The 56,702-nt window shown below is 55.5% G+C and carries 57 protein-coding genes (1 of these 57 running past the window's edge); 30 read left to right on the top strand and 27 right to left on the bottom strand.

Features of this window, described 5'->3' with window-relative positions; all coding sequences use genetic code 11:
* The 5 genes from aaeX to ACWKXT_RS20625 form a co-directional block, all read left to right on the top strand.
* On the top strand, nt 1-193 hold the 3' portion of the coding sequence (gene aaeX, locus ACWKXT_RS20645) for a p-hydroxybenzoic acid efflux pump operon protein AaeX (protein WP_003860416.1). The gene continues 11 nt to the left of window position 1, outside the view; the window shows 193 of its 204 coding nt (coding positions 12-204); its start codon lies off the left edge, out of view; it ends in the stop codon at nt 191-193.
* A gap of 7 nt (nt 194-200) precedes the next feature.
* A complete protein-coding gene (gene aaeA / locus ACWKXT_RS20640; protein WP_059312144.1) occupies nt 201-1,133 on the top strand; it encodes a p-hydroxybenzoic acid efflux pump subunit AaeA in 933 nt (310 codons plus the stop codon).
* Between the two features lie 5 nt (nt 1,134-1,138).
* Nucleotides 1,139-3,106 (top strand): p-hydroxybenzoic acid efflux pump subunit AaeB, encoded by a 1,968-nt coding sequence (gene aaeB / locus ACWKXT_RS20635; RefSeq protein WP_454533314.1) that lies wholly within the window; start codon nt 1,139-1,141, stop codon nt 3,104-3,106.
* A gap of 89 nt (nt 3,107-3,195) precedes the next feature.
* Nucleotides 3,196-4,650 carry an NAD-dependent succinate-semialdehyde dehydrogenase gene (locus ACWKXT_RS20630; RefSeq protein WP_454533313.1) on the top strand — a complete coding sequence of 485 codons (1,455 nt, stop codon included), beginning with the start codon at nt 3,196-3,198 and terminating at the stop codon, nt 4,648-4,650.
* 45 nt (nt 4,651-4,695) lie between these two features.
* Nucleotides 4,696-4,968 (top strand): barstar family protein, encoded by a 273-nt coding sequence (locus ACWKXT_RS20625; protein ID WP_028014596.1) that lies wholly within the window; start codon nt 4,696-4,698, stop codon nt 4,966-4,968.
* A 67-nt stretch (nt 4,969-5,035) separates the two neighbouring features.
* On the opposite strand, the gene yhcN (ACWKXT_RS20620) is transcribed toward ACWKXT_RS20625, so the two are convergent.
* From yhcN (ACWKXT_RS20620) to argR, 3 genes are all read right to left on the bottom strand, one after another.
* Nucleotides 5,036-5,302, bottom strand: coding sequence for a peroxide/acid stress response protein YhcN (gene yhcN, locus ACWKXT_RS20620; RefSeq protein WP_454529614.1), 267 nt, complete (start codon nt 5,300-5,302; stop codon nt 5,036-5,038).
* 110 nt (nt 5,303-5,412) lie between these two features.
* The gene (gene yhcN, locus ACWKXT_RS20615) at nt 5,413-5,676 is read right to left on the bottom strand and encodes a peroxide/acid stress response protein YhcN (protein ID WP_454533312.1); all 264 of its coding nucleotides are present in this window, start codon (nt 5,674-5,676) and stop codon (nt 5,413-5,415) included.
* 375 nt (nt 5,677-6,051) lie between these two features.
* The gene (gene argR / locus ACWKXT_RS20610; protein WP_008502836.1) at nt 6,052-6,522 is read right to left on the bottom strand and encodes a transcriptional regulator ArgR; all 471 of its coding nucleotides are present in this window, start codon (nt 6,520-6,522) and stop codon (nt 6,052-6,054) included.
* A gap of 397 nt (nt 6,523-6,919) precedes the next feature.
* Here argR and mdh point away from each other — a divergent pair, with 397 nt between their 5' ends.
* On the top strand, nt 6,920-7,858 hold the full coding sequence (mdh, locus tag ACWKXT_RS20605; RefSeq protein ID WP_454529613.1) for a malate dehydrogenase: 939 nt from the start codon (nt 6,920-6,922) through the stop codon (nt 7,856-7,858).
* A gap of 62 nt (nt 7,859-7,920) precedes the next feature.
* Here the strand turns inward: mdh and degS are convergent, their stop codons facing one another.
* The 3 genes from degS to zapG form a co-directional block, all read right to left on the bottom strand.
* Nucleotides 7,921-8,988, bottom strand: a complete 1,068-nt coding sequence (degS, locus tag ACWKXT_RS20600; protein ID WP_028014593.1) for an outer membrane-stress sensor serine endopeptidase DegS — start codon at nt 8,986-8,988, stop codon at nt 7,921-7,923.
* 92 nt (nt 8,989-9,080) lie between these two features.
* Complete coding sequence (degQ, locus tag ACWKXT_RS20595; RefSeq protein WP_454533311.1) at nt 9,081-10,448, bottom strand: serine endoprotease DegQ; 1,368 nt, start codon at nt 10,446-10,448, stop codon at nt 9,081-9,083.
* Between the two features lie 170 nt (nt 10,449-10,618).
* Nucleotides 10,619-11,017 (bottom strand): Z-ring associated protein ZapG, encoded by a 399-nt coding sequence (gene zapG, locus ACWKXT_RS20590; RefSeq protein WP_010436126.1) that lies wholly within the window; start codon nt 11,015-11,017, stop codon nt 10,619-10,621.
* 189 nt (nt 11,018-11,206) lie between these two features.
* Here zapG and zapE point away from each other — a divergent pair, with 189 nt between their 5' ends.
* From zapE to sspB, 5 genes are all read left to right on the top strand, one after another.
* On the top strand, nt 11,207-12,331 hold the full coding sequence (zapE, locus tag ACWKXT_RS20585; protein ID WP_454533310.1) for a cell division protein ZapE: 1,125 nt from the start codon (nt 11,207-11,209) through the stop codon (nt 12,329-12,331).
* 349 nt (nt 12,332-12,680) lie between these two features.
* Entirely contained in the window at nt 12,681-13,109 is a 429-nt protein-coding gene (gene rplM / locus ACWKXT_RS20580) for a 50S ribosomal protein L13 (protein ID WP_003860434.1), read from the top strand.
* Between the two features lie 15 nt (nt 13,110-13,124).
* Nucleotides 13,125-13,517, top strand: coding sequence for a 30S ribosomal protein S9 (rpsI, locus tag ACWKXT_RS20575; protein ID WP_003860436.1), 393 nt, complete (start codon nt 13,125-13,127; stop codon nt 13,515-13,517).
* A gap of 308 nt (nt 13,518-13,825) precedes the next feature.
* Complete coding sequence (gene sspA, locus ACWKXT_RS20570; protein WP_014885418.1) at nt 13,826-14,464, top strand: stringent starvation protein SspA; 639 nt, start codon at nt 13,826-13,828, stop codon at nt 14,462-14,464.
* Nucleotides 14,465-14,469: 5 nt separating this feature from the next.
* Nucleotides 14,470-14,967, top strand: coding sequence for a ClpXP protease specificity-enhancing factor (gene sspB / locus ACWKXT_RS20565; RefSeq protein WP_454533309.1), 498 nt, complete (start codon nt 14,470-14,472; stop codon nt 14,965-14,967).
* Between the two features lie 27 nt (nt 14,968-14,994).
* Here the strand turns inward: sspB and gltD are convergent, their stop codons facing one another.
* Both gltD and gltB read right to left on the bottom strand, forming a co-directional pair.
* Nucleotides 14,995-16,413: a glutamate synthase subunit GltD gene (gene gltD / locus ACWKXT_RS20560; protein WP_454533308.1), complete on the bottom strand. Its 1,419-nt coding sequence runs from the start codon at nt 16,411-16,413 to the stop codon at nt 14,995-14,997.
* Between the two features lie 9 nt (nt 16,414-16,422).
* On the bottom strand, nt 16,423-20,883 hold the full coding sequence (gltB, locus tag ACWKXT_RS20555) for a glutamate synthase large subunit (RefSeq protein ID WP_454533307.1): 4,461 nt from the start codon (nt 20,881-20,883) through the stop codon (nt 16,423-16,425).
* A 687-nt stretch (nt 20,884-21,570) separates the two neighbouring features.
* Between gltB and ACWKXT_RS20550 the strand changes: the two genes are divergently transcribed.
* Nucleotides 21,571-22,512, top strand: a complete 942-nt coding sequence (locus ACWKXT_RS20550; RefSeq protein WP_454533325.1) for a TIGR01212 family radical SAM protein — start codon at nt 21,571-21,573, stop codon at nt 22,510-22,512.
* Here the strand turns inward: ACWKXT_RS20550 and ACWKXT_RS20545 are convergent.
* Entirely contained in the window at nt 22,492-23,994 is a 1,503-nt protein-coding gene (locus ACWKXT_RS20545) for a helicase HerA-like C-terminal domain-containing protein (RefSeq protein ID WP_454533306.1), read from the bottom strand. The genes ACWKXT_RS20550 and ACWKXT_RS20545 overlap by 21 nt on opposite strands.
* Before the next feature lie 137 nt (nt 23,995-24,131).
* Between ACWKXT_RS20545 and ACWKXT_RS20540 the strand changes: the two genes are divergently transcribed.
* Nucleotides 24,132-25,778 (top strand): dihydroxyacetone kinase subunit DhaK, encoded by a 1,647-nt coding sequence (locus ACWKXT_RS20540; protein WP_454533305.1) that lies wholly within the window; start codon nt 24,132-24,134, stop codon nt 25,776-25,778.
* 92 nt (nt 25,779-25,870) lie between these two features.
* On the opposite strand, the gene ahr is transcribed toward ACWKXT_RS20540, so the two are convergent.
* The 5 genes from ahr to pepA form a co-directional block, all read right to left on the bottom strand.
* Nucleotides 25,871-26,890 (bottom strand): NADPH-dependent aldehyde reductase Ahr, encoded by a 1,020-nt coding sequence (gene ahr / locus ACWKXT_RS20535; protein WP_454527677.1) that lies wholly within the window; start codon nt 26,888-26,890, stop codon nt 25,871-25,873.
* A gap of 83 nt (nt 26,891-26,973) precedes the next feature.
* On the bottom strand, nt 26,974-27,477 hold the full coding sequence (locus ACWKXT_RS20530) for a GNAT family N-acetyltransferase (protein ID WP_119916491.1): 504 nt from the start codon (nt 27,475-27,477) through the stop codon (nt 26,974-26,976).
* A gap of 123 nt (nt 27,478-27,600) precedes the next feature.
* Nucleotides 27,601-30,456 (bottom strand): valine--tRNA ligase, encoded by a 2,856-nt coding sequence (locus ACWKXT_RS20525; RefSeq protein WP_454533304.1) that lies wholly within the window; start codon nt 30,454-30,456, stop codon nt 27,601-27,603.
* Entirely contained in the window at nt 30,456-30,899 is a 444-nt protein-coding gene (gene holC / locus ACWKXT_RS20520) for a DNA polymerase III subunit chi (RefSeq protein ID WP_008502815.1), read from the bottom strand. The genes ACWKXT_RS20525 and holC overlap by 1 nt, the downstream gene beginning before the upstream one ends.
* Nucleotides 30,900-31,017: 118 nt before the next feature.
* The gene (gene pepA, locus ACWKXT_RS20515) at nt 31,018-32,529 is read right to left on the bottom strand and encodes a leucyl aminopeptidase (protein ID WP_010436084.1); all 1,512 of its coding nucleotides are present in this window, start codon (nt 32,527-32,529) and stop codon (nt 31,018-31,020) included.
* Nucleotides 32,530-32,687: 158 nt separating this feature from the next.
* Between pepA and ACWKXT_RS20510 the strand changes: the two genes are divergently transcribed.
* From ACWKXT_RS20510 to mtgA, 6 genes are all read left to right on the top strand, one after another.
* Complete coding sequence (locus ACWKXT_RS20510; RefSeq protein WP_217480452.1) at nt 32,688-32,732, top strand: hypothetical protein; 45 nt, start codon at nt 32,688-32,690, stop codon at nt 32,730-32,732.
* 63 nt (nt 32,733-32,795) lie between these two features.
* Entirely contained in the window at nt 32,796-33,896 is a 1,101-nt protein-coding gene (gene lptF, locus ACWKXT_RS20505) for an LPS export ABC transporter permease LptF (RefSeq protein WP_454527672.1), read from the top strand.
* Entirely contained in the window at nt 33,896-34,978 is a 1,083-nt protein-coding gene (gene lptG / locus ACWKXT_RS20500; protein WP_248095097.1) for an LPS export ABC transporter permease LptG, read from the top strand. Before lptF ends, lptG begins: the two co-directional genes overlap by 1 nt.
* 135 nt (nt 34,979-35,113) lie before the next feature.
* Nucleotides 35,114-37,447 (top strand): aerobic respiration two-component sensor histidine kinase ArcB, encoded by a 2,334-nt coding sequence (gene arcB / locus ACWKXT_RS20495; RefSeq protein WP_454533303.1) that lies wholly within the window; start codon nt 35,114-35,116, stop codon nt 37,445-37,447.
* 233 nt (nt 37,448-37,680) lie between these two features.
* Nucleotides 37,681-38,334, top strand: a complete 654-nt coding sequence (gene elbB / locus ACWKXT_RS20490) for an isoprenoid biosynthesis glyoxalase ElbB (RefSeq protein ID WP_454527701.1) — start codon at nt 37,681-37,683, stop codon at nt 38,332-38,334.
* Nucleotides 38,331-39,056: a monofunctional biosynthetic peptidoglycan transglycosylase gene (gene mtgA, locus ACWKXT_RS20485; protein WP_454533302.1), complete on the top strand. Its 726-nt coding sequence runs from the start codon at nt 38,331-38,333 to the stop codon at nt 39,054-39,056. Before elbB ends, mtgA begins: the two co-directional genes overlap by 4 nt.
* A 38-nt stretch (nt 39,057-39,094) precedes the next feature.
* Here the strand turns inward: mtgA and npr are convergent, their stop codons facing one another.
* From npr to ACWKXT_RS20430, 11 genes are all read right to left on the bottom strand, one after another.
* On the bottom strand, nt 39,095-39,367 hold the full coding sequence (gene npr, locus ACWKXT_RS20480; protein WP_003861872.1) for a PTS phosphocarrier protein NPr: 273 nt from the start codon (nt 39,365-39,367) through the stop codon (nt 39,095-39,097).
* Nucleotides 39,364-40,218 carry an RNase adapter RapZ gene (gene rapZ / locus ACWKXT_RS20475; protein ID WP_008501442.1) on the bottom strand — a complete coding sequence of 285 codons (855 nt, stop codon included), beginning with the start codon at nt 40,216-40,218 and terminating at the stop codon, nt 39,364-39,366. Before rapZ ends, npr begins: the two co-directional genes overlap by 4 nt.
* 45 nt (nt 40,219-40,263) lie before the next feature.
* Nucleotides 40,264-40,755 carry a PTS IIA-like nitrogen regulatory protein PtsN gene (ptsN, locus tag ACWKXT_RS20470; protein ID WP_008501443.1) on the bottom strand — a complete coding sequence of 164 codons (492 nt, stop codon included), beginning with the start codon at nt 40,753-40,755 and terminating at the stop codon, nt 40,264-40,266.
* An 82-nt stretch (nt 40,756-40,837) separates the two neighbouring features.
* Complete coding sequence (gene hpf, locus ACWKXT_RS20465; protein WP_014171818.1) at nt 40,838-41,125, bottom strand: ribosome hibernation promoting factor; 288 nt, start codon at nt 41,123-41,125, stop codon at nt 40,838-40,840.
* Between the two features lie 22 nt (nt 41,126-41,147).
* Nucleotides 41,148-42,581, bottom strand: a complete 1,434-nt coding sequence (rpoN, locus tag ACWKXT_RS20460) for an RNA polymerase factor sigma-54 (RefSeq protein ID WP_454527669.1) — start codon at nt 42,579-42,581, stop codon at nt 41,148-41,150.
* Between the two features lie 47 nt (nt 42,582-42,628).
* Nucleotides 42,629-43,354: an LPS export ABC transporter ATP-binding protein gene (gene lptB / locus ACWKXT_RS20455; protein ID WP_080328329.1), complete on the bottom strand. Its 726-nt coding sequence runs from the start codon at nt 43,352-43,354 to the stop codon at nt 42,629-42,631.
* 6 nt (nt 43,355-43,360) lie between these two features.
* Nucleotides 43,361-43,915 carry a lipopolysaccharide ABC transporter substrate-binding protein LptA gene (lptA, locus tag ACWKXT_RS20450; protein ID WP_119916485.1) on the bottom strand — a complete coding sequence of 185 codons (555 nt, stop codon included), beginning with the start codon at nt 43,913-43,915 and terminating at the stop codon, nt 43,361-43,363.
* Entirely contained in the window at nt 43,884-44,459 is a 576-nt protein-coding gene (gene lptC, locus ACWKXT_RS20445; protein ID WP_454527668.1) for an LPS export ABC transporter periplasmic protein LptC, read from the bottom strand. The genes lptA and lptC overlap by 32 nt, the downstream gene beginning before the upstream one ends.
* Nucleotides 44,456-45,022, bottom strand: coding sequence for a 3-deoxy-manno-octulosonate-8-phosphatase KdsC (kdsC, locus tag ACWKXT_RS20440; protein WP_454527700.1), 567 nt, complete (start codon nt 45,020-45,022; stop codon nt 44,456-44,458). The genes lptC and kdsC overlap by 4 nt, the downstream gene beginning before the upstream one ends.
* Before the next feature lie 14 nt (nt 45,023-45,036).
* Nucleotides 45,037-46,023, bottom strand: a complete 987-nt coding sequence (gene kdsD, locus ACWKXT_RS20435) for an arabinose-5-phosphate isomerase KdsD (protein ID WP_028014567.1) — start codon at nt 46,021-46,023, stop codon at nt 45,037-45,039.
* A gap of 13 nt (nt 46,024-46,036) precedes the next feature.
* Complete coding sequence (locus tag ACWKXT_RS20430) at nt 46,037-47,014, bottom strand: calcium/sodium antiporter (protein ID WP_080328325.1); 978 nt, start codon at nt 47,012-47,014, stop codon at nt 46,037-46,039.
* 227 nt (nt 47,015-47,241) lie between these two features.
* Here ACWKXT_RS20430 and mlaF point away from each other — a divergent pair, with 227 nt between their 5' ends.
* The 7 genes from mlaF to murA all read left to right on the top strand — a co-directional run bounded on the left by mlaF (nt 47,242) and on the right by murA (nt 52,035).
* The gene (gene mlaF / locus ACWKXT_RS20425) at nt 47,242-48,054 is read left to right on the top strand and encodes a phospholipid ABC transporter ATP-binding protein MlaF (RefSeq protein WP_454527666.1); all 813 of its coding nucleotides are present in this window, start codon (nt 47,242-47,244) and stop codon (nt 48,052-48,054) included.
* A gap of 7 nt (nt 48,055-48,061) precedes the next feature.
* Entirely contained in the window at nt 48,062-48,844 is a 783-nt protein-coding gene (gene mlaE / locus ACWKXT_RS20420; protein WP_010436044.1) for a lipid asymmetry maintenance ABC transporter permease subunit MlaE, read from the top strand.
* A 4-nt stretch (nt 48,845-48,848) separates the two neighbouring features.
* On the top strand, nt 48,849-49,397 hold the full coding sequence (gene mlaD, locus ACWKXT_RS20415) for an outer membrane lipid asymmetry maintenance protein MlaD (protein WP_454527665.1): 549 nt from the start codon (nt 48,849-48,851) through the stop codon (nt 49,395-49,397).
* A gap of 18 nt (nt 49,398-49,415) precedes the next feature.
* A complete protein-coding gene (mlaC, locus tag ACWKXT_RS20410) occupies nt 49,416-50,051 on the top strand; it encodes a phospholipid-binding protein MlaC (protein ID WP_023307064.1) in 636 nt (211 codons plus the stop codon).
* On the top strand, nt 50,051-50,344 hold the full coding sequence (gene mlaB, locus ACWKXT_RS20405; RefSeq protein ID WP_454527664.1) for a lipid asymmetry maintenance protein MlaB: 294 nt from the start codon (nt 50,051-50,053) through the stop codon (nt 50,342-50,344). Before mlaC ends, mlaB begins: the two co-directional genes overlap by 1 nt.
* A 126-nt stretch (nt 50,345-50,470) precedes the next feature.
* A complete protein-coding gene (ibaG, locus tag ACWKXT_RS20400; protein WP_008501458.1) occupies nt 50,471-50,725 on the top strand; it encodes a BolA family iron metabolism protein IbaG in 255 nt (84 codons plus the stop codon).
* A gap of 50 nt (nt 50,726-50,775) precedes the next feature.
* On the top strand, nt 50,776-52,035 hold the full coding sequence (murA, locus tag ACWKXT_RS20395) for a UDP-N-acetylglucosamine 1-carboxyvinyltransferase (RefSeq protein WP_454533301.1): 1,260 nt from the start codon (nt 50,776-50,778) through the stop codon (nt 52,033-52,035).
* A 60-nt stretch (nt 52,036-52,095) separates the two neighbouring features.
* Here murA and sfsB read toward each other — a convergent pair whose 3' ends face one another.
* Together sfsB and ispB are read right to left on the bottom strand one after the other, a co-directional pair.
* Complete coding sequence (sfsB, locus tag ACWKXT_RS20390; RefSeq protein ID WP_080328319.1) at nt 52,096-52,383, bottom strand: DNA-binding transcriptional regulator SfsB; 288 nt, start codon at nt 52,381-52,383, stop codon at nt 52,096-52,098.
* Between the two features lie 229 nt (nt 52,384-52,612).
* A complete protein-coding gene (gene ispB / locus ACWKXT_RS20385; RefSeq protein ID WP_454527662.1) occupies nt 52,613-53,584 on the bottom strand; it encodes an octaprenyl diphosphate synthase in 972 nt (323 codons plus the stop codon).
* 257 nt (nt 53,585-53,841) lie between these two features.
* Between ispB and rplU the strand changes: the two genes are divergently transcribed.
* The 4 genes from rplU to cgtA all read left to right on the top strand — a co-directional run bounded on the left by rplU (nt 53,842) and on the right by cgtA (nt 56,679).
* The gene (gene rplU / locus ACWKXT_RS20380) at nt 53,842-54,153 is read left to right on the top strand and encodes a 50S ribosomal protein L21 (protein ID WP_003025032.1); all 312 of its coding nucleotides are present in this window, start codon (nt 53,842-53,844) and stop codon (nt 54,151-54,153) included.
* A gap of 19 nt (nt 54,154-54,172) precedes the next feature.
* Nucleotides 54,173-54,430, top strand: coding sequence for a 50S ribosomal protein L27 (gene rpmA, locus ACWKXT_RS20375; protein WP_004385076.1), 258 nt, complete (start codon nt 54,173-54,175; stop codon nt 54,428-54,430).
* Nucleotides 54,431-54,525: 95 nt separating this feature from the next.
* The gene (locus ACWKXT_RS20370) at nt 54,526-55,491 is read left to right on the top strand and encodes a DMT family transporter (protein ID WP_454533300.1); all 966 of its coding nucleotides are present in this window, start codon (nt 54,526-54,528) and stop codon (nt 55,489-55,491) included.
* A gap of 15 nt (nt 55,492-55,506) precedes the next feature.
* The gene (gene cgtA / locus ACWKXT_RS20365) at nt 55,507-56,679 is read left to right on the top strand and encodes an Obg family GTPase CgtA (protein ID WP_080328317.1); all 1,173 of its coding nucleotides are present in this window, start codon (nt 55,507-55,509) and stop codon (nt 56,677-56,679) included.
* The last annotated feature ends 23 nt before the right edge of the window (nt 56,680-56,702 follow it).

Here is a 56,702-nt window from a genome sequence, read left to right as displayed (position 1 = left end):
TCCCGTTATCGTGGTGTTCGGTTTGTCGTTCCCACCGATATTTTTCGAGCTTCTTTTATCACTGGCGATCTTCTGGCTGGTGCGCAAGGTGCTGGTCCCGACCGGGATCTACGATTTCGTCTGGCATCCTGCATTGTTCAATACCGCGCTGTATTGCTGCCTGTTTTACCTGATATCGCGCATGTTTGTCTGAGGTTGATGTGAAAACGCTAACAAGAAAAATCTCCCGCACTGCCATCACGATGGCGCTGGTTATCCTCGCCTTCATCGCTATTTTCCGCGCCTGGGTTTATTACACCGAATCACCGTGGACGCGTGATGCACGCTTCAGCGCTGATGTAGTGGCAATAGCCCCTGACGTGGCCGGTCTTATCACGGCGGTTAACGTTCACGATAACCAGCTGGTGAAGAAAGATCAGGTCCTGTTCACCATCGACCAGCCTCGCTACCAGAAAGCGCTGGAAGAAGCGGAAGCCGACGTGGCCTATTACCAGGCGCTGGCCGCGGAGAAACGCCGCGAGGCGGGGCGTCGTAACCAGCTGGGCGTTCAGGCTATGTCTCGCGAAGAGATTGACCAGTCCAACAACGTGCTGCAAACCGTACTTCACCAGCTGGCGAAAGCCCAGGCGACGCGCGATCTGGCAAAGCTCGATCTGGAGCGTACCGTGATCCGCGCGCCGTCCGATGGCTGGGTGACCAATCTGAACGTCTATGCCGGGGAGTTTATCACTCGTGGCTCAACCGCCGTGGCGCTGGTTAAACAGAATTCCTTCTATGTGCTCGCCTATATGGAAGAGACCAAGCTGGAGGGCGTTCGTCCTGGGTATCGCGCAGAAATCACGCCGCTTGGCAGCAACCGCGTCTTTAAAGGCACCGTCGATAGCGTCGCTGCAGGAGTGACCAACTCCAGCAGCTCTAACGATGCAAAAGGGATGGCGACGGTGGATTCCAACCTTGAGTGGGTGCGTCTGGCCCAGCGCGTGCCGGTACGTATTCATCTGGATGAGCAGCAGGGCAACCTGTGGCCAGCGGGCACCACGGCGACGGTGGTGATCACCGGTGAAAAAGACCGGGATGCCAGCCAGGACTCTATCTTCCGTAAAATTGCCCACCGCCTGCGCGAGTTTGGTTAATCGCCATGGGTATCTTTACCATCGCCAGCCAGCACATTCGCTTCGCCGTTAAGCTGGCATGCGCCATTGTGCTGGCGCTGTTCGTCGGCTTTCACTTCCAGCTGGAAACGCCTCGCTGGGCGGTGCTCACCGCGGCGATTGTCGCGGCGGGTCCTGCCTTCGCCGCGGGTGGAGAACCCTATTCCGGCGCGATCCGCTATCGCGGGATGCTGCGTATCATCGGGACCTTTATCGGCTGTTTTGCGGCGCTGACCATTATTATTCTGATGATCCGCACGCCGCTCCTGATGCTAATGGTCTGCTGTATCTGGGCGGGCTTCTGCACCTGGATTTCATCTCTGGTGAAAGTTGAGAACTCCTACGCCTGGGGGCTGGCGGGCTATACCGCGCTGATTATTGTCATCACCATCCAAAGCGAACCGCTGCTCGCGCCGCAGTTTGCGGTGGAGCGATGCAGCGAGATTGTGATTGGTATTGTCTGCGCGATCGTGGCTGACCTGCTTTTCTCCCCGCGTTCGATCAAGCAAGAGGTGGATCGCGAGCTGGACGCGCTGATAGTTGCCCAATACCAGCTGATGCAGCTCTGCATTAAACATGGCGACAGCGAAGAGGTGGACAAAGCCTGGAGCGGGCTGGTTCGTCGTACGCAGGCGCTGGAAGGAATGCGCAGCAACCTCAATATGGAGTCATCGCGCTGGGCCAGGGCGAATCGTCGTCTTAAGGCTCTGAATACCGTCTCCTTAACGCTGATTACCCAGGCATGCGAAACCTATCTTATCCAGAACACCCGCCCGGAGGCGGTCACCGACACGTTCCGCGAACTGTTTGCCGAGCCGGTAGAGACCGTGCAGGACGTGCATAAGCAGCTTAAGCGCATGCGTAGGGTGATTGCCTGGACCGGGGAGCGCGACACGCCGGTAACCATCTACACCTGGGTCGGCGCCGCGACGCGTTATCTGCTGCTTAAGCGCGGCGTGATCGGTAACACCAAAATCAGCGCGGCGGAAGAAGAGGTACTGCAGGGAGAAGTGGTGATCAAGGCGGAATCTGCCGAGCGTCATCACGCGATGGTCAACTTCTGGCGTACCACGCTTGCCTGCATGCTCGGTACACTGTTCTGGCTGTGGACGGGCTGGACGTCCGGCAGCGGCGCGATGGTGATGATTGCCGTCGTGACCGCGCTGGCGATGCGTCTGCCTAACCCGCGCATGGTCGCCATTGATTTCCTCTACGGCACCATTGCCGCACTGCCGATAGGCGCGCTCTATTTCCTGGTCATCATCCCGTCGACGCAACAGAGCATGCTGCTGCTCTGTATTAGCCTTGCGGTGATGGCGTTCTTTATCGGCATAGAAGTGCAAAAACGGCGCCTGGGATCGCTGGGGGCGCTGGCGAGTACGATTAACATCATCGTGCTGGATAACCCGATGACCTTCCACTTCAGCCAGTTCCTCGACAGCGCGCTGGGTCAGCTGGTGGGCTGCTTCCTGGCCATGATGGTGATTCTGCTGGTACGGGATAACTCGCAGGCAAGAACGGGCCGCGTGCTGCTGAACCAGTTTGTATCGGCTGCCGTATCGTCCATGACCACCAATACCGCGCGTCGTAAAGAGAACCACTTGCCCGCGCTCTATCAGCAGCTGTTTTTACTGCTGAACAAATTCCCGGGCGATATCGCGAAGTTCCGCCTGGCGTTAACCATGATTATTGCGCATCAGCGTCTGCGTAACGCGCCGGTACCGATTAACGACGATCTGTCGGCCTTCCACCGCCAGCTGCGTCGCACCGCCGACCATGTGCTTTCCGCCAGCAGTGACGACAAACGCCGTCGTTACTTTACTCAACTGCTTGAAGAGCTCGATATCTATCAGGAAAAGCTCAAGCACTGGGAGGCACCGCCTCAGGTGACCGAGCCGGTAGGGCGGCTGGTGTTTATGCTGCATCGCTACCAGAATGCCCTCACGGATAACTGACCGACGTAAAAAAACCGACGCCAAAAGCGTCGGTTTTTTTGTGGCTATACTTATTCCAGCACGTACTTACATTCAGGAAGGGAGAACACATGACGACTCAGGCGCTTCAGGACAACACCCTTTTTCAGACCGGTTATCTGGTTGACGGCATCTGGAAAACGCTGGACACAACGTTTGATGTGCTGAACCCCGCGACCGGTGAGGTCATCGCTAAAGTTGCGAAAGCGGGTAAAGCGCAAACCGAAGAAGCGATCGCAGCGGCCACCAAAGCCTTCCCGGCATGGCGTGCCAAAACCGCAAAAGAACGCTCGGCGATCCTTTACCGCTGGTACGAACTGATTATTGAGAATAAAAGCTGGCTCGGACGGTTGATGACCACCGAGCAGGGCAAGCCCCTGAAAGAGGCGGAAGGGGAAGTCGAGTACGCCGCCAGCTTTATCCAGTGGTTTGCCGAAGAGGCCAAACGCGCGAACGGTGAAATTATTCCGCCGATCAAGCCCGGCTCGCGCATTCTGGCGACCCGTGAACCCATCGGCGTCGTGGCGGCCATCACGCCGTGGAACTTCCCGATGGCGATGCTTACCCGTAAGTTAGGTCCGGCGCTGGCAGCCGGGTGCACCGGGGTGATCAAACCGGCCAATAACACGCCGCTCAGCGCCTTTGCGCTGCTGGCCCTGGCAAAACAGGCGGGCGTGCCGGATGGCGTGCTCAACGCGGTGGCCGGAAATACCCATGAAATCAGCGATGCGATCATGGCCAGTCACGACGTGCGTAAAATCTCCTTTACCGGTTCGACCTCCGTCGGCAAAACGCTGGTGCGTAACGCCGCAGAAACCATGAAAAAAGTTTCGATGGAGCTGGGAGGGAATGCCCCGTATATCGTCTTTGAGGATGCGGACATCGAGGCTGCGGTAAAAGGCGCGATCGCCAATAAATTCCGCAATGCCGGGCAGGTCTGTGTCAGCGTGAACCGCTTCTACATTCAGGAAACCGTCTACGACAAGTTTGTGAATAAACTCGCTGATGCGGTTAATGCCCTTAAGGTGGGGAACGGCCTTGAGGATGGCGTCGTCGTCGGGCCGCTGATTGAATCCGCTGCGGTCGACAAGGTCCGTGAGCATGTTGAAGATGCGGTCACACGAGGAGCGACCGTGCTGGCGGGCGGTAAACCTCATCCGCTGGGCGGTAATTTCTGGATGCCAACCGTGCTGGGCGACTGCCACGAAGGCATGAAGCTGGCAGAAGAAGAGACGTTTGGCCCGGTTGCGGCGTGTTTCCGCTTCACCTCGGAAGATGAAGTCATCCAGCGCGCGAATAACACCCCTTATGGGCTGGCGGCTTATTTCTACACCCAGAACCTTTCCCGAGTTTTCCGCGTTTCACAGGCCATCGAGAGCGGGATGATCGGTATTAACGAGTGCGCCGTTTCCACCGAGCTGGGGCCTTTCGGCGGCGTAAAAGAGTCCGGTCTTGGACGTGAGGGATCCGTGCTGGGGCTGGAAGAGTATCTGGAAGTTAAAACCCTGCATATCGGGGGATTATAATAGACAGGGCGGCAGATGCCGCCCGCCTGGACTGGGTGGCTGGCAATGAAAACCTATACCTTTGATTTTGACGAGATCGACAGTCAGGAAGACTTCTATCGGGAATTTATCCGGGCGTTTGATCTTGAACGGGAAAGCGTGACGAATCTGGATACGCTGTGGGACGTGGTCACCGGCAGCATGCTGCCGCTACCGCTGGAGATTGAGTTTATCCATCTGCCCGATAAGTTGCGCAGACGTTTCGGTGCGCTGATATTACTCTTCGATGAAGCGGAAGAAGAGCTGGAAGGACAGCTGCGTTTCAATGCGCGCCACTGATTAAGCATAAAAAAAGCCCCTGACCAGCAGGCCAGGGGCAAGTCGTATGATGAGATACGACGAGGGTTTATTTATACAGTTCAGCCGTGGCATGCCAGTGGTCACCCTGATTCAGTTCGGTGACGCGATAGCTGCTGGCGCCTGCCTTCTCAGCTTTGGCGGCCAGTTCCTGACGAATGTCCATCGGGGAGCCGGTGACAGACGTGACGGAGATGCTGCCCATACGCTGCAGATTTTGTGCCTGGTCGGCGTTCACTTGCTGTACGGCTGCGCTCGCGCCGAAAGAGAGAACAGATGCCAGACCAAGGGTTGCGATGATCAATTTGGTTTTCATAGTCTTTACTCCTGAACAGGTTTTTTGCTCAACGGCGAGAAGGGTTGAACTGCTATTTTTATACCTGGTGCCGTTGAGTGGAGATGTAGGTCTTCAGTAATTACTTAAACTTATTTGTACAGCTCAGCGGTAGCGTGCCAGTGGTCACCGGAACGTGCTTCGATGATGCGATAGGATGACGCACCTTTTTCTTCCGCTTTTTTGTTCAGCATCTCATGCATGTCCATTGGAGACGTGCCAACAGCGCCGACGGAAACCGTACCGATTGCCTCACGGGATTGCGCCTGGTCAGCATTAATAGCGTCAGCCGCGAAAGTACCGAAGGACAGGACAGACAGGACGCTCAGCGCCGCTACAGTAGTTTTGATTTTCATGATTCTTACCTCGTCGAATTTTTTAGTGGGGTCTTGTTTCGTGACCCTCATCACAAAATCAAGTATACACTAATAACGGCAAAAATTAATACCAGACTAATGGTTTCCTTTGTTATTACGTGTTAACCACGCTTTTTTTTATAACCAAATTGCATAACATTGGCTGTAATTTGTTCACATATGAGTGTTATCTCTAAGAAAATCATATGGATATGCTATTTTGATTTTTTGTGCGATTTTTTGATGTGGCATTCACTGCGTGAATGTTAATGGGCGGTAAAAAGCACTATTTGTTAAAGCCAGACTCAGTGGAATAGAGGGGGAAACGCAGCGGAAGCAGAACGATCCCCGCAGCGGAACCGCGGGGAGAGGGGATTACAGTTCCTGTTCGAACAGAACCAGAATCGCTTCGTGGAGATCTTTCACGGAGAAGCCGCTGGCCGGCGTGGTAAAGATGGTGTCATCACCGGCGATGGTACCGAGGATACCCTCCGTTTTACCCAACGAGTCCAGCATGCGCGCAATCAGCTGCGCGGCACCCGGGCTTGTGTGGATGACCACAACGGCGTCGTTGTAGTCGATATCGAGAACCAGATTCTTGAGCGGGCTGGAGGTGGTCGGCACGCCAAGTTCAGCCGGCAGGCAATAGACCATCTCCATCTTGGCGTTGCGGGTACGCACTGCGCCAAACTTGGTTAACATGCGGGAGACTTTCGACTGATTGATGTTATCGAAGCCTTGTTCCTGCAGCGCCTGAACAATTTCTCCCTGAGAACTGAATTTCTCTTCTTTAAGTAGCGCCTTAAAGGCTTTTACTAATTCTTCTTGCTTAGACGAGCTTCGCATAAGTCACCCGGAAAAGGACGATAGAAACAACATTATTATGCATGTGGATGAATTTTTATGCAAATTATCTACTCAGCGCCAGGCTGAAATAATGTTATGAAAGGGAGTGATTTTATCAGATTTCGTTATCAGAAAACATGCCTGGGTCACGCGATGCAAATAAGCTTAAAAGTAAATTAAATGTTATCAAAATGATGTTGTTTTGGTGGCGTGGCAGGGTGTATTGTAACCACCTCTTAATTCGTTGCCATCTGTCATCAGATAGCTTTCTGGTGAGAGATAAAGTCGTGTGACCTCAAATTCTTTAGCTTCGAAAATTGTAATTAAAGACATGCTGATTTAAGGTCGCGGCAACGGATTTACAGATACTTAAGTTAACCATAATAAGGAGTTTAGGATGAAAGTCGCAGTCCTCGGCGCTGCTGGTGGTATCGGCCAGGCGCTTGCCCTACTACTGAAAACCCAACTGCCTTCAGGCTCAGAACTCTCCCTGTACGATATTGCTCCGGTAACCCCTGGTGTGGCGGTTGACCTGAGCCACATCCCGACCGCTGTAAAAATCAAAGGCTTCTCCGGTGAAGATGCGCGTCCTGCGCTGCAGGGCGCTGATGTGGTGCTGATTTCTGCGGGCGTGGCGCGTAAGCCAGGCATGGATCGTTCAGACCTGTTCAACGTCAATGCGGGTATCGTGAAAAACCTGGTGCAGCAGATCGCTGAAACCTGCCCGAAAGCATGCATCGGTATCATCACTAACCCGGTGAACACCACCGTTGCTATCGCGGCAGAAGTGCTGAAGAAAGCGGGTGTTTACGACAAAAACAAACTGTTCGGCGTGACCACGCTGGATATCATCCGTTCCAATACTTTCGTTGCTGAGCTGAAAGGCAAACAGCCAACTGAAGTTGAAGTGCCGGTTATCGGCGGCCACTCTGGTGTGACCATTCTGCCTCTGCTGTCGCAGATCCCAGGCGTGAGCTTCACCGAGCAGGAAGTGGCTGACCTGACCAAACGTATCCAGAACGCGGGCACCGAAGTGGTGGAAGCGAAGGCGGGTGGCGGTTCTGCAACCCTGTCTATGGGCCAGGCGGCAGCGCGTTTCGGTCTGTCACTGGTTCGCGCTCTGCAGGGCGAGAAAGGCGTTGTTGAATGCGCTTACGTTGAAGGCGATGGTGAACATGCTCGTTTCTTCTCTCAGCCGCTGCTGCTGGGCAAAAACGGTATCGAAGAGCGTAAATCCATTGGTACGCTGAGTGCGTTTGAACAAAACGCGATGGAAGGCATGCTGGATACGCTGAAGAAAGATATCACCCTGGGCGAAGAGTTCGTTAACAAGTAAAACGAAGCGTCTCCCGGCGAAAAAAACCGAAGCGCTTACTGGCTTCGGTTTTTTTATGGCTGTTAATTTGTTGCCGGATATTCCTGAATCGTCACATGCAGCGTCATTTTCTTATCGTTGCGCATGATCTCAACAGGGATGATAGAGCCAGGGCGAATTTCGGCCACCTGGTCCATCGTCTCCAGCGCAGAGACTGCTGGCGTGCCGTTGACCGACACAATGACATCATTGACCTGAATCCCCGCGTTAGCCGCCGGACCGCCCGGTGCCACCTCGTTGACCACGATACCCTGAATCTGATCGATACCGCCGCCCTGAGTATGCATTGGTGCAATTTCGCGCCCGCCGATACCGATATAACCGCGGATCACGCGTCCGTCGCGGATCAGCTTATCCATAATCTTGGTCGCCAGCTGGAACGGAATAGCAAAACCGATCCCTTCCGGCGTCTCGCCGTCGTTACTTTTATCGAACGAGAGGGTGTTAATGCCCATCAGCTCGCCCAGCGAGTTGACCAGCGCGCCGCCGGAGTTACCGTGGTTAATTGACGCATCGGTCTGCAGGAAGTTCTGCCGCCCTGACGGGTTGAGGCCAATGCGGCCGGTTGCGCTGATGATCCCCTGGGTAATCGTCTGGCCGAGGTTATAAGGGTTACCGATTGCCAGGACGACATCGCCAATGTGAGGCGTGCGTTTACGGTTGATCGGGATGACCGGCAAGCCGCCCGTGGCGTTAATCTTCAGGACGGCCAGGTCGGTGAGGCTGTCTGAACCCACAAGCAGCGCCTCAAACACGCGGCCATCCTGCAGGGCGACGATGATCTGGTCCGCATCGTTGATCACGTGCTTATTCGTAATAATGTAGCCGCGCTCGTCCATAATCACCCCGGAGCCAAGGGTGCGGATCTCCAGCTGGTTATGCGCTGAGCTATTGAGGCCGCGGTTATACACGTTAACCACGGCAGGGGCGGCACGGCGAACGGCCTGGTTATAGGTCGCTGGCGTTTCATCCGTGCTGTCGAACTGGGGAGCCGACAGCTTATTGAACTGACGTAAAGACGGCATCGCCAGCAGCAGCAGGCCAGCGACAATCAAACCAATGACAATGGAACGTAAGAGCTTTAAAAGCATGATGCGCGTGTCGTGATAAAAGGAACGATTTGCAGCATAGCATGAGTTATCCGGACATCACACGCAGCGGTGATGTCCGGGATCGCAAATGCTTAGCGCAACAGAATGTAGATGGACTCATTGCCACGCATGACCTGCAGGGCAATAACCGCCGGTTTACTCTCCAGCACCTTGCGCAGTTCGGCAATGGACTGCACGCGATTGCGGTTCACGCCAATGATCACATCTTCCTGATGCAATCCGGCCTGCGCGGCAGGGCTGCTCTTTTCGACGGTGTCGATGCGAATGCCTTTCGTACCGTCTTTCAGCTGTCCGTCGCTCAGCGCTGCCCCCTGCAGCGCAGGGGCGATAAGCTCCGCACTGGCAGAGGACGAGGTGCTCTTGTCCAGCGTCACTTCGACGTTCAGCGGCTTACCGTCACGGATCAGTCCCAGCTTCACTTTCGCCCCCGGTTCGGTGGTGGCGATACGCGAACGCAGTTCAGCAAAGCTGCTCAACGGCTTGTCGTTGAGGCTGACGATCACATCGCCCGATTTGATGCCAGCTTTTGCCGAGCCGGAATTTGGCAGTACTTCACTGACAAATGCACCGCGCTGCACGTTGATATTGAACGCTTTCGCGATATCCGCGCTCATCTCCATGCCTTTAATACCCAGCAGCCCGCGTTTGACTTCGCCGAACTGGATAAGTTGCTGCGCCAGCGTTTTGGCCATATTGCTCGGGATAGCAAAGCCGATCCCAATGCTGCCGCCACCCGGGGCCAGAATCGCCGTGTTAATCCCAATCAGCTCGCCGTTAAGGTTGAGTAGCGCTCCGCCAGAGTTCCCGCGGTTGATTGAGGCATCGGTCTGGATGAAGTTTTCCAGCCCTTCCAGATTCAGGCCGCTACGCCCCAGCGCAGAGATAATGCCGGAGGTGGCGGTTTGACCTAAGCCAAAAGGGTTGCCCACGGCAACGGCAAAATCACCGACGCGCAGTTTGTCGGAATCCGCAATGGCAATCTGAGTCAGATTGTTCGGGTTCTGCACCTGCAACAGTGCGATGTCGCTCTGGTCATCGCCGCCAATCAGTTTGGCGTCAAATTCGCGGCCATCGTTCAGCTGGACGCTGATTTTATCGGCCTGACTAATGACATGATTGTTGGTCAGAATATAGCCTTTGGCCGCATCAATGATGACGCCAGAACCGAGGCCTTCAAAAGGCTGAGCCTGCTGGTCGGGAGACTCATCGCCAAAATATTTTTTCAGTTCTTCCGGTACGCGCTGGCTTTGCACTGCCGTGCCTTCTACCTGAACGCTGACGACCGCAGGCAACACTTTTTCCAGCATTGGCGCGAGGCTTGGAATGGCTGCTTGTCCCGGCACCTGCGAAGGCAGCGCCGCACTGGCAGGGAAGGATGCCGAGAGAGATAACCCGACACTTAACGCTAAAGCGCTCAACAGCTGGTTTTTTTTCTTCATTGATGCTGACTCTCGTATCCTGGAATGAAAGAAGAACCGCCCACAATCATGATGATGTTATTGAATTTTATACCGCTGAACAATGAGGTGTGTGACTAAATAATAGCTGGGGACGGGAAGAAAGGACGGGCGCAAGAGATGCGCCCGTAAAATATATTCATGTTGTGCGATTAATCGCGTTTTGCGCCACCGCGCAGCAGGCCGGACGCGCCGTCAGAGTAGTCGCGTGGCATCTGGACCGGAGCCTGATCGTTACCGGCCTCTGAGTCTGCCAGACGGTTACGGAACGGGTTAGTTTCCGCGGTCATTTCCGGCAGGAGGCTGCTGGAGCTTTTCGCCATATGCTGATACAGCTGACGGTAGTCGGTCGCCATGTTGTCCAGCAGCTCGGCGCTACGGGCAAAGTGGCTGACCAGCTCTTCGCGATACTCTTCCAGTTCAGCTTTATTCTTTTCCAGTTCGTACTGCAGTGACTGCTGCTGACGCAATTTGCGGTTACCGAAACGCATGGCCACAGCACCGATCACGATGCCGACGACTAAACCGATTAGCGCATATTCCCAGGTCATGAACTTCTCCCGTTGTCTTGTTGTTCCGTAGGGTGTTGGCTCGGCTCCTGCCTGTGCCTGATAATGCCACTATAACCGCTATTTCCGCAGAAGTGGAATCCTGACGTATCATCGCGTAGTGTAGAACGGCCTTTTTTTCATCAGTCACGCCTGCTGGTGAGCGTTAATTGAAGGAATAACTATAAGATTATGCAAAACCTGTCCCCTGCATCGCGATATCAACTGGCCCTTAGCGAGGGTACGCACCAACCGGATGACGTTCAACGTGAAGCGGTAAACCGTCTGGAGATGATTTATCAGAAACTCACGGCAAAACCAGACGAAATAGAACAGAGTGGTGGGCTCAAGGCCGCATTTGGACGCCTGCTCGGCAAAAAAGCACCACAGGCCCACGCGCCGGTGCGCGGTTTATATATGTGGGGCGGCGTCGGGCGCGGAAAAACCTGGCTGATGGATCTCTTTTATCTCAGCCTGCCGGGCGCGCGTAAACAGCGCCTGCACTTCCATCGTTTTATGCTCCGGGTTCATGAGGAACTGACTGCGCTGCAGGGCAAAAGCGATCCGCTGGAGATTGTGGCCGACAGTTTCAAGGCGGAAACGGACGTGCTCTGCTTCGATGAGTTTTTTGTTTCGGACATCACCGACGCCATGCTGTTAGGCGGCCTGATGAAGGCGCTGTTTGCCCGCGGGATCACCCTCGTTGCCACGTCGAATATCCCGCCGGATGAACTCTATCGCAACGGCCTGCAGCGGGCGCGCTTCCTGCCCGCCATCGATGCCATCAAACAGCACTGCGACATCATGAATGTCGACGCGGGTGTTGATTATCGTCTGCGCACGTTAACGCAGGCGCACCTGTGGCTTTCACCGTTAAACGCCGATACCACCCGCGAGATGGATAAACTCTGGCTGGCGCTGGCGGGCGCAAAACGGGAAAACGCACCGACGCTGGAGATTAACCATCGCCCGTTGCCTACCCTTGGCGTAGAAAATCAAACGCTGGCGGTCTCTTTTGCGACGCTCTGCGTGGATGCCCGCAGCCAGCATGACTACATTGCGCTTTCGCGCCTGTTCCACACCGTGATGATGCTGGATGTGCCGGTTATGACGCGGCTGATGGAAAGTGAAGCGCGGCGCTTCATTGCGCTGGTGGACGAGTTTTACGAGCGCCACGTTAAGCTGGTGGTCAGCGCCGAGGTGCCTTTATATGAGATCTACCAGGGGGAGCGGCTGAAGTTTGAGTTCCAGCGCTGCCTTTCGCGCCTGCAGGAGATGCAGAGCGAGGAATACCTGAAGCTGGAGCATATGCCGTAATAAATGCTCCCCTCTCCCCGTGGGAGAGGGGCTGGGGGTGAGGGCATCAGGCCTTAACAAACGCCACCCTCTCCCTGTGGGAGAGGGGCTGGGGGTGAGGGCACCAGACCGCACAATATCTAACCCCGAAAAACCCATTCCAAATCACATTTAAGGGTCGATCTTTGACCTCAACTTCTCTATAATCTTGCGACCCCACGTTACGAGAAGGTTTTTTTCCCGAAACTTTCTATGTGTCGGCATGTGCTATTCGAAGGGGTAGGTTTGCCGGACTTTGTCGTGTGAACCTCAACTGACTAAACGTTTGGGTGTTCACCAACGTGTAACTTATTATTTGGGTAAGCTTTTAATGAAAACTTTTACAGCTAAACCAGAAACCGTACAGCGCGACTGGTATGTTGTTGACGCGACCGGTAAAACTCTGGGCCGTCTGGCTACTGAACTGGCTCGTCGCCTGCGCGGTAAGCATAAAGCGGAATACACTCCGCACGTTGATACCGGTGATTACATCATCGTTCTGAACGCTGACAAAGTTGCTGTTACCGGCAACAAGCGTACTGACAAAATGTACTACCACCACACCGGCCACATCGGTGGTATCAAAGAAGCGACCTTTGAAGAGATGATTGCCCGCCGTCCTGAGCGTGTGATTGAAATCGCGGTTAAAGGCATGCTGCCAAAAGGCCCGCTGGGTCGTGCTATGTTCCGTAAACTGAAAGTTTACGCAGGCAACGAGCACAACCACGCGGCACAGCAACCGCAAGTTCTTGACATCTAATCGGGATTATAGGCAATGGCTGAAAATCAATACTACGGCACTGGTCGCCGCAAAAGTTCCGCAGCTCGCGTTTTCATCAAACCGGGCAGTGGTAAAATCGTAATCAATCAGCGTTCTCTGGAACAATACTTCGGTCGCGAAACTGCCCGCATGGTAGTTCGCCAGCCGCTGGAACTGGTTGATATGGTAGAAAAACTGGATCTGTACATCACCGTTAAAGGTGGTGGTATCTCCGGTCAGGCAGGTGCGATCCGTCACGGTATCACCCGCGCTCTGATGGAGTACGACGAATCCCTGCGTTCTGAACTGCGTAAAGCTGGCTTCGTTACTCGTGACGCTCGTCAGGTTGAACGTAAGAAAGTGGGTCTGCGTAAAGCACGTCGTCGTCCACAGTTCTCCAAACGTTAATCCATTCTGCTTACGCAGAACGATTGGCGAAAAACCCGCTTCGGCGGGTTTTTTTATGGATAATGCGCAGGTTATCCACAATCTCCATGCATATATCTTCTCTTTTTCCACATTTCCAGAATCCCCTCACCACAAAGCCATCAAAATCTGGTAAACTATCATCCAATTTTCTGCCCAAATATCGGTGAATACTCGCTTTTTGTTCGATTCTTGAACAATGTGTCTTCTCTGGGATGGGCGATACAACATCTGGCTGGCCCCTGTTGGGCCGGTAGCAGTAAAAATTCTGAATATACCTGGAGGTTTTCATGGCTGTCGCTGCCAACAAACGTTCGGTAATGACGCTGTTTTCTGGTCCTACTGACATTTATAGCCATCAGGTTCGTATCGTGCTGGCCGAGAAGGGTGTCAGTTTTGAGATCGAGCATGTGGAAAAGGATAACCCGCCTCAGGATCTGATCGATCTCAACCCGAGCCAAAGCGTACCGACGCTGGTGGATCGCGAGCTGACCCTGTGGGAATCCCGTATCATTATGGAATACCTGGATGAGCGTTTCCCGCATCCGCCGCTGATGCCTGTTTACCCTGTTGCGCGTGGTGAAAGCCGCCTGTACATGCAGCGTATCGAAAAAGACTGGTACTCGCTGATGAACGTCATCACCAGCGGTTCCGCTTCCGAAGCCGACGCTGCGCGTAAGCAACTGCGTGAAGAGCTGCTGGCAATTGCCCCTGTGTTTGGTCAGAAACCGTTCTTCCTGAGCGATGAGTTCAGCCTGGTCGATTGCTACCTGGCTCCACTGCTGTGGCGCCTGCCAACCCTGGGGGTAGAGTTCAGCGGTCCTGGCGCGAAAGAGCTGAAAGGCTACATGACGCGCGTCTTTGAGCGCGACTCTTTCCTGGCATCTTTAACTGAACCGGAACGTGAAATGCGTCTCGGCCGAGGCTAATGACTGTGGAAATGTCACAACTCACCCCACGCCGTCCGTATCTGCTGCGCGCCTTCTATGAATGGCTGCTGGATAACCAGCTCACGCCGCACCTGGTTGTGGATGTGACGTTGCCGGGCGTGCTGGTTCCGATGGAATACGCACGTGATGGACAGATTGTACTGAACATTGCGCCGCGTGCGGTGGGCAACCTGGAACTGGCAAACGACGAAGTGCGCTTCAACGCGCGTTTTGGCGGTGTGCCGCGTCAGGTTTCCGTACCGCTGGCTGCTGTTCTGGCTATCTACGCCCGTGAAAACGGTGCGGGTACCATGTTCGAGCCGGAAGCGGCGTATGACGAAGATGTTGCCAGCCTGAATGACGATGAGTCGCCATCAGGTACTGAAAGTGAGACGGTGATGTCCATTATCGATGGAGATAAACCGGATCATGCTGATGACAACGATCCGGATGACGATCCGCCACCGCGCGGTGGTCGCCCGGCGCTGCGCGTCGTGAAATAAAAAACAGGCCCAATCGGGCCTGTTTTTTTACACTTCCAGGTAGTTAAGAATACCGTCTGCTGCTTTACGCCCTTCGGCAATCGCCGTTACCACCAGGTCAGAACCGCGAACGATATCGCCGCCGGCGAAGATTTTCGGGTTGCTGGTCTGGAACGCATTATCGCTACCTTCTGGCGCGATTACGCGGCCCTGCGAATCCAGCTCGACGCTGTGCTTCGCCAGCCACTCCATGCTGTGAGGACGGAAACCGAACGCCATCACCACGGCATCGGCCGGGATCACATGCTCGGAACCGGCAACAATTTCTGCACGACGACGGCCTTTCGCATCCGGTGCGCCCATCTCAGTGCGCGCCATCTTCACGCCGCTCACTTTACCGTTGGCATTCACTTCAATACCCAGAGGCTGGATGTTGAACTGGAATTCGACGCCCTCTTCACGCGCGTTTTTCACTTCGCGCTTAGAGCCCGGCATGTTCTCTTCGTCACGACGGTAGGCACAGATGACATGCGCCGCATTCTGGCGAATGGAGGTACGCACGCAGTCCATCGCGGTATCACCGCCGCCCAGCACCACCACGCGTTTGCCTTCCATGCTGACGAACGGCTCATCGGCGGTCTCGCCGTAGCCCATTAGCTGTTTGGTATTCGCAATCAGGAACGGCAGCGCGTCGTACACGCCTGGCGCATCTTCGTTCTCCAGACCACCGCGCATGGACTGATAAGTGCCCACGCCCAGGAACACGGCGTCGTAATCCTTCAGCAGGTCGTCGAGCTGCACGTCGCGGCCTACTTCCACGTTCAGTTTGAACTCAATGCCCATGCCGGTGAAGATTTCGCGGCGGCGGGTCATAACCTCTTTTTCCAGCTTGAAAGCCGGGATACCGAAGGTCAGCAGACCGCCAATTTCCGGATGACGGTCAAAGACTACCGCCTTCACGCCGTTGCGGGTCAGCACGTCTGCACAGGCCAGGCCCGCCGGGCCCGCGCCGATGATGGCCACGCGCTTGTCGGTTTGACGCACGCCGGTCATATCCGGACGCCAGCCCATCTCGAACGCTTTATCGTTGATATAGCGCTCAATGTTGCCGATGGTCACCGCGCCAAACTCGTCGTTCAGCGTACAGGAGCCTTCGCACAGACGGTCCTGAGGACACACGCGGCCGCACACTTCCGGCAGGGTATTGGTCTGGTGAGACAGCTCGGCGGCTTCAAAAATACGTCCTTCGTTGGCCAGCTTCAGCCAGTTCGGGATGTAGTTGTGTACCGGACACTTCCATTCGCAGTAAGGGTTACCGCAGGACAGGCAGCGGTCTGCCTGTGCTTTGGCCTGGCCTTCTGAAAATGGCTCGTAGATTTCAACAAATTCAATTTTGCGGATCTTCAGCGGTTTCTTTGGCGGATCAACACGCTGCAGGTCGATAAACTGGTATACGTTCTGGCTCATCTGAATTCCTTACTGCGCCTGCACGCGCAGCTCTGCTGCGCTACGACTACGGTGACCCAACAGGGCTTTAACATCGCTGGACTTCGGCTTCACCAGCGCGAATTTCGCAGAGAACGCCGGCCAGTTTGCCAGGATCTCTTCGCCGCGCGAAGAACCGGTATGCTGCACGTGTTCGGTAATTAAACCGCGCAGGTGTTCTTCGTGGATGGCCAGCGTATCAACGTCCAGCACTTCCACCAGCTCCGGGTTCACGCGTTTGCGGAACTCACCGTCTTCATCCAGGACGTAGGCAAAACCGCCCGTCATACCTGCGCCGAAGTTCACGCCGGTTTTACCCAGAACGCAAACAATCCCGCCCGTCATGTATTCACAGCCGTTATCGCCGATACCTTCCACCACGGTGATCGCACCGGAGTTACGCACCGCAAAACGTTCGCCCGCACGGCCTGCGGCGAACAGACGACCGCCGGTCGCGCCGTAGAGGCAGGTGTTACCGATGATGCTGGCTTCATGACTGCGGAAGGCTGAGCCGACCGGAGGACGCACCGCCAGCAAACCGCCCGCCATGCCTTTACCGACGTAGTCGTTGGCATCGCCGGTAAGGTACAGCTCAACGCCACCTGCGTTCCAGACGCCGAAGCTCTGACCCGCGGTACCGCTGAAGTGCGCGATAATCGGATCCGCCGCCAGCCCCTGGTCACCGTGCGTCTGCGCGATGTAGCCGGACAGAGACGCGCCCACGGAACGGTCGGTGTTGCGGATATCAAACCAGAACGTTTTGCTCTGCTTCTCGTCCACGTACGGCTTCGCCTGCTGCAGCAACTGCGCGTTCAGCACGCCGTTGTCGAACGGCGGGTTGTTCTCGGTACAGTAAACCGCTTTGCCAGGATGCGGCTGAGCGGTTTCCAGCAGCTTGGACAGCTCCAGCTTCTGCTGCTTGGCCGTGAAACCTTCCAGCTCTTTCAGCAGGTCGGTGCGGCCAATCAGGTCTACCAGACGCTTCACGCCCAGCTGCGCCATCAGCTCGCGGGTTTCACGGGCGATAAAGTCAAAGTAGTTGGTCACTTTGAACGGCAGACCGTGGTAGTGATTCTTACGCAGCTTTTCGTCCTGAGTCGCAACGCCGGTTGCGCAGTTGTTCAGGTGGCAAATACGCAGGTATTTGCAGCCGAGCGCAACCATCGGGCCGGTACCGAAGCCGAAGCTTTCCGCGCCGAGGATTGCCGCCTTGATGATGTCGAGGCCAGTTTTCAGGCCGCCGTCCACCTGCAGACGGATCTTATGACGCAGGCCGTTAGCGACCAGCGCCTGCTGGGTTTCCACCAGGCCAAGCTCCCACGGACAACCCGCGTATTTCACGGAGGAGAGCGGGCTTGCGCCGGTGCCGCCGTCGTAACCGGCGATGGTGATCAGGTCCGCATAGGCTTTCGCCACGCCGGTGGCGATGGTGCCGACGCCCGGTTCGGAAACCAGCTTCACGGAGATCATCGCTTTCGGGTTAACCTGCTTCAGATCGAAAATCAGCTGCGCTAAGTCCTCGATAGAGTAGATATCGTGGTGCGGCGGCGGGGAGATCAGCGTCACGCCCGGCACGGAATAGCGCAGTTTGGCGATGTACGGGGTAACTTTATCACCCGGCAGCTGACCGCCTTCGCCCGGTTTAGCACCCTGAGCGACTTTAATCTGAATCACGTCGGCGTTGACCAGGTACGCTGGCGTGACGCCGAAGCGGCCTGATGCCACCTGCTTGATACGGGACACTTTGTTGGTGCCGTAACGCGCCGGATCTTCGCCGCCTTCGCCGGAGTTGGAGTTGCCGCCGATGCTGTTCATGGCTTCCGCCAGCGCTTCGTGGGCTTCCGGGCTCAGCGCGCCGATGGACATCGCCGCGGTATCGAAGCGTTTGAACAGTTCGGATGCAGGCTCAACCTCGTCAATGCTGACCGCTTCCTCACCCGGATTGAGGGCAATGAGGTCGCGCAGCGTCGCCGCCGGACGGTTGTTCACCAGCTCGGCGTACTGCTGGTAATCACTGTATTCGCCGCTCTGAACCGCCTGCTGCAGCGTGCGCACCACGTCCGGGTTGTAGGCATGATATTCGCCACCGTGAACGTATTTCAGCAGACCGCCCTGATCCAGCGGCTTACGTGCCAGCCAGGCGCGTTTGGACAGGTTTACCAGGTCCTGCTGGAAGTCTGCAAAACCGGCACCGCCGATGCGGCTGACCACGCCCTGGAAGCAGAGGTTGGCGACCTCGTCATGCAGGCCGACCGCTTCAAACAGCTTCGAACAGCGGTAGGAGGCAATGGTCGAGATGCCCATTTTGGACATGATCTTGTACAGACCTTTGTTGATGCCGTTACGGTAGTTCAGCATCACGGCACGGTAGTCTTTGTCGATCGCGCGGGTATCTACCAGACGGGCCAGCGTTTCGTAGGCCAGGTACGGGTAGATCGCCGTCGCGCCAAAGCCTAACAGCACCGCAAAGTGGTGCGGGTCGCGGGCGCTGGCGGTTTCCACAATGATGTTGGCATCGCAGCGCAGGCTCTTATCGACCAGACGCGTCTGGATAGCCCCCACCGCCATGGGTGCAGGCACCGGCAGACGGTTTTTCGCGATATTGCGGTCGGACAGTACCAGCAGAACGGTACCGTTACGCACCATCTGTTCGGCTTTGTCACATAGCGCATTCACCGTCTCTTCGAGGGTCGCTTCGGTCACGTCGAACGTAATGTCGAGCGTGTCGGCGCGGTAGTGCTCCTCGGTCATGGTGGTGAGCTGTTTGAAATCGGAGTACAGTAGGATCGGCGATTTAAAGGTCAGACGGTGCGCCTGGCCTTCGGCTTCGCAGAAGACGTTCATCTCGCGGCCAATGCTCGTCGCCAGCGACATCACGTGTGCTTCGCGCAGCGGATCGATTGGCGGGTTGGTCACCTGCGCAAACTGCTGGCGGAAGTAGTCGTAAATAATGCGCGGCTGGCTGGAGAGCACGGCAAACGGGGTATCGTCACCCATGGAGCCGACCGCTTCCTGGCCGTTTTCACCCAGTACGCGAATAACCGAGTCCAGCTCTTCCGCGCTGTAGTTAAACTGCTTCTGGAAGCTCGCGAGAGTGTCATCGTCCAGCTCGCGGCTGCCCACTTCTTCGTCCGACAGATCTTCAAACGGCACCAGACGACGCACGTTTTTCTCCATCCACTCTTTGTACGGATGGCGGCTTTTCAGATCGTTGTCGGTTTCGGCGGAGTGCAGAATACGGCCGCCGCGGGTGTCGATAACCATCAACTCGCCCGGACCAACGCGGCCTTTTTCGACCACTTCGTCAGGCTGGTAATCCCAGATCCCGACTTCAGAGGCGCAGGTGATGAGCTTGTCTTTGGTGATGACGTAGCGTGCCGGACGCAGACCGTTACGGTCCAGGTTACAGGCGGCAAAACGACCGTCGGACATGACGATGCCCGCCGGGCCGTCCCACGGCTCCATGTGCATGGAGTTAAAGTCGAAGAACGCGCGCAGCTCAGGGTCCATATCCGGGTTGTTCTGCCAGGCCGGTGGCACAAGCAGACGCATGGCGCGCACGATGTCCATCCCGCCCGCCAGCAGCAGTTCCAGCATGTTATCCATGGAGCTGGAGTCAGAGCCGGTTTCGTTCACGAACGGCGCGGCATCGTGCAGGTCAGGGATCAGCGGAGTCTGGAACTTATAGGTACGGGCACGTGCCCACTGGCGGTTACCGGTGATGGTGTTGATCTCGCCGTTGTGCGCCAGGTAGCGGAACGGCTGAGCCAGCGGCCAGCGTGGAACGGTGTTGGTGGAGAAGCGCTGGTGGAACAGGCAAATGGCCGATTCCAGACGCAGGTCCGCCAGGTCAAGGTAGAAGCGCGGCAGGTCAGCCGGCATACACAGACCTTTATAGATGTTCACCAGGTTAGAGAGGCTACAGACATAGAACTCTTTATCGTCCTGGAGACGTTTTTCAATGCGGCGACGGGCGATGAACAGACGGCGTTCCATATCGCGCGGACGCCAGCCGGCAGGCGCGTTAACAAAAATCTGTTCAATACGAGGCAGCGAGGAGAGGGCGATTTCACCGAGCACCCCTTCGTTGGTTGGCACATCGCGCCAGCCGACAATCGACAGGGTTTCACGCTGAAGTTCTTCTTCAACGATGCGGCGTGAGGCGGCTGCTTTTTCAGGATCCTGATTCAGGAACAGCATGCCGACTGCGTAGTTTTTGGCTAAACGCCAGCCGCGCTCTTCCGCCACGATACGGAAGAAACGATCCGGTTTTTGCAGCAGCAGGCCGCAACCGTCGCCGGTTTTACCATCGGCAAGGATGGCGCCACGGTGCTGCATACGGGCCAGTGCGTGAATAGCAGTACGCACTACCTTGTGGCTAGGTTCGCCTTCTATGTGGGCGATCAGGCCGAAACCACAGTTATCCTTCTCAAGGGATTTATCGTACAACATATCAGTGAACCTCCCCAGGCTCGTCGGGCTTCCCCCTGAACTTTACCGTGGCGCACAGGCGCAGAAAGAGCATGGCGACGGGGTTAGCGTTTCATACGCGGACCTCGCATTCGCCCTCTTTTTCATCCTTTCGCGCAGGTAAACAAGTTTGAGGACTTGCTTCAGAGGGAATCTCAATTACTGCATAAATATGATGAGCAGGCCGCTCATCCAGAAAGCTTCCAGCGGATTTCCAACTTATCGGGAATTGGTACACAGGTCAAATGGCAATCTTATTTATACAAAAATGTGCTAAAGAGAGTTTATCTTATTGTAATTAAATGGGATTTAACTATTTTTACATTGATTGTATGTCCTGGCAGGACGCAGCGGAGTGTGATCTGACTCACTATATGAAAGCGGTATTATCAATGTAGCGTGCTGAATAGCAGTTTTATAGCAGAATAATAATCTGGCATTGACTGCAAACCCGCATAAAGCCACTGTTTTTCAGTGGTGGTGCTATAAATGAAAAAAACAATCAGAACATAAGGAAAAGTAATCACGAGAATCGTGAATGAAATTGCAGTAATCCTGAGTATTTATTCATACAGATAAAAGCCGTCCAGGGCGATTGATCCAGGTCATCGCCGACAGAGGCTAAAAATGGCAGGCTTGTCCCCTTTCTTCGGGACGGTCTATCAGATTATGCAGTTACAGAAATTAGTCAATATGTTTGGTGGGGATCTTTTGCAGCGGTATGGGCAAAAGGTTCATAAGCTGACGCTGCACGGCGGTTTTAGCTGCCCGAATCGCGACGGTACCATCGGGCGCGGCGGCTGCACCTTCTGTAACGTGGCCTCGTTTGCTGACGAAGCCCAGCAGCATAAATCTATCGCAGAGCAACTCGCGCATCAGGCCAGCCTTGTGAACCGCGCCAGGCAGTATCTGGCCTATTTTCAGGCCTACACCAGCACGTGGGCGGAAGTGCAGGTACTGCGAGCTATGTATCAACAGGCGGTAAACCAGGCGAACATTGTCGGGCTGTGCGTGGGGACGCGTCCGGACTGCGTGCCAGAGGCCGTGCTGGATTTACTTAGCGAGTACAAAGAAAAGGGCTACGAGATCTGGCTGGAGCTGGGCTTGCAGACCGCGCACGACAAAACCCTGCACCGTATCAATCGCGGGCATGATTTCGCCTGCTACCAGCGCACCACGCGTCTCGCCCGTGAGCGTGGATTAAAAGTCTGCTCGCATCTGATTGTCGGCTTGCCGGGAGAAGGGCAGCAGCACGGGCTGGAAACGCTAGAAAAAGTCGTTGAGACCGGCGTGGACGGCATTAAGCTGCATCCGCTGCATATTGTGAAGGGCAGCATAATGGCGAAAGCCTGGGAAGCGGGGCGGTTAAGTGGTATCGAACTCGACGACTATACGGTGACGGCGGGGGAGATGATTCGCCATACGCCGCCGGAGATTGTTTACCACCGCATCTCGGCAAGCGCCCGCCGTCCAACGCTTCTGGCACCGCTCTGGTGTGAGAACCGCTGGACGGGGATGGTGGAAATCGACCGCTATCTTCAGGAAAACGGCGTACAGGGTTCGGCGCTGGGCCGCCCGTGGGTTCCCCGTCTACCGACGGCGGCCGCCTAACAGACTCCCCAGCATGCCGCGCACAATCTGATTGGTGACCTGCCGCGCGGCGCTTTTCGCCATGGTCTGCACTACGCCGTCGCGTTTCCCGCCGCGCGGCCCGGTGGTGCCAAACAAAATGTCTTTCAGCCCGCCCAGAATGCCGTCATCCACCGCGACTGACTGGCCCTTCGCGGGGGGGGCATCCTGCGATTCGGTGGTTGCCTGTACCCCTTTTTGCAGCATCTCGAACGCAGATTCCCGGTCCACCTCGTCTTCATACTTGCCGTACACCGGGGAGTGATTAATCAGGCCGTTACGTTCATCGTCGGTAACGGGCCCCATTCGCGAACAAGGTGCTATCACCATGGCGCGCTCCACGATGGAGGGGCTGCCCTTCGCATCAAGGAATGAGATCAGCGCTTCACCGGTGCCCAACGCCTGAATCTCCGCTTCGGTATCAAAGGCAGGATTGGCGCGCATGGTTTGCGCGGCGGCTTTTACCGCTTTCTGATCTTTCGGCGTAAAGGCGCGCAGGGCGTGCTGCACGCGGTTACCAAGCTGGCCGAGCACGTTATCCGGGATATCCGACGGGTTTTGCGAGACAAACCAGACGCCAACGCCTTTGGAGCGGATCAGCCGGATGACCTGTTCAATTTTATCCAGCAGCACCTGCGGCGCGTCGTTAAACAGCAGATGTGCTTCGTCAAAGAAGAAGACCAGCTTCGGTTTTTCCAGATCGCCCGCTTCCGGTAACTGCTCGTACAGCTCGGAGAGCATCCACAGCAGGCTGGCGGCGTAGAGTTTCGGCATCTGATAGAGCTTTTCTGAACTCAGAATGTTGATAATGCCTTTGCCGTTGCTGTCGGTGCGCATCCAGTCCTTGATATCCAGCATCGGCTCGCCGAAGAAGTGTTCGGCGCCCTGTTGCTCCAGGGTCAGTAACCCACGTTGAATGGCCCCGACAGAAGCGCTGCTGATATTGCCGTACTGGTTCTGGAAAGATTTGGCGTTATCACCGATGTACTGGGTAATGGCGCGCAGATCTTTGAAATCAAGCAGAAGCAGTCCCTGATCGTCGGCAATACGGAAGATAATATTCAGCACGCCGGACTGCACGTCGTTGAGGTTAAGCAGGCGGGCCAGCAGCAGCGGGCCGAGATCGGAGACGGTGGCGCGCACCGGGTGGCCTTTCTCGCCAAAGATATCCCAGACTACCACCGGGTTGCTGTGCGGCATCCAGTCCGTAATGCCAATATTCTTCAGTCGCTCGATCAGTTTTTCAGAAGCGGTACCCTCCTGAGCCACACCGGTTAAATCGCCTTTTACGTCAGCCATAAAGACCGGCACGCCAATCTCTGAAAGTGACTCCGCCAGCTTCTGCAGAGTGACTGTTTTCCCTGTGCCGGTGGCTCCGGTAATCAGACCGTGGCGGTTCGCCATCGCGGGCAGTAAATACAGCTCTTTTTCCAGCGTCCGGGCAATTAACAATGGTGTACTCATGATGCGCTTCCTCTCTTAGTCCTGGGTGGAGTATAGGCAACCTGACGGCAAAATGGTTGAGTAAATTGCTGACTTTGCGGCGCATTGTCCAGCGCGGACTATGCTTTTGCATACGGTTCATAAAATAGTGGGAAACAATGTCCAGATTCTTCTTTAACGATCGCAAACAGCTGGTCAACGACGCCATTGAAGGCATACTGCTTTCTGCGCCACATGCGAATCTCGTCAAACTTGATATTGATCCAGCCATCAGGGTTGTCGCCCGCGGTGACTGGGATAAAAGCCGCGTGGCGGTGATATCCGGTGGTGGCTCAGGCCACGAGCCGGCGCACGCTGGGTTTGTCGGTAAAGGCATGCTGACGGCGGCAGTATGTGGCGATCTGTTCGCCTCGCCGAGCGTGGATGCGGTACTGAATGCCATTGTGGCGGTGACGGGCGACCGCGGCTGCCTGCTGATTGTGAAAAACTACACCGGGGATCGCCTGAACTTCGGCCTGGCGGCTGAAAAGGCCAAACGCTACGGCCTGAAGGTGGAGATGGTTATCGTGGCGGATGATATCGCCCTGCCGGATAATAAACAGCCGCGTGGTATCGCGGGAACGGCGCTGGTGCATAAGATTGCGGGATATGCGGCGGAACAGGGAAAATTGCTAAACGACGTGCGGGATATTGCGCAACAGGCCTGCGATAACCTCTGGAGCCTGGGGGTTGCGATGCAAACCTGTAACCTGCCGGGTAGCGACGATGAAGAGGGGCGCATTAAGCAGGGCCATGTCGAGCTGGGGCTGGGGATCCACGGGGAGCCTGGTGCCTCGGTGGTTGATACGCAAAACAGCAAAGCCATTATCGACACGCTGGTGACGCCGCTCAAAGCGCAGGCGGGAGAGGGGCGTTTCGCGGTGTTGATTAACAACCTCGGCGGCGTCTCGGCACTGGAAATGGCGCTGCTGACCAAAGAGCTGGCACATTCGGCCCTGAAAGAGAATATTGCGTACCTGATTGGCCCTGCACCGCTGGTGAGCGCGCTGGATATGAAGGGCTTTTCTCTGACGCTGCTAAAGCTCAACGATCTGTTCGAGAAAGCGCTGCATGAAGAGGTGGAAACGCTGGGCTGGCAAAAGCCCGTGGCGTTTGCCCCCCTGCGTACCGTTCCGCAAAGCGTTATTCACGATAGCGTGGAATATACCGCGTCCGACAATCCGCAAGTGAAGGAGTCTGTTTCACAGGTGACGAAGACGCTCATAAAGCTTGAAAACCGCCTGAATGCGCTGGATGCCAAAGTGGGCGATGGCGATACCGGCTCCACGTTTGCGCAAGGTGCGCGGGATATTGCGCAGCGCCTGGAAGAGAACACACTCCCGCTGAATGACGTGCCTAAGCTGCTGTTGCTGGTGGGCGAGCGCCTGGCGACGGTGATGGGCGGATCGAGTGGAGTGTTGATGTCGATCTTCTTCACGGCGGCAGGACAAAAGCTTCACGATGGACAGCCGCTACCTGAAGCATTGCTGAGCGGACTGGCGCAGATGAAGCAGTACGGTGGTGCGGATCTCGGCGATCGTACGCTGATCGATGCGCTGCAACCGGCGCTTGAGGCGTTGCAGAAAGGCGATCTTCAGTCAGCGGAGCAGGCGGCGCAGCAGGGGGCTGAAGCAACGGCGAAAATGGCGAAAGCCGGAGCAGGGCGTTCATCGTATGTGAATAAAGAGAATCTGGACGGGGTAATGGATCCGGGGGCGGTCGCGGTGGCAGAAGTGTTTAAGGCCATGGTAGAAGCAAAACGGTAACAACCGTTACCGTTTTTAGTGTTTGCGCCCTCTCCCCGTGGGAGAGGGTTGGGGTGAGGGCATCAGGCCGCACATTCCCCGGCAATGTTACATCAAAAATCCGCTTTCAATACCACGCGGTAACGGGCTTTGCCGTCGCGCACGTGCTGGATCGCTTCGTTGATTTTTGACATGGGATACAGCTCGGTGGTTGGCGCCACTTTGGTGCGGCCAGCAAACTTCATCAGCTTGCGCAGCTCGTACGGTGTACCGGTCGCGGAGCCTGATACGCTGCGATCCCCACCAATCAACGTAAACGCCGGAACTGGCAGCGGCTTCATCACCGCACCCACGGTATGGAAGTTACCGCCGTAGGCCAGCGCTTCAAAGTACGGCTGCCAGTCGAGATCGACGTTCACGGTGTTGATAATCAGATCAAACTGCCCAGCCAGCGCGTTCAGCGCGTCCGGATCGCGGCTGTTCACCACTTTGTCCGCGCCCATCGCCAGCACTTCTTTCTCTTTCGCCGGGTTCGAGCTGAACGCCGTGACTTCACAGCCCATCGCGTGCAGCAGCTTGATGGCGATATGGCCCAGGCCGCCAATACCAATCACGCCTACACGGCTGGTGGCGGTGATGTGATGCATCAGCAGGGGCTTAAAGACGGTGATGCCGCCACACAGCAGCGGACCGGCGGATTCGATATCAATGCTGTCCGGCAGCGGGATGACCCATTGCCAGTCGGCGCGCAGCTTATCGGCGAAACCACCCTTGTTCAGGATGGTGGGCACCGCGCCTTCAAGGCAGTTGATCTGGTTGCCGCTGATACACGCGTCACAGTGGCCGCAGCTGCGTGCCGTCCAGCCAATGCCCACGCGCTGGCCAACCTTCAGCCCTTTGTCCTGCGCGGCGCTTCCGAGCGCTACGACGCGGCCAATAACTTCGTGTCCGGCAACCAGAGGATAGCTGGAGAAGCCCCATTCGTTATCGATCATCGAGAGATCTGAGTGGCAGATCCCGCAGTAATCAACCTGTACTTCGACGTCTTCTGCTTTTAGTTCGCCCGCATCGTACTCGTACAGTTCAAGTTCTGCACCCGCCTGCGGTGCGGCGTAGCTTTTTATCTTCGACATCGTGTTTCCCCCGTTGTGGTGTGAACTGAGAGTGTAGAGCATTCAGTTTACAGCCGCTTAACAGAAGAGGGCAGGAACAAAACTTACAGACTTTTCAGCATTCTGACTTCGCAATCAACGTGGCCGGTACAGCCCAGCGGTGCATCGATATGCTCAAAACCCAGATGCTCATACAGGCCGATGGCCTCTTTGAGAAAGGCGGTTGTTTCGAGGTAACAGCGTTTAAAACCCTGATCGCGCGCGTGCTCCAGGGCAACCAGCGCCAGCTTCTTCGCCAGGCCTTGCCCGCGTACAGAGGGCAAAAAATACATTTTCTGCAGCTCGCAGATATCCGGCTCGCTGCAGCTCAGTGGCGCTATGCCGCCGCCGCCCACGACATTACCGTCCTGTTCGATGACCCAGTAGGCATGGCCTGGCTGGCTGTAGAGCTGAAAAAGCTCGTCCAGGTTTGGGTCGGCAACCGTATAGCCTTTATCGGCGGTCAGGCCATACTCCGCAGAGACGGTGCGGATAACGGCGGCGATAGCCGGGTTATCCTGTTCAACGATCCGACGCATTGTCGTCGCGACCGGGGTAATCACGCTCATAGCATTACTCATTACAAAAATTGACACACTGTTGCTGTTAATAGCACCGCAGAAAGGGGAGTGCAAGCGAGGAGTTTTCAGGAAGGTTACCCCTTACGCCCTGAAGCGTAAGGGGTAAAAGCATTACAGGGCGGCAATCACCGCCTGCTGCTCAATCAGCTTGGTCTTCGCATCGGCGAAGGCAACCAGTCGTTCACGCTCTTTGGCGATGACTGCTTCCGGCGCGCGGGCAACAAAGCCTTCGTTCGCCAGCTTGCTTTCGATTTTGCCAATTTCCACGTCGACTTTCGCCACTTCTTTCGCCAGACGAGCCAGTTCAGCGTCTTTGTCGATCAGGCCTGCCATCGGGATCAGCAGCTCGGCGCCGTCGATGATTTTGGTCACGGAAACCGGACCTTTGTCATCCGCAGGCAGCACGGTGATGCTTTCCAGACGCGCCATGGTTTTCAGGAACGTGTTGTTCTCGGTGACGCGACGAACGGCAGCGTCGCTGCAGCCGCGCAGCAGCAGCTCAAGCGGTTTGCCAGGGGCGATATTCATTTCAGCACGGATGTTACGTACCGCAACGATCGCCTGTTTCAGCCACTCGGTGTCTGCAGACGCCGCTTCATCAACCTTAGCCGCATCGAATTCCGGGAACGGCTGCAGCATGATGGTATCGGCGTTGATGCCCGCAATCACCTTCACGCGCTGCCAGATGGTTTCGGTGATAAATGGAATGACCGGATGCGCCAGGCGCAGCAGGCCTTCCAGAACGGTAATCAGCGTGTTGCGCGTGCCGCGCAGCTCCGCCTCAGAGCCGCTATTCATCACCGGCTTCGCCAGCTCCAGGTACCAGTCGCAGAACTGGTTCCAGGTGAATTCGTACAGGATGCCCGCCGCGATATCGAAGCGGTAGCTGTCCAGCGCGTCGCGGAAGGCTTTCACCGTCTGGTTGAATTCCGCCAGGATCCAGCGGTCTGCCAGAGACAGGGTCATTTCCCCACCGTTGAAGCCGCAATCCTGATCTTCGGTGTTCATCAGCACGAAGCGGCTGGCGTTCCACAGCTTGTTACAGAAGTTACGGTAACCTTCCAGACGCTTCATGTCCCAGTTGATGTCGCGGCCGGTAGAGGCCAGCGCCGCCAGGGTGAAGCGCAGGGCGTCGGTACCGTGAGATTCGATCCCGTTCGGGAACTGCTTCTCGGTACGCTTGCGGATTTTCTCAGCCAGCTGCGGCTGCATCATGTTGCCGGTACGTTTTTCCAGCAGCTCTTCCAGAGAGATACCATCGACCATGTCCAGCGGGTCGATAACGTTACCCTTGGATTTGGACATCTTCTGGCCTTCGTCGTCGCGGATCAGGCCGGTCATGTAGACGGTATGGAACGGAACCTGCGGCTTGCCGTCTTCGTCTTTGATGAAGTGCATGGACATCATGATCATGCGGGCAATCCAGAAGAAGATGATGTCGAAGCCGGAGACCATCACGCTGGTTGGGTGGAACTGACGCAGCGCGTCGGTGTTTTCCGGCCAGCCGAGCGTGGAGAAGGTCCACAGCGCGGAGGAGAACCAGGTGTCCAGCACGTCTTCGTCCTGACGCAGGGCAACGTCAGCGCTCAGGTTGTTTTCCTGACGCACTTCGTCTTCGCTACGGCCAACGTAGACGTTGCCTTCGTTGTCGTACCATGCCGGGATGCGGTGACCCCACCACAGCTGACGGGAGATACACCAGTCCTGAATGTCGCGCATCCAGGAGAAATACATGTTTTCGTACTGCTTCGGCACGAACTGAATACTGCCGTTTTCAACCGCTTCAACAGCCGGTTTCGCCAGCACGTCGGCACGCACGTACCACTGGTCGGTCAGCATTGGCTCGATGACCACGCCGCCACGGTCGCCGTACGGCACGGTCAGATCGTGAGGTTTAATCTCTTCCAGCAGGCCGAGCGCGTCAACGGCAGCTACGATGGCTTTACGCGCGGCAAAGCGCTCCAGCTTCTGGAATTCAGCCGGGATCTCGCTGGAATAAACGTCGGATTCGTTGCCTTTGGTGTCGTACACTTCTGCGCTTTCGCGGATATCGCCGTCGAAGGTCAGAATGTTGATCATTGGCAGGGCGTGACGACGACCGACTTCATAGTCGTTAAAGTCGTGCGCCGGGGTGATTTTCACGCAGCCGGTGCCTTTTTCCATGTCGGCGTGTTCGTCGCCCACAATCGGGATATGGCGGTTCACCAGCGGCAGCACCACGAATTTGCCGATCAGATCTTTATAGCGCGGATCTTCCGGGTTAACGGCCACGCCTGTATCGCCCAGCAGGGTTTCCGGACGGGTGGTGGCAACCACCAGGTAATCTTTACCGTCTGCGGTTTTCGCGCCGTCGGCCAACGGATAGCGGATGTGCCACATGGAGCCTTTAGACTCGCGGTTTTCCACTTCCAGGTCAGAGATGGCGGTGCGCAGTTTCGGGTCCCAGTTTACCAGGCGTTTGCCACGGTAAATCAGGTCTTCTTTATACAGGCGCACGAAGACTTCTTTCACGGCGTTGGACAGGCCTTCGTCCATGGTGAAGCGCTCGCGCTCCCAGTCCACGGAGTTGCCGAGACGGCGCATCTGACGGGTAATGGTGCCGCCGGATTCTGCCTTCCACTGCCAGATTTTGTCGATGAACGCGTCGCGACCGTAGTCGTGGCGGGTTTTACCCTCTTCAGCGGCAATTTTACGCTCAACCACCATCTGGGTCGCGATACCCGCGTGGTCAGTCCCCGCCTGCCACAGGGTGTTTTTGCCCTGCATGCGCTGGTAGCGGATCATGGTGTCCATGATGGTCTGCTGGAAAGCATGCCCCATATGCAAACTGCCGGTGACGTTCGGCGGCGGGATCATGATGCAGAAGGACTCTTTGCTTTCGTCGCCGTTAGGCTTGAAATAGCCCTGCTGTTCCCAGTGCTCGTAAAGCGGCTGTTCGATATCGCGTGGGTTATATGTCTTTTCCATTATTTCCAGGTTGCCGTATTCAGGTTAAAACCAGCCAGGCGGTACGCTTTATAGCGTTCGCGCGCCAGTTGTTTCAAGGATTCTTCGTAAGGGACAAAGTCTACCACTTCTGTGAAAGCGGTGGCAAAATCTGCAAAATCTATCCGCAGGCTAATCAGAATATCGCGCGCGCTGCTGTTGCGCTTTTGCGGCCAGGCAATTTCGACCGGGGCACCGCCGCGCGGGCCTTCGCCCGACAGGTTATGCGGCACAAAACTCTCCGGCGGGCGCGCCCACAGCGCCTCATCAAGGCGAATGGCCTGCTGTTCATCTTCACAGGCAATCAGAACGCGTTTACCTGCGCGCCAACGTTCTGCGGCAATTTCACACACCAGTTGTTCAACGGCGCTGAGGCCATCCTGATGGGTGTCGTTGTCCAGAAGGTAGAACGTTGCATTCTTCATATATGGGGCTTCTTGTCGTGGATTTAAATGCAAAGCCGGGTGGCGCTACGCTTACCCGGCCTACGGTTGAGTGACGCTGTAGGCCGGGTAAGGCGAAGCCGCCGCCCGACGTTTTTCATCACTCGTCGCCGTTAAAACCCGCACGATTGAGCAGGAACTGCGACAGCAGCGCCACTGGACGACCGGTTGCGCCTTTGGCCTTACCGGAGCGCCATGCGGTGCCGGCGATATCCAGGTGCGCCCAGTTGTACTTGCGGGTGAAACGCGCCAGGAAGCAGCCTGCGGTGATTGCTCCGCCAGGACGACCGCCGATGTTCGCCATATCCGCGAAATTGGACTCCAGCTGTTCCTGGAACTCATCGCCCAGCGGCAGGCGCCACGCGCGGTCACCGGCCTGTTCGGACGCGCCGATCAGCTCGTGCGCCAGCGGGTTGTGGTTCGACATCAGGCCGGTGATGTGATGGCCCAGCGCGATCACACACGCGCCGGTCAGCGTTGCCACGTCAATCACCGCTTCAGGCTCGAAGCGCTCAACGTAGGTCAGCACGTCGCACAGCACCAGACGGCCTTCGGCGTCGGTGTTCAGCACCTCAACGGTCTGGCCGGACATGGTGGTCAGGACGTCACCCGGACGGTAAGCGCGACCGCCAGGCATGTTTTCGCAGCCTGCCAGGACGCCGATCACGTTGATGGGCAACTGAAGCTCCGCGACCATGCGCATCACGCCGTAAACCGCCGCCGCGCCGCACATGTCGTACTTCATCTCGTCCATGCCTTCGGCAGGCTTGATGGAGATACCGCCGGAGTCGAAGGTCAGCCCTTTACCCACCAGCACGATCGGACGCGCATCTTCGGAAGGGTTGCCTTTGTACTCGATAACCGACATCAGGGATTCGTTCTGCGAGCCGTTACCCACCGCCAGATAAGAGTGCATCCCCAGCTCTTTCATCTGCTGTTCGCCTATCACGCGGGTGATGACGTTTTTGCTGTAGGAATCTGCCAACTGACGCGCCTGAGACGCCAGGTACGCGGCGTTACAGATGTTTGGCGGCATGTTGCCGAGATCTTTTGCCGCTTTAATACCGGCGGCGATCGCCAGACCATGCTGAATGGCGCGTTCGCCACTGGTCAGTTCGCGACGGGTTGGCACGTTGAAGACCATTTTACGCAGCGGACGACGCGGCTCGCTTTTGTTGGTCTTGAGCTGATCGAAGCTGTACAGGCTCTCTTTTGCCGTTTCGACGGCCTGACGCACTTTCCAGTAGGTGTTACGGCCTTTGACGTGCAGTTCCGTCAGGAAGCAGACGGCTTCCATTGACCCGGTATCATTCAGCGTATTAATGGTTTTCTGAATGACCTGCTTATACTGACGCTCATCCAGCTCGCGCTCTTTACCGCAGCCAATCAGCAGAATTCGCTCTGACAGGACGTTTGGAACATGGTGCAGTAACAGCGTCTGCCCAGGTTTGCCTTCCAGTTCGCCACGGCGCAGCAGGGCGCTGATATAGCCGTCACTGATTTTATCGAGTTGCTCGGCGATGGGGGAGAGTCGGCGCGGTTCAAAGACGCCCACAACGATGCAGGCACTCCGCTGTTTCTCCGGGCTACCGCTTTTTACACTGAACTCCATGCACTACGCTCCTGAATCTTAAAGACAACGGCGGCTGCTACAGATAGAATTGAAACCTTTCGTAACTCATGTCCGCTGTTGTGGTGACTTCGTGTTAATCTTACGTTACTACGGTTTCGACACGTCAGAAAAAGTCCTGAAGCGTGAATCCGCCGGATATTTTAATCTTAGCGATGATTTCGACGACTCAAGAGAATAAATGACGTTTAAGCCATGAAACAAGCGAAATTCCTGCAAAGAGACGGGTTTTTACGGGCGTATTTAAAGTGATAATCATAAGATATCTGGTGCGGGAGACGCTCAAAAGCCAACTGGCGATCCTCTTCATCCTGCTGCTGATTTTTTTCTGTCAGAAGCTGGTGAAGATCCTCGGTGCGGCCGTTGACGGCGAAATTCCAACGAATCTGGTGCTTTCCCTGCTTGGTTTGGGGATCCCGGAAATGGCGCAGCTCATCCTGCCGCTGAGTCTTTTCCTCGGTCTGCTCATGACGCTTGGTAAGCTGTACACCGAAAGTGAGATCACGGTGATGCACGCCTGCGGCCTGAGCAAAGCGGTTCTGGTGAAGGCGGCAATGATACTGGCTCTGTTCACGGGCATCGTTGCGGCGGTGAATGTGATGTGGGCGGGTCCGATGTCGTCTCGTCACCAGGACGAGGTGCTGGCCGAAGCGAAAGCGAACCCCGGCATGGCGGCGCTCGCGCAGGGCCAGTTCCAGCAGGCGACCGACGGGAACTCCGTGCTGTTTATTGAGAGCGTTGACGGCAGTAAATTCAACGACGTGTTCCTGGCGCAGCTGCGTCCTAAAGGTAACGCGCGTCCATCCGTGGTGGTTGCCGACTCTGGCCAGCTTTCTCAGCGCAAAGACGGGTCACAGATTGTCACGCTGAATAAAGGTACCCGCTTCGAAGGCACCGCGATGCTGCGCGATTTCCGTATTACGGATTTCCAGAACTATCAGGCCATTATTGGTCATCAGGCGGTGGCGCTCGATCCGACGGATACCGAGCAAATGGATATGCGCACGCTGTGGAACACCGATACCGACAGAGCGCGCGCTGAGTTCCACTGGCGTATTACGCTCGTATTCACCGTGTTTATGATGGCCTTGATTGTCGTGCCGCTGAGCGTGGTGAACCCGCGCCAGGGCCGCGTGCTCTCAATGTTGCCGGCGATGCTGCTGTACCTGATCTATTTCCTGCTGCAAACCTCGATTCGCTCCAACGGCGCGAAGGGTAAGCTGGATCCTATGGTCTGGACGTGGTTCGTCAACAGCCTGTACATCTTACTGGCGCTGGGATTAAACCTGTGGGATACGGTGCCTGTGCGCCGCATACGTGCCCGATTCTCGCGTAAAGGAGCCATCTAATGCAGGCGTTTGGCGTTCTTGACCGCTATATCGGTAAAACTATTTTTACCACCATCATGATGACGTTGTTCATGCTGGTGTCGCTCTCCGGCATTATCAAATTTGTCGATCAGCTGAAAAAAGCCGGGCAGGGCAGCTACGACGCGTTGGGCGCGGGAATGTATACCCTGCTCAGCGTGCCGAAAGATGTGCAGATCTTCTTCCCGATGGCGGCCCTGCTGGGCGCGCTGCTGGGGCTCGGCATGCTGGCGCAGCGCAGCGAGCTGGTGGTGATGCAGGCATCGGGCTTTACCCGTATGCAGGTTGCGCTGTCGGTAATGAAAACTGCGATCCCGCTTGTGCTGTTAACCATGGCGATTGGCGAGTGGGTGGCCCCGCAGGGCGAGCAGATGGCGCGTAACTATCGTGCTCAGGCAATGTACGGTGGTTCACTGCTCTCGACTCAGCAAGGTTTATGGGCGAAAGACGGTAAAAACTTCGTCTACATCGAACGGGTAAAGGGCAACGATGAACTGGGTGGGGTGAGCATCTACGCGTTCAACGACCAGCGCCGCCTGGAGTCTGTCCGACACGCCTCTTCAGCGAAATTTGACGCTGAACACAAACAGTGGCGTTTGTCGCAGGTTGATGAATCTGACCTGACCGATCCAAAACAGATTACCGGGTCACAGACGGTGACCGGCACCTGGAAGACCAACCTCACGCCGGATAAGCTCGGTGTTGTGGCGCTGGATCCTGACGCGCTCTCCATCAGCGGCTTGCACAACTATGTGAAGTACCTGAAGTCGAGCGGGCAGGATGCCGGGCGCTATCAGCTCAATATGTGGAGCAAAATCTTCCAGCCGATGTCCGTGGCGGTAATGATGCTGATGGCGCTGTCGTTTATCTTCGGCCCGTTGCGTAGCGTGCCGATGGGCGTGCGCGTCGTGACCGGTATCAGCTTCGGCTTTGTGTTCTATGTGCTCGACCAGATCTTCGGTCCGCTGACGCTGGTTTATGGCATTCCACCGATTATTGGTGCGCTGCTACCGAGCGCCAGCTTCTTCCTGATCAGCCTCTGGCTGCTGCTGAAACGCTCGTGATTGCCCTCTCCTCGCTTCCGGCAAGCCGGAAGCGAGGCTAATCTCCTGTTTCACCCCGCACTTTTTCTCACAACCTTCAACGTCCCGCCTCGAATTTGAGTATTATTGAGCGATAAAGTCGTGAAGGGATCCTCTATGAAGCAAATTCGAATGCTGGCCCAGTATTACGTCGACCTGATGATGAAGCTTGGGCTGGTGCGTTTCTCCATGCTGCTTGCGCTGGCGCTGGTCGTGCTGGCCATTGTCGTGCAGATGGCCGTCACTATGGTTCTGCATGGTCAGGTCGAGAGTATCGACGTTATCCGCTCCATCTTCTTTGGCCTGCTGATCACGCCGTGGGCGGTCTATTTTCTGTCGGTAGTAGTAGAACAGCTGGAAGAGTCCCGTCAGCGCTTATCAAAACTGGTCGATAAGCTGGAGGAGATGCGCGAGCGCGACCTGAAGCTCAACGTTCAGCTGAAAGACAACATTGCGCAGCTGAATCAGGAAATTTCAGACCGTGAGAAGGCGGAAGCCGAGCGTCAGGCTACGCTGGAGCAGCTGAAAATTGAAATGAAAGAGCGCGAGGTCACGCAGATCCAGCTCGAGCAGCAATCCTCCTTCCTGCGCTCGTTCCTGGATGCATCACCGGATTTGGTGTTCTACCGCAACGAAGATAAAGAGTTTTCCGGCTGTAACCGGGCGATGGAACTGCTGACCGGGAAAAGCGAGAAGCAGCTGATTCATCTGAAGCCGCAGGACGTTTACTCCGAAGAGGCGGCTGCCAAGGTTATGGAGACGGACGAAAAAGTGTTCCGCCATAACGTCTCGCTGACCTACGAACAGTGGCTGGATTACCCCGACGGGCGCAAAGCCTGCTTTGAGATCCGCAAGGTGCCCTACTATGACCGCGTCGGGAAGCGCCACGGCTTGATGGGCTTCGGCCGCGATATCACCGAGCGTAAGCGCTATCAGGATGCGCTGGAGCGCGCCAGCCGCGACAAGACCACCTTTATCTCCACCATTAGCCACGAGCTGCGTACGCCGCTCAATGGCATTGTGGGGCTGAGCCGCATTCTTCTGGATACCGAGCTGACCAGCGAGCAGGAAAAATACCTTAAAACGATCCACGTCTCGGCGGTCACGCTGGGCAATATCTTCAATGATATTATCGACATGGATAAGATGGAGCGCCGTAAAGTTCAGCTCGACAACCAGCCGGTTGATTTTACCGGCTTCCTCGCGGACCTGGAAAACCTGTCAGGTTTACAGGCTCAGCAAAAAGGGTTGAGCTTTGTGATGGAGCCAACGCTGCCGTTGCCGCATAAAGTGGTGACGGACGGCACGCGTCTGCGGCAGATCCTGTGGAACCTCATCAGCAACGCCGTGAAATTTACCCAGAAGGGGCAAGTCGCGGTGCGTATCCGTTATGACGAAGGCGATATGCTGCACTTCGAGGTGGAAGACTCCGGGATTGGTATTCCGCAGGAAGAGCAGGACAAGATCTTCGCGATGTACTACCAGGTTAAAGACAGCAATGGCGGAAAACCGGCTACCGGTACGGGCATCGGCCTGGCGGTGTCGAAACGGCTGGCGAAGAGCATGGGGGGAGATATCACCGTTGCCAGCCAGCCGGGCAAAGGATCAACCTTTACGCTGACGGTCCATGCGCCGGCGGTGGCGGAGGAGGTTGAGGATACCTTTGAAAACGACGATATGCCGCTGCCTGCACTGCACGTCCTGCTGGTGGAAGATATTGAGCTGAACGTGATTGTCGCGCGTTCGGTGCTGGAAAAACTGGGCAACAGCGTGGATGTTGCGATGACCGGCAAGGCCGCGCTCGAGATGTTTAAACCGGGCGAATATGACCTCGTTCTGCTGGATATTCAGCTACCGGATATGACCGGGCTGGATATCTCGCGTGAGCTGACGCGTCAGTACGCGGCCGACGAGCTGCCGCCGCTGGTGGCGCTGACGGCAAACGTGCTGAAAGATAAAAAAGAGTATCTCGATGCCGGTATGGACGATGTACTCAGCAAGCCGCTGGCGGTGCCTGCTCTGACCGCCATGATCAAGAAATTCTGGGATACCCAGGATGAAGAGGAGAGCACCATGACGTCTGTTGATAGCGCAAAAGCCCAAACGATACTCGACACCGCGATGCTGGAGCAGTATATCGATCTGGTCGGCCCGAAACTGATTACCGACGGTCTGGCGGTGTTCGAAAAAATGATGCCGGGCTATCTGAGCGTGCTGGAGTCAAACCTGACGGCGCGGGACCAGAAGGGCATTGTCGAAGAAGGGCATAAAATCAAAGGCGCGGCCGGCTCGGTCGGGTTACGCCACCTGCAGCAGTTGGGCCAACAAATTCAGTCGCCTGATTTACCAGCATGGGAAGATAATGTGGGTGAATGGGTTGAAGAGATGAAACAAGAATGGCAGAACGATGTTGCGGTACTGAAAGCCTGGGTGGACGCCAGAAAAAAATGACCCCGGCTTGACCGGGGTGCGCGAATACTGCGCCAACACCAGGGAAATCGTGGCTGCGCCTGTTTTTTTAAAGTAATTTTCTAATGGGCGCCGCCTGAAAAATTTAGGCCGCACGCAGATAAGATAGCAAATCTTAAATAGTTTGTTACATGAATCAGTGAAATGTGTGAAGCATAGCGTTTTAATCAAAATTATTAATGTGCTTCAGCGAGTTGCAAAGAAGGATCGTCATGATGAAAAAAGTTGGTGTCGTCCTGAGCGGATGCGGTGTTTTTGATGGTTCAGAAATACATGAAGCTGTTATTACGCTGCTGGCCCTGGCAAGGCAGGAAGTCGAGGTTATCTGTTTTGCGCCAGACAAAAATCAGGCGGATGTCATTAACCATCTCACCGGGGAGCCGATGGCAGAAACCCGTAACGTGCTGATTGAGGCTGCGCGGATAGCGCGAGGTGATATCCATCCTCTTATTCAGGCTGACGCCACAGAACTTGATGCGCTCATTGTGCCGGGTGGGTTTGGCGCGGCCAAAAATCTCAGCACCTTTGCTACGCAGGGCGCGGAGTGTCAAATCGATCCTCATCTAAAAACGCTGTCGCAGGCCATGCATGCGGCAGGAAAACCGCTGGGCTTTATCTGCATCGCGCCGGCAATGCTGCCCAGGATTTTTGATTTCCCGCTGCGCCTGACTATCGGGACCGATATTGATACCGCTGAGGTTATCGAAGATATGGGGGGCGAACACGTCCCGTGCCCGGTCGATGACATTGTGGTGGATGAAGATAACAAGATTGTCACCACGCCCGCGTATATGCTGGCGAAGAATATCGCAGAGGCTGCCGTGGGCATTGAAAAGCTGGTGGCCCGGGTGCTGGTGCTGACGGAATGAGGCGTCAGTTTTCCGCAGGCGTATGGGTGAAACGCCTTCTTTTGCGCATCGTTCTCGTCCTGGCGGCGTTCTGGGGAGGCGGGCTGGCCGTGTTCAGCATTTTGCCGGTACCGTTTTCAGCCGTTATGGTTGAGCGTCAGTTCAGCGCATGGTTCTCCGGTGATTTCGGCTATGTCGCCCATTCTGACTGGGTGAGCATGGATGAAATTTCTCCTTTTATGGGGCTGGCGGTCATCGCGGCGGAGGACCAGAAATTCCCGGAGCACTGGGGGTTTGATGTGGCCGCCATTGAAAAGGCGCTGGCCCACAACGAACGTCACGAAAACCGCGTACGCGGTGCGTCAACGCTGTCGCAACAGACGGCTAAAAACCTGTTCCTGTGGGATGGCCGAAGCTGGGTGCGAAAAGGGCTGGAAGCGGGCCTGACCCTGGGAATGGAAACGGTCTGGAGCAAAAAGCGCATTCTGACCGTTTATCTCAACGTCGCTGAGTTTGGCGACGGTGTTTTTGGCGTGGAAGCTGCCGCACAGCGTTATTTCAATAAGCCAGCCAGCCATCTGAGCATGTCAGAAGCAGCGCTATTGGCCGCTGTTTTACCGAATCCCATCCGCTTCAAAGCCAGTGCCCCATCAGGGTACGTGCGAAGCCGTCAGGCGTGGATCATGCGCCAGATGCGCCAGCTGGGTGGGGAAGGGTTTATGGAGAGAAATGCGTTAATGTAGAGCGGGTAAGCGCAGCGCCACCCGCCAGAATAGCAGGTCTAATCTTCGTCGAATCCGGCGTTAAACAGGGCAATCACCGCCGCCAGGGCTTCCTCTTCCTGAGGACCGGTGGCTTCTACCTCAATCTGGCGCCCTTTGGCGGAGTCCAGCATCAGCAGCGCAATCACGCTGTTGGCTTCCGCTTCGGTGCCTTCGTCATTACGCAGCAGCACTTCTGCATCGAAACCCTGCATCAGTTCAAACAGCTTCATCGCCGGGCGCGCATGCATGCCCAGCTTATTGGTGATCTCAACGGTTTGTTTTACGGTCATGTTTTACGTTTTTCCAGCGTGCGATGACGGGACTGAACGTTCTTCCCGCGTGAGCGGAAATAATCGGCCAGCTGTTCGGCGATGTAGACCGAACGATGTTTACCGCCGGTACAGCCAATCGCCACCGTCAGGTAGCTACGATTGTTTGTCTCCAGCATAGGTAACCATAGCTCAAGGTAGCTTCGCGTCTGGTAGATAAAATTGTGAACTTCTGTGTGCCTGTCGAGGAATGCCGCGACGGGCTTATCCAGACCGGTCATTGGGCGCAGCTTCGGATCCCAGTGCGGGTTCGGCAGGAAGCGCACGTCGAAAACATAATCCGCATCAATCGGAATACCGTGCTTAAAGCCGAAGGATTCGAACACCATCGTCAGTTCGCGCTCGCGTTTGCCCAGCAGCCGGGTTCTCAGCATTTCGGCCAGCTCGTGAACGGACATCTCAGAGGTGTCGACAATCAGGTCAGCACGAGAGCGCAGCGGCTCCAGCAGATCGCTCTCTTCATCGATGGCGCTCTCCAGAGAGAGATTCTTGCTGGAAAGCGGGTGCAAACGGCGGGTGTCGCTGTAGCGGCGGATCAGCGTATTGCGATCGGCATCGAGGAACAGCAGCTGAGGCGAGAACGTGTCAGGCAGGTTGCTCATGGCCTGTTCGAAAATTTCTGGCGATTCCGGCATGTTACGGACGTCGATACTGACGGCGGCAGAGGTTTGTCTCTCTGCCAGCGTGCGGGCCAGATCGGGCAATAACACCACCGGCAGGTTATCGACGCAGTAAAAACCCATGTCTTCCAGCGCGCGCAGGGCAACGGATTTCCCCGACCCTGAACGTCCGCTGACAATCATCAGCACCATGTTCCGTTTCTCCTCAGGACAACAGATGTGAAGGCCATCTCCTGGTTATGCGTCATCCTGATTGCCTTCTGCTTCAGTGATAATCTGATAAAGCTCTTCATCACTTTGGGCTGAGCGTAGTCGACGGCAGATGGTTTTATCGGCCAGACGCTTAGCGACCAGTGAAAGCGTATGCAGATGGGTCTTGGTCTGATCGGCTGGCACCAGCAGCGCGAAGAGGAGATCGACGGGCTGGTTATCAATGGCATCAAAGGCAATTGGCGTTTCCAGCTGCACAAACACACCGACGGCACGCAGGGTGTCCTCTTCCAGCTTGCCGTGCGGGATCGCGATGCCGTTGCCGATACCGGTACTGCCCATTTTTTCGCGGGTCAGGATCGCTTCGAACACCACCTGCGGCGGCAGGCCCAGCTGTTTTGCGGCCAGTTCACTAATGATCTCCAGCGCACGTTTTTTGCTCTGGCAGTGAACGGCACTGCGGGTACATTCCTGGTTAAGGACATTGCTCAGTTGAAGAGCGGAATCGTTGTTCATCATAATTTCACCTAAGCGCTAACTGTACAAATGGCCTGTTGTGTTTCACAACAGGCCGTCCTGCACCCGTTAACTGCCCGGACAATTAGTGTTGTTTCAGTTTATCTTTATGTTTATTGAGCTGTCGCGCAAGCTTATCAATCAAGCCGTCGATAGCCGCGTACATGTCTTGCCCTTCCGCACTGGCATGGAGTTCACCCCCGTTTACATGCAGGGTTGCGTCCGAGATATGAGTCACTTTCTCCACTTTCAACACAACGTAGACCTGGTTGATCCTTTCGAAATACTGCTCGAGTTTCGCGAACTTAGCGTTCACGAAGTCACGTAAGGCCTCAGTAATCTCGACGTTGTGTCCTGTGATATTGAGCTGCATAGTGTCTTCCTTATCGGTTGTGTCAGACCAGTTGTTTACGCTGGTTAGACGGCGGAATGGATAAAGACTCTCGATACTTCGCAACAGTACGACGTGCCACCATAATACCCTGATCGGACAGCATGGTGGTTAACTTACTGTCACTTAGTGGCTTCGCGGGGTTCTCCGCGGCGATTAACTTCTTCACCAGGGCACGAATCGCCGTTGAGGAGGCTTCGCCGCCGCCCTCGGTATTCACGTGGCTGGAGAAGAAATACTTAAGCTCAAAAATACCGCGCGGACTGTGCAGATACTTCTGCGTCGTGACGCGGGAAATCGTGGATTCATGCATCTCGACGGCCTGGGCGATATCCGCCAGCACCATCGGTTTCATATACTCTTCACCCTGCTCAAAGAACGCCTGCTGCTGTTCGACGATGCAGCGGCTCACGCGGAGCAGGGTATCATTTCGGCTTTCCAGACTCTTGATCAACCATCGCGCTTCCTGAAGATTGCTACGAATATATTGATTGTCGGAGTCGTTGCGCACGCTGGTGCACATGGAAGCATACTGCTGGTTGATTTGCAGGCGAGGGATGCTGTCAGAGTTCAGTTCAACGACCCAGCGGTCATTGTGTTTTCTGACCAGCACGTCCGGGATGACGTACTCGGGTTCACTGGTCTGGATCGACTGGCCGGGGCGCGGATCGAGTGACTGGATCAGATTCACCGCCTCTTTCAGCACCTCTTCTTTCAGGCGCGTAACGCGCATCAGAGAGCGGAAATCGTGGTTGGCGAGAAGATCCAGATGATCGCTGATGATTAAGCGCGCCTCGTCGAGCCATGGCGTCTCTTTGCTGAACTGAGAAAGCTGGATCAGCAGGCAGTCGCGCAGATCTTTCGCGGCCACGCCGACAGGATCGAAACGCTGAATGCGCTTCAGAACGGCTTCAATCTCTTCAAGTTCAATCTCTTCGTCGCCCATGCTTTCCAGAATGTCGTCCAGCGTGACGGTCAAATAGCCGGTGTCGTCAACGGCGTCGACAATCGACGTGGCGATCGCGCGGTCGGTATCAGAGAAGGGGGTAAGTTCCACCTGCCACATCAGGTAATCCTGCAGCGACTGGGTGGTTTCGCCCTGATAGACCGGTAGCTCATCGTCCTGGTAGTCTGCACGCGTACCAGAAGGGGTACCAGCGGTATAGATTTCATCCCAGCTGGCATCCAGCGGTAGCTCGTCCGGCATCTCTTTTTGTTCGAGAGCATCCGCGGTGTCGAGCGCTTCTGTGTCCTGTGACTGCTGAGTATCTACCTCATCATGAAGATCGGCTTGCTCCAGCAGGGGATTGCTGTCCAGCGCCTGCTGGAGCTCCTGCTGGAGTTCTAAGGTGGACAGTTGCAGCAGACGAATGGCCTGCTGTAGCTGCGGCGTCATTGCCAGTTGTTGGCTGAGCCTTAATTGCAAACCTTGCTTCATGTTCAGAGCATTTTTCTCCGGTTCGGCGTTATGTTACCTCTACCCTATCAGAGTCTGAAGTCTTCCCCAAGATAGACGCGCTTAACATGATCGTCTTCGAGGATCTGCTGCGGCGTACCGTGGGCGATCAGATTGCCCTGGCTCACAATATACGCGCGTTCACATACGGCCAGCGTTTCACGCACGTTGTGGTCGGTGATCAGCACGCCAAGCCCGCTGTCACGCAGATGCTCAATAATACGTTTAATATCGATAACGGAGATCGGGTCGACGCCCGCAAACGGTTCATCCAGAAGGATAAATTTCGGGTTTGCGGCCAGCGCGCGCGCAATCTCAACACGACGGCGTTCCCCCCCGGACAATGCCTGACCGAGGCTGTCGCGCAGGTGCTCAATGTGGAACTCTTCCAGCAGCTCGTTGGCGCGATCCTGACGCTGTTCGCTGGTCAGGTCGTCGCGAATTTGCAGGACCGCCATCAGGTTATCAAAGACGCTCAGACGACGGAAAATAGAGGCTTCCTGCGGCAGATAGCCGATGCCACGACGCGCACGCGCGTGCAGCGGCAGCAGGCTGATGTCTTCATCGTCGATGACGATGTTGCCGGCATCGCGCGGCACAATGCCTACGACCATGTAGAAGGTGGTGGTTTTACCCGCACCGTTCGGGCCAAGCAGGCCAACAATTTCGCCGGAGTTGACGGTCAGACTGACATCTTCTACGACACGGCGGCCCTTATAGGCCTTCGCGAGATTTTTTGCAGTTAATGTTGCCATAACGAATTAGTTACTCTTCTTCTGTGCCGGGGCCTGGCCCTTGCCTTTGTCCTGCAGCTGCGACGGAACCAGCACGGTGGTTACGCGTTTGCCTTTCTCGCTGGAGGCCTGCATTTTCTGCTCTTTCACCAGATAGGTAATCTGGTCACCGGTGATATTGCTGTCCAGCTGTTCCAGATACGCTTTCCCGGTCAGGATGACCAGATCCTTCGCCAGCTCATAGTGCATATGCGAGGCGCGGCCTTTCACTGGTTTGCCGTTGTCCTGCATCTGGTAGAAGGTTGCCGGGTTGCCGTAACCATCAATGATCTCTTTGCCCTGCTCGCCGCCCGGACGGGTCACGACCACTTTATCGGCGTTGATTTTGATGGTGCCCTGCGTCACGACAACGTTACCCGTGAAGGTGACGACGTTACCCTGCATATCGAGAGACTGGGTGTCGGACTCGATATGGATCGGCTGGTCGGTATCGCCCGTTACAGCAAGCGCGGGGAGACTCGCCGCCAGCATCGCGCTGGCGATAATTACTTTAAGGCTGAGTTTGTTTGTTTTGAATTTCATAGGAGGTTCTAACCTTTTCAATCAGCTCGGCGTTCTTGCTGCGTAAGTTCCCGCGCATTCTTAAACCGCTGGAATTAAATGTTGTGCCATACAGTGTGACCAGATCCTGCGAGGTCACGTCCTGGGTTACCAGGTTAATCTGGGCATTATCCGTCGTAATTTTCCGCAGTTGCGAGTCAGCGGTCAGGGCGTTGACTTCAACGTGGCCATACAGATAAAGCATACGGTCATTTGTGAGTTTTGCCCGATCTGACTTAATCGACCACGTCGGGACTTTGTCTTTATCAAACGTGGTCATAACAGGTTGGGTAAACCACGACACGCCTTCATCTGAAAAATATTCCACGTGCTGGGCGATCAGGCGATAGTTCAGCGCACCTTCCGGGCTATAGACCACGGTGTCGCTGTGATCGCTTTTATAGGTTGGATCGTTATTATTGACCACTTCCGTTTGCGTATCGTCGCGATCGGCAAGGTTCACGCCAATCAATACCAGTGCGGCAAGCGAAAGCAGAATGATAACCCAACGTCTGGTTTTACTCATATTGATTGCCCTTTGGCCTCATCAAGCTTGCCCTGCGCCAGCAGAAGCAGATCGCAGACTTCACGTACAGCACCCCGGCCACCGTTAATGCGGGTAACGTAGTCTGCGCGTGGGATCAGCAGCGGGTGCGCATCGGCAACCGCGATGCTGAGACCGACTTCTGCCATCACCGGCCAGTCAATCAGATCGTCCCCAACGTAGGCCACGTTTTCCGGGGCGATGGCCAGTTTACCCAGTAAATCGTTGAACGCCGCCATCTTATCGGATTGACCCTGATACAGGTGGGTAATGCCTAAGGTTTCACAGCGGTCTTCTACCAGTTTAGCTTTTCGCCCGGTGATGATAGCAACCTCGATACCCGAGGTGAGCGCACAGCGGATACCGTAGCCGTCGCGAACGTTAAACGCTTTCAGCTCTTCGCCATTATTGCCCATGTAAATCAGGCCATCGGAAAGTACGCCATCCACATCCAGAATCAGCAGACGAATAGTTTCCGCCTTAGCCATCATCTGGGTACTGACCGGACCATAACAGGTTGCAAGGGATGCACCCGCATTACTCATTGTCTTATCCTTCATTACACTACGCCTGCGCGCAGCAGATCATGCATATGTACCACACCCAGCAACTGGTCGCCATCGGCAACCATAACGGAGGTGATATGGCGGGACTGCATCAGGTTCAGCACATCCACGGCCAGCGTACCCGGACGCACGCGGATACCGCCCGGCGTCATCACGTCGGCAATGCCGAGCGTGCGGACATCTACACCCATGTCGAACACGCGACGCAGGTCGCCATCGGTGAAGATCCCCTGAATTTTCATCAGATCGTCGCACACGACCGTCATACCCAGATTCTTGCGGGTGATTTCCAGCAGCGCATCACGCAGGGAGGCTTCTTTACTGACGTGGGGGATCTCATCCCCGGTGTGCATAATATCGTTAACCCGAAGCAGCAGTTTGCGCCCCAGCGCGCCGCCCGGGTGGGAGAGCGCAAAATCTTCCGGCGTAAAACCGCGGGCTTCGAGCAGCGCGACGGCAAGCGCATCACCCATGACCAGCGCGGCGGTGGTGCTGGACGTTGGGGCAAGGCCCAGCGGACAGGCTTCTTTCGGTACTTTAACGCACAGGTGAATATCGGCCGCACGCGCCATGCTACTTTCCGGACGGCTGGTCATGCAAATGAGCGGCACCTGCAGCCGCTTCAGTACCGGGATCAGCGCCAGGATCTCATTGGACTCACCGGAATTAGACAGGGCGATGACGACATCCTGCGGCGTGACCATACCCAGATCGCCGTGCGCGGCTTCCCCCGGATGAACAAAGAAGGAAGAGGTTCCGGTACTGGCAAACGTTGCCGCCATTTTGCGCCCAATATGGCCGGACTTGCCCATTCCCATCACCACGACTTTACCGGCACAGTAGAATATCTTCTCACATGCCAGGCTAAAATCCTGATTAATGTACTGATCTAACTGCGCCAGACCTTCACGTTCAATCTCCAGAACCTCTTTGCCTGCTTTCTGAAAGTCAAAACCCGGCTGCAATTCTATTTGCGACATAATGCGTTTCCGTTTACCCAGAGAGAAGAGGCGAGAGCCAGTACAGCATCGCCATCCATACGATAAATCCACCCGTCAGCAGCGCGCCTGCGCCTTTACCGATCTGTCGTTGCCGCCGCCAGCAGAGCAGGGCAAATATCACGCTGACCAGCAGCATCACACCGTAATCGCGCGAGAACGCCAGGGGATTGAAAGGCCCTGGCGTTATCAGAGCCGGCAGGCCCATCACAATGGCGATATTAAATATGTTGGACCCGATAATATTGCCAATGGCGATATCATCTTCCCCTTTACGCGCCCCCGCAATCGCGGTCGCCAACTCCGGCAGGCTGGTGCCGATGGCAATGACCGTCAGGCCAATGGTCAGTTCACTGATGGCGAAATAGTTTGCCAGCACCGTCGCGTTATCCACAACCATGCGCGTGGCCATCGGCATAATGATCAGCGCAACGCCAAGCCAAAGCAGGGCGACAGGCAGCGTGCCTTCGCGCGGAAGTTCGGCGACCTGCTCACGCGTCAGGCTATCCTGACCCTGCTTCTCAGCCAGACGGGCGATTTTAACACTATACAGCAGCCAGATGACGGCCAGCGCCAGCAGGAAAATGCCGTCGCTGTAACTCAGTACGCCATCATAAAATACGCAGCCTGCCAGCAGGCTTACGATTAACATTAGCGGCAATTCACGGCGCAGAACATCAGAATGCACGCGAAATGGATGGAGCAGTGCCGCCAGGCCTAAAATCAGTAAGATATTGACGATGTTAGAGCCAATCGCGGTGCCTATCGCCAGGTCTAACTGACCATGCAGCGACGCCGAGACAGAGACGATGATTTCAGGAAGTGAGGTGCCAACGCTAACTACGGTCATCCCAATGACAACAGGCGGTACGCCCGTCAGGCGACACAGGATAGATGCAGCAAACACTAAACGGTCAGCACTGTAGACCACCAGAAGTAAACCAATTATTAACAGTGCTGTTGCTAAAAGCATCAAAAGTCCTTTCTTCAGGTATACTTGTCGGTCCATCGCGCGGGAATGGCTGGACTGCATACGGTCTGAGGCGTAACGAATTCCTAATTTTGACTTTATGCGCCGGAAAAGTAAAACAAATGCCAGCTTTCGCTAACCTCGACGGCTAATATTCTGTAAAAATGCTGTGTTTAGGGCTGATTCAGGCGGCACGCCTTAACGTGAGCAGGGTAAGAAAGGAACCTTAAATGAGCCAAACGATGGCGAATATAGTCGATGTCCGTGGTGTGAGTTTTTCTCGTGCCAACAGATTGATATTTGATGATATTTCGTTGACCGTACCGCGTGGCAAGATCACTGCCATCATGGGGCCGTCCGGGATCGGTAAAACGACCCTGTTGCGCCTTATTGGTGGGCAGATCCCACCGGATAGCGGTGAGATCCTCTTCGATGGCGAAAACGTCCCGGAGATGTCGCGCTCGCGCCTGTATACTGTCCGCAAACGCATGAGTATGCTCTTTCAGTCGGGCGCGTTGTTCACCGATATGAACGTCTTTGATAACGTGGCTTATCCGCTGCGCGAGCATACCAGCCTGCCGCCTGAGCTGCTGAAAAGCACGGTGATGATGAAGCTTGAAGCCGTGGGGTTGCGAGGGGCCGCGAAGCTGATGCCTTCGGAGCTGTCCGGCGGGATGGCACGCCGCGCCGCGCTGGCGCGAGCCATTGCATTAGAACCTGATTTAATCATGTTCGACGAACCGTTTGTTGGACAGGATCCTATCACGATGGGCGTACTGGTGAAGCTCATTTCTGAGCTGAACAGCGCGCTCGGCGTTACCTGCATTGTTGTATCTCACGATGTACCGGAAGTATTGAGCATTGCCGATTACGCCTATATCGTGGCGGACAAAAAGATCGTCGCACACGGTAGCGCCCAGGCGCTGCAGGAAAATTGCGATCCGCGCGTGCGGCAGTTCCTTGACGGCATTGCTGACGGACCTGTGCCGTTCCGCTACCCGGCGGGCGACTATCGTGACGATTTACTGGGAATAGGGAGTTAAGCCACTCATGCTGTTAAATGCGTTGGCCGCTCTCGGACACCGTGGCATAAAAACCATCAGGACGTTCGGGCGTGCCGGATTGATGTTATTCAACGCGCTGGTCGGCAAGCCGGAATTCCGCAAGCACGCACCGCTGCTGGTGCGGCAGCTTTATAATGTCGGCGTGCTGTCGATGCTCATCATCATTGTCTCCGGTCTGTTTATCGGTATGGTGCTTGGGCTGCAGGGCTACCTTGTTCTGACAACCTACAGCGCGGAAACCAGCCTCGGGATGCTGGTGGCGCTTTCGCTGCTGCGCGAGCTGGGGCCGGTTGTGGCGGCGCTGCTGTTTGCCGGGCGTGCAGGGTCTGCATTAACGGCTGAAATTGGCCTGATGCGTGCGACCGAGCAGCTTTCAAGTATGGAGATGATGGCGGTCGATCCGCTGCGTCGCGTGATCTCGCCGCGTTTCTGGGCGGGTGTGATCTCATTACCGTTACTGACGATTTTGTTTGTTGCTGTGGGGATCTGGGGCGGTTCGCTGGTTGGTGTCCACTGGAAAGGTATTGATGCCGGTTTCTTCTGGTCCGCCATGCAGGACGCCATTGACCTGCGAATGGATCTGGTTAACTGTCTGATTAAAAGCGTGGTATTTGCCATTACGGTCACCTGGATCGCATTGTTCAACGGTTACGATGCCATCCCGACGTCGGCGGGCATTAGCCGTGCAACTACACGTACAGTCGTACATTCGTCGCTGGCCGTACTGGGTCTGGATTTTGTGCTCACCGCACTGATGTTTGGGAATTGAGTTCATGCAAACGAGAAAAAATGAAATTTGGGTTGGCGTGTTCCTGCTGCTGGCGCTGCTGGCCGCACTGTTCATCTGCCTGAGAGCGGCGGATATCACGTCTGTGCGCACCGAGCCGACGTATCGCGTCTATGCCACCTTCGATAACATCGGCGGGCTGAAGGCGCGCTCACCGGTTCGTATCGGCGGCGTGGTGATTGGGCGCGTGTCAGACATTACGCTTGATGAGAAAACCTATCTGCCGCGCGTCGCGATGGATATCGAAGAGCGCTACAACCACATTCCGGACACCAGCTCCCTTTCTATCCGTACTTCTGGCCTGCTGGGCGAACAGTATCTGGCCCTTAACGTCGGTTTTGAAGACCCTGAGCTTGGAACGACTATCCTTAAAGACGGTAGCGTTATTCAGGATACGAAGTCCGCGATGGTGCTGGAGGACATGATTGGTCAGTTCCTTTACAACAGTAAAGGCGATGATAAAAAGTCTGACGATGCCCCTGCGCAGAGTGAAGACCATACCAATGTTGCGCCGACCCCTGGTGCTGCGAATTAATTTCAGGAGAAGTCATTCATGTTTAAACGACTGCTAATGGTTGCCATGCTGGTCATTGCCCCTCTCACCGCAGCGCACGCTGCGGATCAGAGCAACCCGTACAAACTGATGGACGAAGCGGCGAAGAAGACCTTCGACCGTCTCAAAAACGAACAGCCGAAAATTCGCGCGAATCCTGATTATCTGCGTGACGTGGTTGACCAGGAGCTGCTGCCGTATGTGCAGATCAAATATGCGGGTGCGCTGGTGCTGGGGCGTTATTACAAAGATGCGACGCCTGCGCAGCGTGAAGCTTACTTTGCCGCGTTCCGTGAATATCTGAAACAGGCTTACGGCCAGGCCCTGGCGATGTACCACGGTCAGACCTACCAGATCGCCCCTGAACAGCCGCTGGGCGACGCCACCATTATTCCTATTCGCGTGACGATTATCGATCCTAACGGTCGTCCGCCGGTTCGTCTGGACTTCCAGTGGCGTAAAAATAGCCAGACCGGCAACTGGCAGGCGTATGACATGATCGCTGAAGGGGTGAGCATGATCACCACCAAACAGAACGAGTGGAGCGATCTGCTGCGTACCAAAGGTATTGATGGCCTGACCGCACAGCTGCAGTCCATTTCTCGTCAGAAAATCACTCTGGACGAGAAGAAGTAATGTCGGAGCAACTCCGCTGGTCGCGTGAAGGTGAGACGTTAAAGCTATCCGGTGAGCTGGATCAGGATCTGCTGAACCCGCTGTGGGATAAACGCCATGAGGCGATGCAGGGCGTTACGCTCATCGACTTAAGCGACGTTACCCGGGTGGATACGGCAGGCGTTGCGATGCTCGCCCATCTGGTTGCCGTGGGGAAAAAGCAGGGAGCAAGCGTAACACTTCACGGCGCGAGCGATAATGTCGTTACCCTTGCACAGCTCTACAATTTGCCTCAGGACGTACTGCCTCGTTAATATTTTCAGTGCGTTACTTCTGAAAGCCCTGACAGTTTCATCGTCGGGGCTTTTTGCTTGTTTAAGACAGCGCCACTTTGCTCTAAGATGTTGGGCTTGTTTTCACTATCAGATGATTAAGAGCCCATGGAAAATCATGAAATCCAGACAGTGCTGATGAATGCACTCTCCCTTCAGGAAGCCCACGTCACTGGCGATGGCAGTCACTTCCAGGTTATTGCTGTGGGTGAGATGTTCGACGGTATGAGCCGCGTGAAGAAGCAGCAGGCTGTGTACGCGCCGCTGATGGAATATATTGCGGATAACCGCATCCACGCCCTGTCTATCAAAGCGTTCACCCCACAAGAGTGGGCACGCGATCGCAAACTAAACGGTTTTTGAGCTGAGGGCGACAGGCCCGCAGCACGGTTGAATTTATAAGAGAGCACACAATGGATAAATTTCGTGTACAGGGGCCAACGCGTCTCCAGGGCGAAGTCACAATTTCTGGCGCCAAAAACGCCGCGCTGCCAATCCTTTTTGCTGCGCTGCTCGCGGAAAAGCCGGTAGAAATTCAGAACGTACCGAAACTGAAAGATATCGACACCACCATGAAGCTGCTCACCCAGTTGGGCACGAAAGTCGAGCGTAACGGTTCCGTCTGGATCGACGCCAGCAACGTCAACAACTTTTCTGCGCCTTACGAACTGGTGAAAACCATGCGTGCTTCTATCTGGGCGCTTGGTCCGCTGGTTGCGCGTTTTGGTCAGGGTCAGGTTTCGCTGCCAGGCGGCTGCGCCATCGGCGCGCGTCCGGTTGACCTGCACATCTTTGGCCTGGAAAAACTGGGCGCAGAGATCAAGCTGGAAGAGGGTTACGTTAAGGCCTCGGTCAACGGTCGTCTGAAAGGCGCGCACATTGTCATGGACAAAGTGAGCGTGGGCGCTACCGTCACCATCATGTCTGCGGCGACGCTGGCAGAAGGTACTACCATCATTGAAAACGCTGCGCGTGAACCGGAGATTGTGGATACCGCCAACTTCCTGGTCGCGTTGGGTGCGAAAATTTCCGGTCAGGGTACTGATCGTATCACCATCGAAGGCGTTGAGCGTCTGGGTGGCGGCGTCTATCGCGTTCTGCCGGACCGTATCGAAACCGGGACCTTCCTGGTTGCTGCGGCGATCTCAGGCGGTAAGATTGTCTGCCGTAACGCACAGCCTGATACCCTGGATGCGGTGCTGGCGAAACTGCGCGATGCGGGTGCGGACATTGAAATCGGTGAAGACTGGATCAGCCTGGATATGCATGGCCAGCGTCCAAAAGCCGTGAATGTGCGTACTGCACCGCACCCGGCCTTCCCGACGGACATGCAGGCCCAGGTCACCCTGTTAAACCTGGTTGCAGAAGGCACGGGCTTCATCACAGAAACCATCTTCGAAAACCGCTTCATGCACGTACCGGAACTGATCCGTATGGGTGCGCATGCTGAGATCGAAAGCAACACGGTTATTTGTCACGGCGTTGAAAAACTGTCCGGCGCGCAGGTTATGGCGACCGATCTGCGTGCGTCTGCAAGCCTGGTGCTGGCGGGTTGTATTGCGGAAGGCACTACGGTGGTGGATCGTATTTATCACATCGATCGCGGCTATGAGCGTATTGAAGACAAACTGCGCGCGCTGGGTGCAAATATCGAGCGTGTGAAGGGCGAGTAATCGTTCCGGCAGCCCCCTGCCAGAAATGACCGGGGGGTTGCTATTCCTGTCAAAAAACCGTTATCCCTGCGGTTCTGTTTTTACTTTTCTCTGGCGCATCATGCGCGTTCTGTCGATAAATTCATGCGTAACAGGATCGTGATAACGTGAAGGCCAGATAACCCACGGGTGCGTTTCCAGCGCCGTCGCGATAATTAATTCTCCCTTTGGCCAGGGGCGGGTCAGTGCGTTGGCCAGGGTGGAAGAACTCAGTCCATGGCGGCGGGACTCTGCTGCAAGCGAAGTGCCTCTTTTACGCAGTGCCGCAATGATATCTGCCGTATGCCAGTCGATAAATTTCGTATCCATAACGCTGTCCTTAAGTTCGGATTCACCTACGCCGTTTCTTCTGAAACGACTGGCTTACTATACCCATTTCGACTTCTTGTTCTAAAAAGTTCGCGTTACTTGAAGGGATATTCAGAATAAGACATGGCTTTATTCATGCGGGATTTAACCCGATGCATTTACAGGAGTATGGAGTTTATTGGTGTATATTTGAACCTCCCCGTGATGGGCACGGGGAGGAACGACAGGATTAACGATCGCGCTGGACGGCGATGTGGGCAAGACCAATCAGCGCATCGCGCCATGGGCTGTCTGGAATAACCTGAAGTGCAGCAATGGCCTTATCAGCCTCTTCTTCGGCACGCTGACGAGTCCATTCCAGTGAACCGCAGATTGCCATGGTTTCCAGTACAGGTTCCAGAAGATGGCGACCATTTCCCTGTTCGATCGCTTCACGGATCATTTTCGCCTGATCCGGTGAACCGTTGCGCATGGCGTGAAGCAGCGGCAGGGTCGGTTTGCCTTCGTTCAGGTCATCGCCCACATTTTTGCCGAGCGTTTCGCCGTCCGCACTGTAGTCCAGCAAATCATCAATCAGCTGGAAGGCAGTACCCAGATAACGGCCATAGTCCTGCAACCCTTTTTCCTGTGCTCCGGAACAGCCAGCCAGAATGCCGGAGCACTGGGCGGCCGCCTCAAACAGGCGCGCTGTTTTGCTGTAGATGACGCGCATGTAGTTTTCTTCGGTGATATCGGGGTCATTGACGTTCATCAGCTGCAGCACTTCGCCTTCAGCGATGACGTTCACGGCTTCAGACATCACTTCCAGCACTTTCAGAGAGCCCAGGCTGGTCATCATCTGGAAGGCGCGGGTATAGATAAAATCCCCGACCAGAACGCTGGCGGCATTGCCGAAGGCGGCGTTTGCCGTGGCTTTGCCACGACGCATATCGGATTCATCCACAACATCGTCATGCAGAAGCGTCGCGGTGTGAATAAATTCGATGAGCGCTGCGATCGTGACGTGCGCATTTCCCTGATAGCCAACGGCTCTGGCAGCCAGAATCGCAATCATAGGGCGAATGCGTTTACCGCCACCGCTGACAATGTAATAGCCCAACTGATTGATCAGTTGAACGTCAGAGTTGAGTTGCTCCAGGATTGCTGCATTTACACCCGCCATATCTTGCGCGGTTAACTCGTTGATTTTTTCTAAATTCATCGCAAAAGCCGGGCTTTTTATCCTGTTGATCCCATCTTCAATGGGGTAACGAAGGGTTTCGGTTTATCAATAGTAGTGCTGATTGTACTGAAAAAACGGCTCAGATAAACGTTACCGTACGTGTTGTGTTTTTTTTCTTCATGTATTGACGGTAGCACTTGTCAAAGGCTCGCGTTTTGCGTAATATTCGCGCCCTATTGTGAATATTTATAGCGCACTCTGATTCATACGAGGACGTGCGCGGAAGCGGAGTTTATATGTACGCGGTTTTCCAAAGTGGTGGTAAACAACACCGAGTAAGCGAAGGTCAGACCGTTCGCCTGGAAAAGCTGGACATCGCAACTGGCGAATCTGTTGAGTTCGCAGAAGTTCTGATGATCGCAAACGGTGAAGAAGTCAAAATCGGCGTTCCTTTCGTTGATGGCGGCGTTATCAAAGCTGAAGTTGTTGCTCACGGTCGTGGCGAGAAAGTTAAAATCGTTAAGTTTCGTCGTCGTAAACACTACCGTAAGCAGCAGGGCCACCGTCAGTGGTTCACTGATGTGAAAATTACTGGCATCAGCGCCTAAGACCTGAGGAGAGATTTAAATGGCACATAAAAAGGCTGGCGGCTCCACACGTAACGGTCGCGATTCAGAAGCTAAACGCCTGGGCGTTAAGCGTTTTGGTGGCGAATCCGTTCTGGCGGGTAGCATCATCGTTCGTCAACGTGGTACCAAATTCCACGCTGGCAACAACGTAGGTTGCGGTCGTGACCACACTCTGTTTGCTAAAGCAGACGGTAAAGTGAAATTTGAAGTTAAAGGCCCGAACAACCGTAAATACATCAGCATCGTTGCTGAGTAAGGTTTTCTCGGTCCGGTAACGGATTAAAGCCCCGCAACACGTTGCGGGGCTTTTTACATTGGAAACCCGGAAAATTTTCTGTAGGGAAAACGGGCATGAAGCAGCAGGCTGGCATTGGTATTCTTTTGGCGCTTACGACCGCAATGTGCTGGGGCGCGCTGCCAATTGCAATGAAGCAGGTACTGGAAGTGATGGAGCCGCCTACGGTGGTCTTTTATCGCTTTCTGATGGCAAGTCTTGGTCTCGGGGCCATTCTCGCGATCAAAGGCAAGCTGCCACCGCTGCGACTCTTCCGTAAACCTCGCTGGCTGGTGTTACTGGCTATCGCGACGGGCGGTTTGTTCGGCAACTTCATCCTGTTCAGCTCTTCCCTGCAGTATTTAAGCCCTACGGCGTCTCAGGTGATCGGTCAGCTTTCGCCTGTGGGTATGATGGTCGCCAGCGTGTTCATCCTTAAGGAGAAGATGCGCGGCACGCAGATTATCGGGGCGAGCATGTTGCTGTGTGGTCTGGTGATGTTCTTTAACACCAGCCTGATCGAAATTTTTACCCGACTGACGGATTACACCTGGGGTGTGATCTTCGGTGTGGGAGCAGCAACGGTCTGGGTGAGTTATGGTGTCGCGCAAAAGGTGTTATTGCGGCGTCTGGCCTCACAGCAGATCCTTTTTTTGCTGTACACTTTGTGTACAGTGGCATTACTGCCATTAGCGAAGCCTGGGGTAATTACCCAACTGAGCGAATGGCAACTGGCGTGCCTCATTTTTTGTGGGCTTAATACGCTGGTCGGCTATGGCGCGCTGGCCGAAGCAATGGCGCGCTGGCAGGCAGCACAGGTAAGCGCATTGATCACGCTTACGCCGCTGTTTACGCTGTTATTTTCAGATTTGTTATCAATGGCCTGGCCCGATGTCTTCGTCAAGCCGATGCTCAACCTGTTGGGCTATCTCGGTGCGTTTGTCGTGGTTGCGGGCGCGATGTATTCCGCCATTGGTCATCGTCTTTGGGGACGTTGGCGCAAAAATGAAGCGGTCGTAGTAGTCCCCCGCTCAGGCGAATGAGTTACGGAGAGTAAAATGAAGTTTGTTGATGAAGCGACGATCCTGGTCGTTGCAGGTGATGGCGGTAACGGTTGTGTAAGCTTCCGCCGTGAAAAATATATTCCTCGTGGCGGTCCTGACGGCGGTGACGGTGGAGACGGTGGTGACGTGTGGCTGGAGGCAGATGAAAACCTCAATACGCTGATCGACTACCGCTTCGAAAAATCTTTCCGCGCCGAGCGTGGCCAGAACGGCCAGAGCCGTGACTGTACCGGTAAACGCGGTAAAGATGTGACCATTAAGGTTCCGGTCGGTACGCGCGTAATTGACCAGGGTACCGGTGAAACCATGGGTGACATGACCAAACATGGTCAGCGTCTCATGGTCGCAAAAGGCGGCTGGCACGGCCTGGGCAACAGCCGTTTCAAATCTTCCGTTAACCGTACCCCCCGTCAGAAAACGATGGGAACACCGGGCGATAAGCGCGATCTGCAGCTGGAGTTGATGCTGCTGGCAGACGTGGGCATGCTGGGTATGCCAAACGCCGGTAAATCGACCTTTATTCGCGCGGTCTCTGCGGCGAAACCAAAAGTGGCAGACTATCCGTTTACCACGCTGGTACCAAGCCTGGGCGTTGTCCGTATGGATAACGAAAAGAGCTTCGTCGTGGCTGATATTCCGGGCCTGATTGAAGGCGCTGCGGAAGGTGCGGGTCTGGGCATTCGCTTCCTGAAACACCTTGAGCGCTGTCGCGTACTGCTGCACCTCATTGATATCGATCCAATCGACGGTTCCGATCCGGTTGAAAACGCCCGAATCATCATCGGCGAGCTGGAAAAATACAGCGAGAAGCTGGCGAATAAACCGCGCTGGCTGGTCTTCAACAAGATCGACCTGATGGACAAAGCAGAAGCCGAAGCGAAAGCCAAAGCGATTGCGGAAGCAATGGGCTGGGAAGATAAATACTACCTGATCTCCGCGGCAAGCCAGGTTGGCGTGAAAGATCTCTGCTGGGATGTGATGACATTCATCATCGAGAACCCGGTGGTTCAGGCTGAAGAAGCGAAACAGCCAGAAAAAGTCGAATTCATGTGGGATGACTACCACCGCCAGCAGCTCGAAGAGCTGGAAGCGGAAGAAGAAGACGACTGGGACGATGACTGGGATGAGGACGACGAAGAAGGCGTCGAGTTCATCTACAAGCACTAAAATCTGTCCAGAGCCCCCATTAT

Source organism: Enterobacter sp. UPMP701, from assembly GCF_053709515.1.
This window is presented reverse-complemented; position numbering and strand designations above follow the sequence as displayed.

Coding starts and splice junctions, on each gene's coding strand:
- aaeB (WP_454533314.1), top strand. CDS start 1,139: ATGGGTATCTTTACCATCGCCAGCCAGCACATTCGCTTCGCCGTTAAG.
- ACWKXT_RS20630 (WP_454533313.1), top strand. CDS start 3,196: ATGACGACTCAGGCGCTTCAGGACAACACCCTTTTTCAGACCGGTTAT.
- ACWKXT_RS20625 (WP_028014596.1), top strand. CDS start 4,696: ATGAAAACCTATACCTTTGATTTTGACGAGATCGACAGTCAGGAAGAC.
- yhcN (WP_454529614.1), bottom strand. CDS start 5,302: ATGAAAACCAAATTGATCATCGCAACCCTTGGTCTGGCATCTGTTCTC.
- yhcN (WP_454533312.1), bottom strand. CDS start 5,676: ATGAAAATCAAAACTACTGTAGCGGCGCTGAGCGTCCTGTCTGTCCTG.
- argR (WP_008502836.1), bottom strand. CDS start 6,522: ATGCGAAGCTCGTCTAAGCAAGAAGAATTAGTAAAAGCCTTTAAGGCG.
- mdh (WP_454529613.1), top strand. CDS start 6,920: ATGAAAGTCGCAGTCCTCGGCGCTGCTGGTGGTATCGGCCAGGCGCTT.
- degS (WP_028014593.1), bottom strand. CDS start 8,988: ATGCTTTTAAAGCTCTTACGTTCCATTGTCATTGGTTTGATTGTCGCT.
- degQ (WP_454533311.1), bottom strand. CDS start 10,448: ATGAAGAAAAAAAACCAGCTGTTGAGCGCTTTAGCGTTAAGTGTCGGG.
- zapG (WP_010436126.1), bottom strand. CDS start 11,017: ATGACCTGGGAATATGCGCTAATCGGTTTAGTCGTCGGCATCGTGATC.
- zapE (WP_454533310.1), top strand. CDS start 11,207: ATGCAAAACCTGTCCCCTGCATCGCGATATCAACTGGCCCTTAGCGAG.
- rplM (WP_003860434.1), top strand. CDS start 12,681: ATGAAAACTTTTACAGCTAAACCAGAAACCGTACAGCGCGACTGGTAT.
- rpsI (WP_003860436.1), top strand. CDS start 13,125: ATGGCTGAAAATCAATACTACGGCACTGGTCGCCGCAAAAGTTCCGCA.
- sspA (WP_014885418.1), top strand. CDS start 13,826: ATGGCTGTCGCTGCCAACAAACGTTCGGTAATGACGCTGTTTTCTGGT.
- gltD (WP_454533308.1), bottom strand. CDS start 16,413: ATGAGCCAGAACGTATACCAGTTTATCGACCTGCAGCGTGTTGATCCG.
- gltB (WP_454533307.1), bottom strand. CDS start 20,883: ATGTTGTACGATAAATCCCTTGAGAAGGATAACTGTGGTTTCGGCCTG.
- ACWKXT_RS20550 (WP_454533325.1), top strand. CDS start 21,571: ATGCAGTTACAGAAATTAGTCAATATGTTTGGTGGGGATCTTTTGCAG.
- ACWKXT_RS20545 (WP_454533306.1), bottom strand. CDS start 23,994: ATGAGTACACCATTGTTAATTGCCCGGACGCTGGAAAAAGAGCTGTAT.
- ACWKXT_RS20540 (WP_454533305.1), top strand. CDS start 24,132: ATGTCCAGATTCTTCTTTAACGATCGCAAACAGCTGGTCAACGACGCC.
- ahr (WP_454527677.1), bottom strand. CDS start 26,890: ATGTCGAAGATAAAAAGCTACGCCGCACCGCAGGCGGGTGCAGAACTT.
- ACWKXT_RS20530 (WP_119916491.1), bottom strand. CDS start 27,477: ATGAGCGTGATTACCCCGGTCGCGACGACAATGCGTCGGATCGTTGAA.
- ACWKXT_RS20525 (WP_454533304.1), bottom strand. CDS start 30,456: ATGGAAAAGACATATAACCCACGCGATATCGAACAGCCGCTTTACGAG.
- holC (WP_008502815.1), bottom strand. CDS start 30,899: ATGAAGAATGCAACGTTCTACCTTCTGGACAACGACACCCATCAGGAT.
- pepA (WP_010436084.1), bottom strand. CDS start 32,529: ATGGAGTTCAGTGTAAAAAGCGGTAGCCCGGAGAAACAGCGGAGTGCC.
- lptG (WP_248095097.1), top strand. CDS start 33,896: ATGCAGGCGTTTGGCGTTCTTGACCGCTATATCGGTAAAACTATTTTT.
- arcB (WP_454533303.1), top strand. CDS start 35,114: ATGAAGCAAATTCGAATGCTGGCCCAGTATTACGTCGACCTGATGATG.
- elbB (WP_454527701.1), top strand. CDS start 37,681: ATGAAAAAAGTTGGTGTCGTCCTGAGCGGATGCGGTGTTTTTGATGGT.
- mtgA (WP_454533302.1), top strand. CDS start 38,331: ATGAGGCGTCAGTTTTCCGCAGGCGTATGGGTGAAACGCCTTCTTTTG.
- npr (WP_003861872.1), bottom strand. CDS start 39,367: ATGACCGTAAAACAAACCGTTGAGATCACCAATAAGCTGGGCATGCAT.
- rapZ (WP_008501442.1), bottom strand. CDS start 40,218: ATGGTGCTGATGATTGTCAGCGGACGTTCAGGGTCGGGGAAATCCGTT.
- ptsN (WP_008501443.1), bottom strand. CDS start 40,755: ATGATGAACAACGATTCCGCTCTTCAACTGAGCAATGTCCTTAACCAG.
- hpf (WP_014171818.1), bottom strand. CDS start 41,125: ATGCAGCTCAATATCACAGGACACAACGTCGAGATTACTGAGGCCTTA.
- rpoN (WP_454527669.1), bottom strand. CDS start 42,581: ATGAAGCAAGGTTTGCAATTAAGGCTCAGCCAACAACTGGCAATGACG.
- lptB (WP_080328329.1), bottom strand. CDS start 43,354: ATGGCAACATTAACTGCAAAAAATCTCGCGAAGGCCTATAAGGGCCGC.
- lptA (WP_119916485.1), bottom strand. CDS start 43,915: ATGAAATTCAAAACAAACAAACTCAGCCTTAAAGTAATTATCGCCAGC.
- lptC (WP_454527668.1), bottom strand. CDS start 44,459: ATGAGTAAAACCAGACGTTGGGTTATCATTCTGCTTTCGCTTGCCGCA.
- kdsC (WP_454527700.1), bottom strand. CDS start 45,022: ATGAGTAATGCGGGTGCATCCCTTGCAACCTGTTATGGTCCGGTCAGT.
- kdsD (WP_028014567.1), bottom strand. CDS start 46,023: ATGTCGCAAATAGAATTGCAGCCGGGTTTTGACTTTCAGAAAGCAGGC.
- ACWKXT_RS20430 (WP_080328325.1), bottom strand. CDS start 47,014: ATGCTTTTAGCAACAGCACTGTTAATAATTGGTTTACTTCTGGTGGTC.
- mlaF (WP_454527666.1), top strand. CDS start 47,242: ATGAGCCAAACGATGGCGAATATAGTCGATGTCCGTGGTGTGAGTTTT.
- mlaE (WP_010436044.1), top strand. CDS start 48,062: ATGCTGTTAAATGCGTTGGCCGCTCTCGGACACCGTGGCATAAAAACC.
- mlaD (WP_454527665.1), top strand. CDS start 48,849: ATGCAAACGAGAAAAAATGAAATTTGGGTTGGCGTGTTCCTGCTGCTG.
- mlaC (WP_023307064.1), top strand. CDS start 49,416: ATGTTTAAACGACTGCTAATGGTTGCCATGCTGGTCATTGCCCCTCTC.
- mlaB (WP_454527664.1), top strand. CDS start 50,051: ATGTCGGAGCAACTCCGCTGGTCGCGTGAAGGTGAGACGTTAAAGCTA.
- ibaG (WP_008501458.1), top strand. CDS start 50,471: ATGGAAAATCATGAAATCCAGACAGTGCTGATGAATGCACTCTCCCTT.
- murA (WP_454533301.1), top strand. CDS start 50,776: ATGGATAAATTTCGTGTACAGGGGCCAACGCGTCTCCAGGGCGAAGTC.
- sfsB (WP_080328319.1), bottom strand. CDS start 52,383: ATGGATACGAAATTTATCGACTGGCATACGGCAGATATCATTGCGGCA.
- ispB (WP_454527662.1), bottom strand. CDS start 53,584: ATGAATTTAGAAAAAATCAACGAGTTAACCGCGCAAGATATGGCGGGT.
- rplU (WP_003025032.1), top strand. CDS start 53,842: ATGTACGCGGTTTTCCAAAGTGGTGGTAAACAACACCGAGTAAGCGAA.
- rpmA (WP_004385076.1), top strand. CDS start 54,173: ATGGCACATAAAAAGGCTGGCGGCTCCACACGTAACGGTCGCGATTCA.
- ACWKXT_RS20370 (WP_454533300.1), top strand. CDS start 54,526: ATGAAGCAGCAGGCTGGCATTGGTATTCTTTTGGCGCTTACGACCGCA.
- cgtA (WP_080328317.1), top strand. CDS start 55,507: ATGAAGTTTGTTGATGAAGCGACGATCCTGGTCGTTGCAGGTGATGGC.